The organism is Nocardia sp. NPDC003726 (assembly GCF_053586955.1).
This window is the reverse complement of sequence record NZ_JBSFNF010000029.1, coordinates 1-55,304: the sequence shown is the minus strand read 5'-3', so window position 1 is coordinate 55,304 and position 55,304 is coordinate 1. Positions and strand designations below refer to the sequence as shown.

The following is a 55,304-nucleotide window of genomic DNA, read 5'->3' as shown; positions in this document are numbered from 1 at the left end:
CCACGAACCCGAACCCACCACACCCAAGCCCGACGAACCCGAACCCACCACACCCAAGCCCGACGAACCCGAACCCACCACACCCAAGCCCGACGAACCCGAACCCACCACACCCAAGCCCGACGAAGAGACACCACCCCCGCAGCATCCGGACCGCGACGAGGACGCGGCTGACCCGGATGCGTCGCGGGAAGCCGACGAGACCTCACCCCCGGGAGAACAGCACGGCACGTCCCCGTACGCATGGCATCCGGATGCGGCGGCACTCGATCGTGCCGTAGCGGAGTTCCCCTCGGTATTCGACGAGCCACGCACACTCGCCGAACTGCGGGAGCGCCTGAGCCATGACATGTCGTTCGACGATGTGATGGCGGTGCGCGATTTCTCCTACCAGCAGCACGGGTTGGAAGCGCCGGATCTGTCGCTCGAGAATCTCAACGGATTCCTGGAACGGATCTGGAACAACGGAGACCGGATAACCAGCGAATGGGGCGTGTACAGCGAGTACGGCGCGGCTACCGAGACGAATCTGGTCACGGATCCACGCGGCTATGTCATGCAACTCGCGGATATACTCGCCGCCCGAGGACCGGAATCGCGTATAGCCTTGGTCCAAGGGCGAGGGGCCAGAATTCTCGACGCCTCGAACGCGCCGGAGATCGATACCGGATCGATCAGTTTCGTCCATTACCACCGAGCGAATGCGGTCTCGGACGTCGGCTATCGTGTGTATGTGAACGCACGCGCTGACGCGGTGCCCGACCTGATGCGTGGTGTGGTCCACGAAATCGTGGACAGCCCCGATCGATTCCCCGGTATCTACAGCGCGAAAGTCGTCGGCCCCCATTCGGTTCGGTCGGACGCGATGGTGATCTATACGAAGGATCTTGCCGATGCCCATCGGGTTGTCGACTGGCTTCGCGAGTATCAGGCGCGGCAACCCGATGCGTTCCTATGGGACGCTCCCGCGATGACACACCAAGTTATGGAGGGCGTCGGTATCGGCGCCGAACCACGGGCCGCCAATTCCAGTTTCGGCTCCGAACGGTCCCAGGCCATCTACCAGGCGCTGCAATCCACCCGGAGCGAGAACGGCGATTTCGCGATGTTCCGAGAACGAGCACTCGCGGCACTCGCCGAAAAGGGTGTCGATCCCGAACATCCTCATCTCAACCAACCGGACGAGCACCCTGATCAACCGCGGAGGTCGACATGAACAACCACGACAAGATCGCGGCGGCGCGCGATGCGGTGACCAAATTCCTGACCGGCGAGATCAATCCGGATGACAACCCGCACTGGTTCGACGACGACATACTCCTCTTCGCCGTCGATCGTCTCGACCAGCAGGACTCGGAATGGCTGCTCGCTCAGCTCGCGAATCGTGATTTCCCACGCGATCTGCGCGCGTGGATCATTCCGATGATGCGCAAGCACGGCGCCGAAGCCCAGGCATTGCTCGACGCGAACGGCCAGTGATGGACGAGCGGTACGAGCAGCAACTCACGGAACTGGCCGCTATTCGAGAACAAGTGCACGACGTGCGCGGCGAGGCACGTTCTCCCGACGGATACGTGACGGTGGCGGTGGATTTCACCGGCGCGGTCACCGAGGTGCGATTGGATCCGGCCGCGCTGCGCACTCCGTCCGAACGTCTCGCCGCGATCGTGACCGAAACAGCGCGGGCCGCAGCGCGTCTCGCACATCACCAAGTGACCGAGACGATCACCCCGATCAGCGACATCGTGGGCAGCATGCCCGAACTCGCCGAACTGTTACCGGGCGCTCCGAGCCTGCGCGAGCCGGCCGCCGACGTGGCTTCGGATGTCGAGTACCTCCCCGACGACGAGTACGAAGACGAGTACTACGACACCTGACGCCGGTGCCGACAAGGCGGTTCCGAACCCGGGCCCTCAAACCGCCACCACAGGCGCGTTGTCGGCCGCACGGCGGTATCCGCCTGGCGCAAGCCCGTATTCGCGTTTGAACGCCTTCGCGAAGGCGAACTCCGAGGTGTAGCCGACGCGGCGGGCCACGGCGGCAAGACTGCTGTCGGTGTCGCGCAGCAGGCGGGCGGCGGTCAGCATGCGCCAGCGGGTCACATAGGCCAGCGGCGGCTCGCCGACCGTCGCGAGAAAGCGGCGGGCGAGGGTCGCGCGGGAAACGCCCGCGATGTCACCGAGATCGGCGACGGTCCAGGCGCGCGCGGGTTTCTCGTGCACCGCGCGTAGCACCGCCGCCACGGCGGGATCGGCGAAGGCGCCGGCCCAGCCGGAGGAACGCAGGTCGGCCTGCTCGTCGAACCAGGCGCGCAGGATGAACAGCAGCAGCGTCTCGAGGATCGCGGGCACGGCCGCGTCGCTCCCCTGCCGCGGCTCGGCGATCTCCGCGGCCAGCAGATCGACCGCGCCGCGCAGCGCGGGATGACGCCCCGGACGCGCGGGCAGATGGATGAACTCGGGCAGCTCGTCGAGGATCGGATGGGTGCGACCGCGGCCGAGTTCGTAAGCGCCACAGAGCAAGGCGGTCCGGACGCCGGGCCCCACGATCTCCCTCGGCTCACCGGGCAACGCGGTCTCGGTGACGGGAGTGTCCAAGCTGTCGACCAGGTCGTGGTCGGCGCCTCGCGGCATGAACAACACGTCCCCCACGCCGAGCGCCATGGGTTCGCCGTCCGGCGGCACCACCCAGCAAGAGCCCTGCAACACCACATGGAAACCCGCCCCCGGCACCACGGGATACCGCCGGCCCCACGGGGCGTGCCGGATGAACAGGCCGGAGGCGGGACTGCCGGTGCGGATCGCCGCGATGGCCTCGCTGAGAATGTCCACTCATTCACCATAACACTCTGGATATGAGCGTTTGGGACAAAAAATCGAGCCTTACAGGCATTGGTTTAGTCGTATGAGAGCAATATGTTTCTTCCCATGACATCAACCGAACGCCCTGCGACCATCGCCGTCTACGGCGCGACCGGACACACCGGCGGCTACCTGCTCGCCGAACTGCGCCGTCGCGGCCTCACCCCGATCCTGGTGGGGCGCAATGCCGAGCGCATCCGCGCCGCCGCCGACGCGGCGGCCATGCCCGGCGCCGACATACGAGTAGCAGACCTGCCCGACCGCGCGGCCCTCGTCCGAGCGTTCACCGGCGCCGACGTGGTGATCAGCAGCTTGCCCGCCTACGTCCAGCACGGCTCTGCGGTGCTCGACGCGGCCATCGACGCGGCCATCGACGCGGGCGCGCACTACACAGACATGTCCGGCGAGCAACTATTCCTGAAGCGCGTTCTCGACGAGTACGGAACGCGCGCTGCGGCGGCGGGCGTCACCGTGGTTTCCGGCGTGACCGACAACAATCTCCCCGGAGATCTGCTCGCCCATCTCATCACCCGCCGGGTGCCCGGCCCCGCCGAGGTGGTGCTCAGCCACCTCAGCAAGAGCGGCGGAAACGGTTCCAAAGGCAGCGCCAAGACGGTGTTCGCCAGTCTGGACTGGTTCCGCGGCGGCGGCTGGCACTACGCCGACGGCGAATTGCGCACCGGCGCGGCGGCACGTCACCAGAAGATGACCTTCCCCGGTGACATCGAGCCGACCACTGTCGCGAAATTCCCGCAGCCCCCGGTTCTCACCATCCCCCGGCACTCGGATGTCTCCTACGTCGAAGGCGTCCTCGCCACCTCGATCCTCGACACGCTCAGCGGGTTCACCGCCGAACTCATCGACGCACTGCCCGACGCGCCCGGCGCCGACCTGCGCTACGACCTCGTCGTCGACGCGTTCGGCGCGGACGGACGCCGGGTCCGCGGCGTGCTCAGCGGCGTGGACTCCTACCGCGATTCGGCATTGATGGCGGTGGAGACGGCCGTCCGCTTGGCCGAGGGCGCTACGGCTCCGGGAGCGCTCGCGCCGGCCGAGGCGTTCGATCCCGCCGATTTCCTGGATGCGCTGGCGCCGTTCGGAATCACCTGGCGGATCGAGGAGAGCTGAGCGGCAGGGCAGGATCGGGCATAGTCGAACGATGACCGACAACCGACCGCCGCTCGCCGTCGCACTCGATCTCGCGCCGCATCCCGAAGGCGGCTGGTACCGCCAGACCTGGCGCAGCCCGGCGGAATTCACGCCGGAGGGCTACCCCGGCCCGCGCGCCGCCGCCACGGCGATCTATTTCCTGCTGCTGCCGGGCGAGCGGTCCGCCCCGCACACGGTGCGCTCCGACGAGCTGTGGCTCTGGCACCGCGGCGGGCCGCTGGCGCTGGACATCGGCGGCGAGCAGGTGATCCTCGGCCCCGACCTGGAGCACGGCCAGGTGCTCCAAGCGGTGGTGCCGGGTGGGGTCAGCCAATCGGCGCGACCTGCCGGCGCGGAATACGTGCTGGTCAGCTGCATCGTCGCGCCGGGATTCGACTTCGCGGACTTCCGGTTGGACTGACCTGGATCAGCGCACCGGCACGGCGGCGAATCGCTCGAGTTCGTGCGGATCGTGGGCACAGAACATTCGCACCCGGTCGCCGTGGTCGTTGTGCAGCGTGCGCAGCCGTTCCAGGTTCTCCACCCGCTCGCGGCCGAGCGTGCTCGCGAGCACCTCGAACACGCCCAGGCCGACGGGCGGACGCGCCTTGCCCACCTCCAGCTGCCGGTGGTGGAAATAGGCGTCGCCGCAGTGCAGCAACCATCCGTCGCTCTGCCGGACCGCGACGCCGCTGTGCCCGCGCGTGTGGCCGACCAGCGGGATCAGCATGATGTCCTCGAGCACCGGGACGGCGGTGAATCCGAACCAGGTGTCCGCGCCGGTCTCGTGGGCCAGCCAGCGAGGTCCGTGCTCCCACTGACGCGGCTGGTAGCGCAGTTTCTCCCCGAGGGTCGGGCGCTGGGTCGCCGCGTCGAGTTCGTCGGCGAAGACGTGCACGGTGGCGTCGGGGAAGTCCGACAGCCCGCCGGCGTGATCGAGATCGAGATGGGTGAGCACGATGTGCCGGACATCCTCGCGCCGATAGCCGAGCCCGCGGATCTGGTGCAGCGCGGTGAGTTCCGGGCGCAACCGGGGCCGCAGCAATCGCCCGGTGCCGAAACCCAGCCTGCTTCGATCGAGCACGTCGGCCATGCCGAAGCCCGTGTCGACCAGCACCAGCCCGTCATCGGACTCGACGAGCAGGCAGTGGCCGACCAGCCCGCCGGTCAGCAGCCCACCGCTGCCGAGCAGCGCTCGCCCGCCGACCGGGCACATGGTCGCGCAGTCCAGATGCCGCACCAGCATCGCGGAAACTCCCTCCTACGGCGCCGAATCGGACTCGATCCGTTTCGGCACGAAGGTCTCTTTTGTTCCCGTCAACGTAGTCGGAGCGCGACTCGGCCGCGACAGCGCGGTCACCACCGCGGTGATCGGCGGGCGAATCGATCACCGCCCGCCGTCGCCGAACGGCCGGTTCACTCCGGAATCTCGAGCACGCCCTCGTCCACGGCCCAGGCGATGGTGCGTTCGAGATCCGGACACGAGTCGGGGCGACCCGGCCCGTGGCCGGTCTCGCTCAGTTTCGCGAAGACCGGGCAGTGCTCGGCCGGATTCCCGGTCCACTGCACCGACGTCTGGTGGGTGCTGCTCTTGCGCACCAGCACGTGGCTCTGGCAGGCCCGGCACCGCAGTGGCGTCAGGCCGTCCTCCAGATACCGCTGTTTGTCGGCCACCGTCTGGGCGCGCACTTCGGCTCGCCGAGCGGGCTGATCGGCGAAATCGGGTGCCTTCGCCCAGGTGGCCGCCATCAGACGCTCGCCTCGGCTTCCTCGGACTCGCGCTTGCGCCGCAGGTTCTCGGCGACCTCGGCCTCCCACGCCTCGTTCGCCTTGGTGGTGTCCACCTCGAACTCGAAGCGCTGGGTCATCTTCTCGGTGACGTCGGCCAGGTCGACGTAGAACTGCTCGTACCAGCGACGCAGCTGGTAGACCGGCCCGTCCTCCTCGCACAGCAGCGGGTTCTCGACCTTGGACTTGTGCTTCCAGATCTCGACGTCCTGCAGGAAGCCGACGCTGATGCCCTCGGTCATCTTCTCCGCCAGCTTGGTCGCCATCTCGCCCTCGACGCCCTTCGGCTTCTCCAGCGTGATGCCCCATTGCAGGACGAAGGAGTCCTGGGTGACCGGGTAGTGGCAGTTGATCAGGACGCTTTTGACCTCGTAACCGCTGTAGATGTTGATCAGCGGGTTGATCATGTACGAGGGGCCGAAGTACGAGGCCTCCGACTTCAGCAGCGTGTCACCGCCGTACTTGGAGGCCATGCCGATGTCCGGCCTGCCCTTGGTCTCCAGGAACTGGGTGGCGATGTGGCCCTCGAAGACGTTCTTGAAGTACGTCGGGAAGGCGAAATGGATGTAGAAGAAGTGGGCCATGTCCACCACGTTGTCGATGATCTCGCGGCAGTTGGCGCCCTCGATCAGCATCGAGTTCCAGGTCCATTCGGTCCACCCGCTGTCGAGTTGCTCGCTCGGGTTGCCGTCGGCGTCGGTGTAAGGGCCCTTGATGTGCGGGATCGTGACCTCGGGCGGCGGCTGGCTGCCCTCGTGGTCGTGCCAGACGAACAGCTGGCCGTTGCGCTCCAGCGTGGTCCACTTCCTCGTGCGCGCCAGCGGCGGCACCCGCCGCGCGTACGGAATCGCGGTGCACTTGCCGTTGGTCCCCGACCAGCGCCAGTCGTGGAACGGGCAGGCGATGTCGTCGCCCTTGACCTCGCCCATGCTCAGGTCGCCGCCCATGTGCCTGCAGTAGGCGTCGAGCACCCGCAGTTCACCGTTGCTGTCGGCCCAGACGACGAGCTTGGTGCCGAAGACGTTCACCGCGTGCGGCTTGCCGTCCCGGAACGTCTTGGCCAGACCCAGGCAATGCCATCCCCGCGCATAGCGGGTCGGTGCGGTGCCGACATCCAGCTCCCGGACCTTCGCGCCGCTCCGCGTCGTTTGAGCCGCCTCCCGGGGCCCTCCTTGGTGACGCACGCTGCCGCCTCCGGGCCCGTCGCTCGGCGGCGGTGGGGTAACTGCCATCGCGTTTCCTCCTCCATCTGTACTAGAACACGTTACAAAACTGGCGTCCTCGACGCCAGCGATTCACCTCACTTCCTGCATGAGCGCATGTCCGACGAGGGGTGAACACCGGTTCTCGACAGAAATAGGAACCTGTTCTAGTCTCAGAGACAAATGAGATTCCCGACATCAACCGACCAGGCAGGAGCAGGTCCCGAGATGACGCAAGAAGTGACCGAACGGGTCGAAGCGCTGTTGCCGACGTTGCGCGAACGCGCACAGGAGGCCGAGGACCTGCGGCGCATCCCCGACGAAAGCATGAAGGCGTTGCAGGAGACCGGCTTCTTCCGGTTGCTCCAGCCCAAGCAGTGGGGCGGTCACGCCGCCGATCCGGTGGTCTTCTACGACACCGTGCGCAAGATCGCCAGCGCGTGCGGCTCCACCGGCTGGGTGGCGGGCATTGTCGGCGTGCACAATTGGCACCTCGCGCTGTTCGCGCAGCAGGCGCAGGAGGACGTCTGGGGCGAGGACACCGAAGTGCGGATCTCCTCCTCCTACGCGCCCATGGGCGCGGGCACGGTGGTCGACGGCGGCTACCTCGTCAACGGCGCGTGGGCCTGGTCGTCGGGCTGCGATCACGCCACCTGGGCGGTGCTCGGCGGCCCGGTGATCAAGGACGGCAAGCCGGTGGACTTCGGCAGCTTCCTCATCCCCCGCGACGACTACCGCATCGACGACGTGTGGAACGTGGTCGGCCTGCGCGGCACCGGCTCCAACACCGTCGTGGTGAAGGACGTCTTCGTGCCCTCGCACCGGTTCCTCAGCTTCCGTGCCATGAGCGAACTGAAATCGCCCGGTCTGGAGCAGAATACCGATCCGGTCTACAAGATGCCTTGGGGCACAATCCATCCCACCACGATCTCCACGCCGATCGTCGGCATGGCCTACGGCGCGTACGCGGCGCATGTCGAGCACCAGGGCAAGCGGGTGCGCGCGGCCTACGCCGGCGAGAAGGCCAAGGAGGATCCGTTCGCCAAAGTGCGCATCGCGGAGGCCGCCAGCGACATCGACGCCGCGTGGCGGCAGCTTTCTGGCAACGTGGCCGACGAGTACGCGCTGCTGGCTGCGGGCAAGGAGATCCCGTTCGACCTGCGCGTGCGGGCCCGGCGCGACCAGGTGCGCGCCACCGGTCGCTCGATCGCGGCGATCGACAAGCTGTTCGAGAGCTCCGGCGCCACCGCGCTGGCCAACGGCACGCCGCTGCAACGCTTCTGGCGCGACGCGCACGCGGGCCGGGTGCACGCGGCCAACGATCCCGAGCGCGCGTACCTGATGTACGGCACGCACGAGTTCGGCCTGCCCGTCACCGACGGCATGGTCTAGGAGGGCTGACCGTGACATCGACCGCGGAACTCACCGCCGAATCGACCTCGCGCTACGCGCAGGTGCGGCCCGATCTGCGGCTGCATTACCACGAGGCGGGCGTCGGCAACGGGCCGACGATCGTTCTGCTGCACGGCGGCGGGCCCGGCGCGTCCTCCTGGTCGAACTTCGCGCGCAACATCCCGGTGCTGGCCGAGCACTTCCACGTGCTCGCGGTGGACCAGCCCGGCTACGGCCGCTCGGACAAGCCCACCGAGCATCCGCAGTACTTCGTGCACAGCGCCTCGGCGCTGAAGGATCTGCTCGACCACCTCGAGATCACCACCCGGGTGCACCTGCTGGGCAATTCGCTCGGCGGCGGCGCTGCGGTCCGGTTCGCGCTGGACTATCCCGACCGCGCCGGAAAACTGATCCTGATGGGGCCCGGCGGGCTGAGCACCAATCTGTTCGCGCCCGACCCGACGGAGGGCGTGAAGCTGCTCTCCAAGTTCAACTACGAGCCGACCAGGGAGAACCTGGAGGCGTTCCTGCGCATCATGGTCTTCGACCAGTCGCTGGTCACCGACGAGCTGATCGATGAGCGGTTCGCCTCGGCGAGCACGCCGGAGGCGCTGGCCGCGACCAGGGCGATGGGCAAGTCGTTCGCGAGCGCCGACTTCGAGAAGGGCATGCTCTGGCGCGACGCCTACAAGCTGCGTCAGCCGGTGCTGCTGATCTGGGGCCGCGAGGACCGGGTCAACCCGCTCGACGGCGCGCTGGTGGCGACCAAACTGATCCCGCGCGCGCAACTGCACGTCTTCGGCGGCTGCGGGCACTGGGCGCAACTGGAGAAGTTCCACGAATTCAACCGGCTCGCGATCGATTTCCTCGCGGGCGTCAAGGAGAAGTGATGGGCATTCGTTCACTGGGATATCTGCGTATCGAGGCGACCGACATGGCCGCCTGGCGGGAGTACGGCCTGAAGGTCCTCGGCATGGTCGAGGGCAAGGGCGCCGACCCCGAAGCCCTCTATCTGCGCATGGACGAGTTCCCGGCCCGGCTGGTGATCGTCCCGGGCGAGAAGGACCGGCTACAGGTCTCGGGCTGGGAGACGGCCAACGCCGAGGAGTTGCAGGACATCCGCAACCGGCTGGACGCGGCGGGCGTGCCCTACAAGGAGGGCACCGCGGCGGAACTGGCCGAGCGCCGGGTCTACGAGCTGATCGCGTTCGAAGATCCCTCGGGCAACACGCTCGAGGCGTTCCACGGCGCGGCGCTGGAGCATCGCCGGGTGGTCAGTCCCTACGGGCACAAATTCGTCACCGAGGAGCAGGGGCTCGGGCACGTGGTGCTCAGCACCAAGGACGACAAGGCGGCGCTGGAGTTCTACCGCGACGTGCTCGGCTTCCGGCTGCGCGACTCGATGCGGCTGCCACCGCAGATGGTGGGACGCCCGGCCGACGGCGAGCCCGCGTGGCTGCGCTTCTTCGGCTGCAACCCGCGCCACCACTCGCTGGCGTTCCTGCCCATGCCGACGCCGAGCGGCATCGTGCACTTGATGCTCGAGGTGGAGAACGCCGACGACGTCGGCCTGACCCTGGACCGCGCGCTGCGCAAGAAGGTCAAGATGTCGGCGACGCTGGGACGGCACGTCAACGACAAGATGCTCTCCTTCTACATGAAGACGCCGGGCGGGTTCGACGTCGAATTCGGTTGCGAGGGCCTGGAAGTGGACGACCACGACTGGATCGCGCGGGAATCCACCGCGGTGAGCCTGTGGGGCCACGACTTCACCGTCGGGCAACGGCAGCAGTGACCGAGAGGGCGAGCGAAACGATGACCGCGGACGGATCCGAGATCGATCCACGGCAGTTCCGGAACGTGCTGGGACAGTTCTGCACCGGCATCACCGTGATCACCACCTTCGACGACGACGGGGTTCCGATCGGCTTCGCGTGCCAATCCTTCGCCGCCCTCTCCCTCGAACCGCCGCTGGTGCTGTTCTGCCCCACCAAGGCGTCCCGCTCCTGGGCGGCGATCGAGAAATCCGGGCGTTTCTGCGTGAACGTTCTCGCCGAACAGCAGCGCGAACTGTGCGCCCGCTTCGGCTCCCGCGAACCCGACAAGTTCGCCGGCGCCGCCTGGCACACCTCCGACCTGGAACTCCCGGTGCTGGACGAAGCGCTGGCCACCATCCAGTGCGAGGTCGAGACCGTCGTCGACGGCGGCGACCACTACATCGTGATCGGCCGCGTCCAAGCCCTCTCCGAGACGACCACCACCGGCCGCCCCCTGCTGTTCTATCGGGGCCAGTACACCGCCATCGAACCGGAGAAGACCACCCCGGCACCTTGGCGTGCCGACCTGGAGCACTTCCTCACGACGACGACGTTGGACACCTGGTTGTAGGACGCGACCAGCACTCGTAGCCCCGCGCGCTACAGGGGGCTACAATCAGGCTATGAAAGTGATCACGCAGCGCGAGTTCCGCAACCACTCAGCGGCGGTCATGGATGCGGTCGAGGCCGGGGAGACGTTCCGCGTAACCCGAAATGGGGTCGAAGTCGCCGAAGTACGGCCGGTCAGCCGAAAGCGCCGCCTGACGACGGAAGAGCTCGTGGAACGGCATCGCAGACTACCTCGTGTCGACTTCGCCGGCATGCGGCAAGAGGCCGACGAATTCTTCGGAACGGAAGATCGAGTCGGCGACGACGATGCGTGGGGATCGCGGTCATGACCGAGCGGCATACATCGGGCGTATTGGACACTTGCGCCTACATCGACCTGGGTACGCTGGATCCCACTTCTTTGCCGGAGTTGTGTGAGATAACAGCGATCACGTTGGCCGAATTGCACCAAGGCGTCGCCATGGCGAAAGACACTGTCACTCGGGCCGCACGATCCGAGCAACTCGGTGCCGCCATCGTGGATTTCGATCCGTTGCCCTTCGACGAGGACGCCGCGACACGCTACGGCACCCTGGTAGCACTCACTCTGGCGGCGAAACGCGACCCGCGGCCGCGCCGGATGGATTTGCTCATCGCGGCAATCGCGTCGGCACGTGGGTTACCGCTGTACACCCGCAACAGCGCGGATTTCCGCGGGCTGGAAAGCATGCTCGAGATCGTCGCCGTGTAGCGCATGAAGGACTAGGCCTCGATCAGCCGCCCTCGCTCCACGAGTGGTGCCTGGGCGCGGCGAATCCCGAACTCACCGCGCTCGCCGGTCAGTACTTGTAGAAGCCCTCCCCGGTGGCGATGCCGAGCTTGCCCTTGTCGATGTAGTTCTCCTTCAACCACTTGGCCAGCCGTTGGGAGTCCTCGTCCTCGTTGTTGACCAGGATGTTGTACGGCGTGGTCAGTCCGATGATGTCGAGGATGCGGAACGGTCCGGCCGGTGCGCCGGTGCCGATCTGCCAGGTCTTGTCCACCGCCTCGGGATCGGCGTAGCCGCCGGCCGCCAGGCTCATGCCCGCGTTGAGCAACGGCACCAGCAGCGAGTTCAGGACGTAACCGGCCTTCTCCTTGTGGATTTCGATCGGCACCATGCCGATCTTCGAGGCGAAGTCGACCACGGCCTGGTATACGTTCGGGTCGGTGTCGGCGGTGCCCATGATCTCGGCCGTGTTGAAGTGCCACACCTGATTGGCGAAGTGCAGCGCGAGGAACCGGTCCGGACGGCCGGTGAAGTCTTTCATGGCGCTGGGCAGCAGGGTGGAGGAGTTGGTGGCGAAGATCGTGCGCTCCGGTGCGACCCGGCCGAGCTGCTCGTAGGTCTGCTGCTTGATGCTCAGCACCTCGGGGATGGCCTCGATGACCAGGTCCGCGTCCTGCACCGCGTGTGCCAGGTCGGAAGTCAGCGCGATGCCCGCCGCCGTCTGCTCCGCCTTGCCGTCCCCGCCACCGGGCACCTGCTCGCGGTAGACCGGCACGAGCTTGTCGAGTCGTTCCCTGGCCGCGGCCAGCGCCTTGTCATCGATGTCGTAAGCCGTCACCTCGAAACCGTGGAAGGCGGTCTGAAAGGCGATCTGCGAACCCAGCACCCCGGTGCCCAGCACGGTCACCTTGCGAATATCGATGGTCATTCGTTTCTCCTCTCGACTGTTGCGAAGAAGCCCGCGTCGGAGCGACCTCGCGATCACCGCTGCCATGGATCAACCTACCGGCGGCGGTGCCGTGTCAGCCGGAGGCGACTGTCGCTGCCGTCGGCTTCGCGAGTGGCACATGAGCGCGGCGAAACGCGAGAGCGCCACACGCTCATGTGCCACTCGTGAAGTGCTCAGATGGTGAGCACTTTGGGGTGGAAGATGGGTGCGATGAGGGCACCGGATCTAGGGAGGCACTATGGGTCGGTTCGATGGGACGAGGATCCTGACCTTTGCGGACCTTGCGCAGTGGGAGGGGTGGCTCGCGGCCGATCACGACGAGGCCGCTGATGTCTGGCTGAAGATCGGCAAGAAAGGGGTGGCGGGCAGGACCATCAGCAACGGCGAGGCGCTCGACGGCGCGCTCTGCTTCGGGTGGATCGACAGCCATCGCCGCGGCATGGACGCCGAGCACTATCTGCAGCGGTACTCGCCGCGCCGCCCGAAGAGTCCGTGGTCGCAGATCAATGTCGCGAAAGCCGAAGCGCTCATCGCCGCAGGTCGCATGCGGGCTCCCGGTTTCGCGGCCATTGCCGCCGCGCAGTCCGATGGACGCTGGGCGGCCGCCTACGAATGCCAGCGGACCGCCACCTGCCCGGCCGACCTGCTCGAAGCGCTCAGTGCGAGTCCACCCGCACGGGAGAGATTCGAGCAGCTTGATCGCACCGCGCAGTACGCGTACTTCCTGCGGTTGATGAAGACGCGGAGTTCCGCCGAACGGGCTGGACAGCTGCGGCGCATGTGCGAGGAGTTGATTCAGTCAGCGGCGTAGTTCCAAGTCGACTGCGGCAACGATGATCACCGATAGCGGCGAGGCGGAAATCGGTTGGGAATCGCGTGTTCCGACGCGACGATATGCGTTGTGCTGCTTCTTGTTCCGGCCGATGTACTTCGCCCCCAACGCGTCGACGAGCATTTCGCCCCGGAGGCGGACGCGGCTCGTGCCGCCGGTTTGGACATCGCCGTGGTCGATCACGACGCGTTGACCCGCGCCGACGGCGCGGAGGATGCCGTTCGACGCGTCCGTTCCAGCGGGGTGGCTGTCTACCGCGGCTGGATGTTGCGCAGTGCTGAGTACGCCGCGTTCGAACGGAGCTTGCGGCGGCGGCGCGTCACGCTGCGCACGAGCGCCGAGCAGTACCGTCGCGCACACGAATTGCCCGGGTGGTATTCCGCACTCGCCGACATGACTCCTCGGTCGGTATGGACCAGCGGAACCGATCGCGCCGCGTTCGATCACGCGCGTCGGGAGCTATCCCCTTCCCGCTCCCTTTGCCTTGGGGACGCGGGATCGTTGCTGCCGCCTGGCCGAATGGACTGGACTTCCGGGTACTGGGAGACGCGTGATCGACCACCCTTCGACCAGCGGAGACTTGCTCGATAGTGGTCCCGGCAGACGAACGGGGTCGCGAACGTTCGTTCGCGACCCCCCTGTGGCTTACCGGTCAGGCGGTGACCGTCGCCTTCTCCCGTTGCAATTCCAGCGCGATGTCGATGAGCTGGTCCTCTTGGCCGCCGACCAGTTTGCGCTTGCCCGCTCGTACGAGCATTTCGGCGGCGGAGACCCCGTAGCGTTCGGCTTGCCGTTCGGCGTGCTTGAGGAAGCTGGAGTAGACGCCCGCGTAGCCCATCATCAGGGCCTGGCGGTCGAGCAGGCATTCCTGCGGCATCGCGGGGCGGACGACGTCTTCGGCGGCGTCGGCGATGGCGAAGAAATCGATGCCCGTCTTCACGCCCAGCTTGTCGCACACACCGACCAGCGCCTCGACCGGCGTGTTGCCCGCGCCCGCGCCGAAACGCCGCGCGCTGCCGTCGATCTGCTTGGCGCCGGCGCGGATGGCGTAGATCGAGTTGGCGACGGCCAGGTCGAGGTTCTCGTGGCCGTGGAAGCCGACCTGCGCGTCGTCGCCGAGTTCGGCCACCAGCGCCGCGACCCGGTCGGAGACCTGCTCGAGCACCAGCGCCCCGGCGGAGTCGACGATGTAGACGCACTGGCAGCCGGCGTCGGCCATGATGCGCGCCTGCTTGGCCAGCACCTCCGGCGGCTGGGTGTGCGACATCATCAGGAACCCGACCGTCTCCAGCCCGAGTTCCCGCGCCAGACCGAAGTGCTGGATCGACACGTCGGCCTCGGTGCAGTGCGTGGCGATCCGGCAGATCGTCGCGCCGTTGTCCTGCGAGACCTTGATGTCTTCCTTCACCCCGACGCCGGGCAGCATCAGCACGGCGATCTTCGCCCGCTTCGCCGTCTCGGCGGCGATGGCGACCAGTTCCTGCTCGGGCGTCTTGGAGAAGCCGTAGTTGAACGACGAGCCGCCGAGACCGTCGCCGTGGGTCACCTCGATCACGGGGACACCCGCGCCGTCGAGGGCGGCGACGATGTCGCGGACCTCCGTCGCGGTGAACTGGTGACGCTTGTGGTGGGATCCGTCGCGCAGCGAGGTGTCGGTGACGCGGATGTCGAGTTCTGCTGAGTAGGCCATGTCGAAAGCTCCTTACACCCGGGCCGTGACGATCTGTTCGGCGATGACCTCGCCGACCTGCGTCGCGGCGGCGGTCATGATGTCGAGGTTGCCCGCGTACGGGGGCAGGAAGTCGCCCGCGCCCTCCACCTCCACGAACACCGACACCTTCGCCATGCCGCCGGAGACCACCGACGGCTCGTCGAACTGCGGCTCGTTCAGCAACCGGTAGCCGGGCACGTACTGCTGGATATCGGCGACCATCCGGTGGATCGAGTCGGCGATCGCGTCGGTGTCGGCGTCCTCGGGGATGGCGCAGAAAATGGTGTCGCGCATGATCATCGGCGGCTCGGCGGGGTTCAGGATGATGATCGCCTTGCCGCGCTGTGCCCCGCCGATGGTCTCCACGCCCCTGCTGGTGGTCTTGGTGAACTCATCGATGTTGGCGCGGGTGCCGGGACCGGCGGAGACCGACGACACGGAGGCGACGATCTCCGCGTACGGCACCGGGACGACCCGCGAAACCGCGGCGACGATCGGGATCGTCGCCTGACCGCCGCAGGTGATCATGTTGACGTTCGGCGCGTCGAGGTTCGCGCCCAGGTTCACCGGCGGCACCACGGCGGGCCCGACGGCCGCCGGGGTGAGGTCGACGGCGCGGATGCCCGCCTCGGCGTAGCGCGGGGCGGCGGCGCGGTGCACGTACGCCGAGGTCGCCTCGAAGATCAGATCGGGCAGTTCGGATTGCGCGAGCAGCCAGTCCACGCCCTCGTGCGAGGTCTCCAGGCCCAGACCGCGCGCCCGCTTCAGGCCCTCGCTGTCCGGGTCGATTCCGATCATCCAGCGCGGCTGGATCTTCTGCGAGCGCAGCAGTTTGTAGAGCAGATCGGTACTGATGTTGCCGGACCCGACGATCGCGGCGGTGACGGTCCCGTTCACGGACACGACAGCCTCCCTAGGTGAATTGCAGACGGACAGAGCCGAGTCCGGCGAACTCGGCGTGGAACTCATCGCCCGGACGGGCGTCGATGGCGCGGGTGCAGGAGCCGGGCAGCACGATGTCACCGGCCTTCAACCGCACCCCGAAGCTCGCGACCTTGCGCGCCAGCCAGGCCACCGCGATCACCGGATCGCCCAGCACCGCGTCGCTGCGGCCTTCGGCGACCACATCGCCGTTGCGGGTGAGCACCGCGTCGATGGCCTTGATGTCGATGTCCTTCGGCGCGACCCGCTGCGCGCCGAGCACGAAGCCGGCCGAAGACGCGTTGTCGGAAATGGTGTCGGCCAGGCCGATGTTCCAGTCCTTGATCCGCGAGTCGATCAGCTCGATCGCGGGCGCGAAGGCGACCGTGGCGGCGAGCACGTCATCCTCGGTGCACTCCGCGCCGGGCAGGTCGGCGCCGAGCACGAACCCGACCTCCACCTCCACCCGGGGGAACAGGTAGCGGCCCGCTTCCACCGGAACGTCCTCGTAGACTTCCATTTCCGCGAGCAGGTGACCGTAGTCGGGCTCGTCGACGCCCATCATCTGCTGCATGGCCTTCGAGGACAGGCCCACCTTGTGCCCGACCACGCGCGCGCCCGCGTCGAGCCTGCGCCGGATGTTGATCAGCTGGATCTCGTAGGCGTCGACCACGTCGATATCGGGGTGGCGGGCGATCAGCGGATCGATCGCCACCCGGTCGCGCTCGGCGCGCTCGAGTTCGTCGGCCAGTTCGGTTCGTACCGCGTCGGACAGCACGCTAGTTCCCTTCCACAGTTGCGTTTTCCAGCGCCGAGACCTGCTCGCCCGCGGCGGACCGGCCTGCCCTGCGACCGGAGAAGATGCAGTCGGCCAGCGACAGCCCGCTGACATAGGACTCGGAGCAGACGCCGACCGCGGTGCGGCCGGCGGCGAAGAGGCCGGGGATGTCACGGCCATCGACCGTCTCGACCGCGCCGGTGCGCTCGTCCACGACGACGCCGCCGAGGGTGAGCATGGGGCACGGGTTGGTCAGGCTCGGTTTGATGCCCACATCCAACAACCAGAACGGACCGGTGCGGACCGGTTCGGTGAACTCGGCAGGCTTTCCGACCGGATCGGGCGCGCCGGTCTCGATCGCGGTGTTGTGCGCGTCCACCGTCGCGCGCAGCCCGGCCGGGTCGATGCCCGCCTTCGCCGCGGCTTGCTCCAGCGTCGCGCCGCGAATCGCGGTGCGCCGCATGGTCTCGAACTGCCCGCGCTGGAACCACGCGCCCTGCTTGCCGATCTGGCCGATCGCGGTGCGCATCAGCGGGTCGTCGGCCAGCAGCCATCCCTTGCCGCCGTGCTCGGTGATCAGCTTGTTGCCGACGGCGGCGCCGTAGCGGGTCTCGTCGATCACCCTGCGGCCATCGGCGTCGACCAGAAGCGCCGCGGTGAAGGCGCTGGGCGGCAGCAGGAACCGCCACGCGGAGACGTTGTCCATGTGGTCGACGGCCGCGCCGACCTGCTGGGCCATCAGGATGCCGCTGCCGTCGTCGGCGGTGGTGCCGAGGGCGAGACCGCCGTGGAACGCGGGCGCGTGCTGCCGCACCAGATCGCGATTGGCGATGAACCCGCCCGCGCTGAGCACCACCGCGCGCCGGGCGAGGACCCTGATCGTGCTGCCGTACCGGCGTTCCAGCGCGTCCAGCCGCTGTTCCAGCGCTCGCCGCAGCGGCGGGTAGTAGATGCCAGGCTTGGCCGCGACCTTCGCCATGCGGGTGTAGCGGTCGCGGACCCGGCCGGGCGCGTCGCGCAGGGTGTGGCATTCCACGCCGATCACCGCACCCGCGGCGTCGGTGATCAATCGGGTCACCCGGGTGAGCGTTTCCACGCGCACGCCCGCCCTCGACGCTGCGGCGGCGAGCGGGCCGGTGAGTTTCTTGCCCGAAGTGCCCCGGCCCTTCACCCGGTGTCCGCGCTGGGCGGCGGGGATGTCGCGGAACGCGCCGGAGATCTCGCTGCCCGAGTAGTACAGGTAGTAGCGGTCGTTGGGGTAGGAGGTCTTGTACGGGCACAGCGAGGCCTCGAACGGGACGCCGTGCGCCTTCAGCCACTCGATCAGCTCCGGGCTCTCGTCGACGAACCGGCGCAGCGTCTCGGGGGCGACCGCGTCGCCGACCTCGCGCTCGAGGTAGGCGTACATGGCCTCGGGGGTGTCCTCGACACCCGCCTCGCGCTGCACGGAGGTGCCGCCGCCCGCGTAGATGATGCCGCCGGACAGCGCCGACGTGCCGCCGCCGGTGAAGCGTTCGAGGACGAGCACCTGCGCGCCCGCCGCGGTCGCTTCCAGCGCGGCCGCGGCCCCCGCGGCGCCGTATCCGACCACGACAACGTCGGTGGTCAGGTCCCATTCGAGGCCCATGTTCTTAACTCCGGTCCGAAACTGAAACAAGTTTCCTCGACAAACGGAACGTCGAGCAAGTCTTCTGCCACACAACATAGACCAATGGCGCGTCCATTCTATAACGTGTTCTACATGACTGATCGGGAATACGACGTGGTGGTGGTCGGCAGCGGCGCCGCCGGCATGACCGCCGCCCTCACCGCGGCCCACAACGGCCTGAGCGTGGTGGTCATCGAGAAGGCCGCGCACTACGGCGGGTCGACCGCGCGCTCCGGCGGCGGCGTGTGGATCCCGGGCAACAAGGCGCTGCGCGCGTCCGGTCGGCCCGACGACCGCGAGGACGCACGGACCTACCTGCACAGCATCATCGGCGACGTCGTACCCGCCGAACGGATCGACACCTTCATCGACCGCGGGGCCGAAGCGCTGGATTTCGTGCTCGATCATTCGCCGCTGAAGATGACCTGGGTGCCGGGCTACTCCGATTACCATCCGGAGGCGCCGGGCGGGCGGCCCGAGGGACGCTCGTGCGAGCCCAAGCCGTTCGACACGAAGATCCTGGGCGATGAACGGTTCAACCTGGAGCCGCCGTACGCGAAGGCTCCGCTGAACGTCGTGGTCATGCAGGCGGACTTCGTCCGGCTCAATCTGATCCGGCGTCATCCGAAGGGCATGCTGCGGGCGATGCGCGTCGGCGCGCGCACCTACTGGGCCAAGTTCACTCGCAAACACATCGTCGGCATGGGGCAGGCCGTCATCGCGGGCATGCGCAAGGGGCTCATGGACGCGAACGTGCCGCTTCTGCTGAACACCCCGATGACCGATCTCGTCGTGACCGATGGCGTGGTCACCGGCGTCCAAGCGCTGCACGAGGGCGAGCCGGTCACCTTCACCGCCCGCTACGGCGTCGTGCTCGGCAGCGGCGGTTTCGAGCACAACGCGGAAATGCGCACCAAATACCAGCGCCAGCCCATCACCACCGAGTGGACCACCGGCGCGGCCGCCAATACCGGCGACGGCATCCAAGCGGGCATGGCGGCGGGCGCGGCCATCGGTTTCATGGAGGACGCGTGGTGGGGGCCGACCATCTTCAAGGGCGGCAAGCCGTGGTTCGCGCTGGCCGAACGGAACCTGCCCGGCAGCATCATGGTGAACGCCGACGGCAAGCGATTCGGAAATGAGTCCGCTCCTTACGTCGAGGCGGTGCACACCATGTACGGCGGCGAGTACGGGCAGGGTGAGGGACCGGGCGAGAACATCCCCGCGTGGCTGGTGTTCGACCAGCGCTACCGGAACCGCTACATCTTCGCGGGGCTACAGCCCGGTCAGCGCTTTCCGTCCCGGTGGATGGAAAACGACTTCATCGTCAAGGCCGACAGCATCGAGGAATTGGCGGGCCGGATCGGCGTGCCCGCCGACGCGCTGGCCGCGACCGTCACCCGGTTCAACGGCTTCGCCGAGACCGGCAAGGACGAAGACTTCGGCCGCGGCGACAGCCACTACGACCGGTACTACGGCGATCCGACCGTGCGACCCAACCCGTGCCTGGCCGCGCTGGTGCAGGGCCCGTACTACGCCGCCAAGATCGTGCCCGGTGATCTGGGCACCAAGGGCGGGCTGGTGGCGGACACCGCAGGCCGCGTGTTGCGCGAGGACGGGAGCGTCATCGAGGGGTTGTACGCCTCCGGCAACTGCTCCACACCGGTGATGGGCCACACCTACGCGGGGCCCGGCGCGACCATCGGCCCCGCGATCGCCTTCGGATACCTCGCGGTGCTGGACATCGTCGAGCGCAAGAAGCAGCAGCCCGCGGCCGCCGCGGCGGAGGCCTGATGGTCGGATCGCGGTGTGGGTCGCGCTGGACGCGACCCGCTCCGCCGTCCGTCTCGCCGAATGAAAGCCTGCCGCTGCGGCCAAGGGAAGGCCTTCCGCTACGACTGGGGTCTCGGTCACGAGAACGAAGTGCGGGGCGCGCCCGAACACGAGCCACACCGCGATCCACGCGCCCATCCCACCGATCGGACGGCGCGCTGGCGAGCCGCGGTCGCGCCGAGCAGGATCGGACCGAAGGCGCATCGATTTCGGGCGCGGCCTCCCTCGCGGCGCGGTAGATCCGAATCGATCCACATTCATGCACAAGGAGAACTGATGCCCATCGACCCGAAGATCGCGCTCGGCGCGCAACTGCCGAGCCGGGAGTTCGCCTGGACCGCGTCGGACGTGCAGCTGTATCAGCTTGGCCTCGGCGCGGGCGCGCGCTGGACCGACCCGGCCGAGCTGCGCTATCTCGACGATCGGGAACCGCAGGTGCTGCCGACCTTCGCCACCGTGGCGGCGACCGTGCACGAGACCGAGCCGCCCAGGGTGAGCTTCCCCGGCGTCGAGATCGACCTGGCGAAGGTGGTGCACGGACATCAGGAGGTCGAGGTGCACCGGCCGATCCCGGCGGCGGGCAAGGCGACCAAAACCAGCCGGATCGCCGAGATCTGGGACAAGGGCTCGGCCGCGGTCATCGTGCAGGAGCACACCGTCACCGGCTCCGACGGCGCGCCGCTGTGGACCGAGCGCTCCTCGATCTTCGCCAAGGGCGAGGGCGGTTTCGGCGGCGAGCGCGGGCCGAGCACCAAGACCGAATTGCCGGATCGCGCACCGGATTTCGACGTCACCACGCCGACGCTGCCGCAGCAGGCGTTGCTCTACCGGATGTCCGGCGACCGCAACCCCCTGCACTCCGATCCCGAATTCGCCCGCGCCGCCGGGTTCCCCGCCCCCATCCTGCACGGGTTGTGCACCTACGGCATGGTGTGCAAGACCGCGACCGACATCGTGCTCGACTCCGACGCCAGCCGCGTCACCGGCTTCCGCGCCCGGTTCGCCGGTGTGCTGTACCCGGGCGAGACGATCCGCGTCCGGATCTGGCGCGAGGACGATCGGCTCGTCATCGCCGCGACCGTGGTCGAACGCGACGACGCACCGGTCCTGAACGATGTCGAACTGCGGTTCCGGCCCGCCTGAGGATCACTACACAGCTGCACCCGAGCGGCTCCCAGCCGGGCCGCGTCCGACCCGAACGGCAAACGCGGCGCCAAGGTGCCGGTGCGGGCGACTCCGGGCCGGTCCCGGCGCATCGACGGTCAACGGAAGGCGAGCGTCTCTCGTTTCGCCTGCAGGCCGCGGCGCGGCGATCGGGAGCGGCGCCCAGGCCCCTGCCCCCGTATCACGGGACCCGTCGGCGGACGAGAGATGCCGATGGCACCGCAAGCACCACTGTGTAGTGGGAATGGCGCGCAGCAGCCGGATCGGGATCTCGGCGTGACAGCGTCGGCAGCGGCCGTAACGTCCGGCGGTGATGAGCAGGAGAGCGGCCTCGATATCGGCCAGCGCTTGCCGCGCCGCCGCGGCCAGTTTGCCGTCGACCTCGTGTCTGGCCGCGTCAGCCGCGTCGGCGGGTTCACCTGCGCGGTCGAGCTCGGCTTCGAGTTCGGCCAGCTGTTGCAGGCGGAAGCGGCGTTGCTGCTCGAGTGCGGCGCGCAGCACGGGTAGGTGTTCGCTGAGGCTCGCGCGTTGAACGGGGTATGCGTGGGTCATCGTCGACTCCAGAGCTGGTTGGTGGGGGTCAATGCTCAGCCGCAGCGGGTGTGAGCGCGATGCTCGCGGTACGGATGCCGGGCACGGTGCGGGTCAGGGCGACGGCGATGCGTCGTTCGGATTCGTCGGCGAACCGGCCGGAGACGGTGGCGTCGCCGTCGTCGACGGTGACCTGCCAGCGCCGCGCGCCGCGGTATTGATCGAGCAGGCGCTGCGCATCGGCCGCGAGCGCGTCGTCCGGAGTGAGCATGAGCCGAAGCGCGTCGCCGCGGCTGAACATGCCGACCACGCGGTCCTCGGCGTCGACGACCGGCAGACTGCGTAGTCCGTGGGTCACCAGCCTGCTCATCACCTCGGCCAGTGCCGCGTTCTGGGGCAGGGACACCGCCGGCGTAGTCATCACCGCGCCGACCGCGTCGTCGAGTTCCCCGGACCGCAAGAGGTCGCCGCTGGTGAGCATTCCGATGAGGCGGTCGTCTCCGTCGAGCACGGGCAGCGCCGCGTACCGCAGTTCGGCGAGCATCAGCGCCGCCTCGCGCGCCGTGTCCTCGCGCCGGACGGTGGTGACCGGTCTCCGCATCACCTCACGTACCTGCATGTTCCTCACTCCGATACCTCCTTCCTGGCTCAACCCCATGGTGGCGTGGCGGCGAGGCGATCGGTTGCGCTGATCGGACAATCGGAGGGCGGAGATTTGTAGCGCAGGCACAGCGGGCCGGGTCAGTCGGTGTCGGCGACGGCGAGTTCGATCATCATGGCGAGACGTTTGCGGGGATCGTCCAAGCCGAGGTCGGTCACCTCCGCCATCTTCCGCAACCGGTTGCGGACGGTGTTCTCGTGCACGCCGAGCTGCGCGCTCGCCTGGGCGGAGTCGCCCTGCGCCTGCAACCAGGCGCGCAGCGTAGCCACGTACTGGGTGGAGTGCACGCGATCGTGGCGCCGTAATTCCGACACCGGCCCCCGCGCCGGGGTGCGTCCGGAAAGTCCCGCGGTGCGCAATCGCTGTAGCAGGATTTCATCCCACGACTCGTCGTAGGCGGGAGGCGCGGCCGCCGCGGGCCGGGCCTCGTGCAGCGCCATGCACTCGTCGGCTTCTCGGCGCGCCGACGCCAATTCCGTGGCCCGCGCGAGACCGCTGACGCCGGCCGCCAATGTCATCCCCACGGGCAGCGCGTCCTGTAACTCACCGACCCAGCGGCGTGCCGCCGCAGCGGAATCAGCGGGGAGCACGGTGTAGACGGTGTCGCCGACCAAGGCGCTGCGGGTCGAACGGGACCAGCCGAATCCGGTCGTCGCTCGCTCGAAGATCAACAGCAGCGCGGCGTGCCGCTCGTCCGCGCTTCGATCCCGCAGCGCGATCACCCGCAGGTTCTCCGGCGCCAGCCCGAGTCTGCTGGCCACCGTCGCCGCGTCCGCCGCGCCCTCCAGTAGACGGATGACCAGATCGGCTTCCACCTGACGCTCGAGGTCCGCGCTGGCCCGCGACCGCAACAGGTGCAAGGCCACCGTGCGCGCACCGTCGGCCAAGGCCGCGCGCCGGGCCCCGCGCAACGGCGCCGGGCACGACACCCATACCGACCCCAGCAGTTGCCTGCCCACGCGTACGGCCACCACCATCCGCCCCGTCACACCGCGTTCGACGTCCGGGGCGACGAACAACGGCTCGTCCGAGGCGGCCAAATGCGCGAAGACGCCGCGCGCGTCGAACAGTGCCCGCAACCACGGCGGCATCTCCCTACCGAGGATCGTCTCGACGCGGGCGGGATCGAGGTGCTGCTTCGGCTTCGAATACGCCAGCACCCGAGACCGCCGGTCCTCGATCGTCACCGCACCCCCGACAGCGTCGGCCACGCTGTCGGCCAAGGCGAACAAATCGGTCGGGCCGCGACCGGCCTCGGTCTCGCGTCCTTCCAGCACCAACCCGTAGACCACCGCGGCCAGCTCGCTCCATGCCACCGCGGGATCGACCACGAGCACCGCCACGCCATCGATATCCGGCTCGTGCTCGGTCTCCGCACCCCCACGAAAGAGCGCGACGACAGCACCCGCCGACACCGCCCATTCCAGCACCTCCGGCACCGAGCGCGCCCCGATTCCCAGCAGTACGTCGCCCGCTTCCATGGGGTCCTCATCGGCCCCGTGGATCACCACGCTGCGCAGTCGGGTGGACCGGGGCACCGAACCCAACCGCAAGCGGATTCCGTAGCCACTCAGCACATTCGCCAACCGGTCCAATGTCACCACGAGCCGCTCCCGAGCCAAGCCCGCGGCGCTGCGCCATCAGGCGACCGACGCGACCCGCGGAAGGTCGTTGACGTGGTGGTCGTTCGATCGAACTCGGCGAACGTCATAAGACCTCCCGCGGTTGTCCATCTCCTCGATCACGCCTGCGGAGCCTCAGCGGGGGGCGACCTCGGCCGTCGGGGCCGCCCTCGCACTACCGAACGGTACGCGCACGTCCGTGCGGCCTTCGCGGTTCATACCGGCACGGTTTCGGCCATGGTCTCGTCTCCGAGGGCTGTCGCCTCGGCGTCAGACTTCGCCCGACGCCGGAAGTTCGCGGTCGCCGCGCCCGCGCCGGGCGGCCGCGCCCTGGATCACCAGGGCGTACAGCAGCAGCACGAGCACCGGTGCGGCCAGCGGAGCCCAGGCCAGGCGCAGTGGGACGAGAGCGGCGACGACGGCGACCGCCGTGAAGCCGACCGCGCCGGTCACCGACGGGATCGTGGTCGGCACCACGCCGTGCGGCGCGGTCACCGTCGCGGCGTTGAGCAAGTAGGTGGTGGCCACCAAACCCGTTGCGGCGGAGGCGAGCACACCGGCGTCGGCGATCGCGAGCACGGCCAGCGCGAGCAGCACCGCGCAGACCGCCAGCGGCCGCAGCCACCAGCCGAGCGCCACGAAGACCATGGCGGGGATGGCGATCCACGGCTCCAGCAGCGCCACCGACGCCACCAGCAGCACGCCGGAGAGAACGGCGAGGAATCTGGTCATCGGCGCACCCGTACGGTCCTGCGGTGCTCGGGCAGCACCCGCATGATCTGGTCCAGGCGCGTGTCTTCCGGCCACGCCACGATGTCGACGCCGACGGTGCCCATGTCCCGGTACATCGCCGCGCGCTCGAGCTGCCACATCTTGGCCAGGATCGGATCGAGATCCTCCCGGAACGGCGTGCCGCGCAGCACGTCCACCACGACCACCACGTGCCCGCGCTTGCGCAGATCGATCAGCGCGAGGGCGAACTGGGTGTCCAGCAGCGTCGAGAAGGCCACGACGATCGCCCCGAGCGGCACGGCCGCGTGCGGCGCGAGGGTGCCGGTGGTCGGGATGTGCTCGTCGCCGACGTCGAGCACGGTGTCCACGATGCGGTAGAACTGGCGGCGGCCGATGTCCGGCCGCAGCCAGCGCGGCGCCTGGCCCAGGCACACCACCGCGGTCCGGTCGCCCGCCTGCAACGTCGACTGCACCACCTGCGCCGCGCCGCGCACCGACAGCTCCAGCGAATCGGTCGCCGGTCCCGGCGCCTGCTGCGAGGTGTCCACCAGCACCACGACGTCGGCGGATCGGTTGGTCAGCCGTTCGGTGACATACAGCCGCCCGCGCCGCGCGCTCACCGGCCAGTTGACGATGCGCAACTGGTCGCCGGGGGCGTAGGCGCGGATGTCGGCGTACTCGACGCCGGGACCGTGCCTGCGGGTCAGGTGGGTGCCGAGCCGCTCGGGCAGCTCGGTCCGGGGCAGGCGCATCCGCTGCGGATCGGTGATCGGATACACGAACAGCTGCCCCGCGGGCAGCACCGCGGTGGCGACGGCCAGCCCGGCGGGGCTGAGCGCCGATACCCGAACCGAGATCGGATAGCGCCCCCACCTGCCCGCCGAGAGCGCGAGCCGCAACCCGGCCGGCGCGATGCCGGAATCGCTGGCCTCCTCGACCTGCATTTCCAGCCCGCTCGAGTGCTCCGGTTTCAGGCGCAGCAGCGCGTGCCCCTTCTCCACGAAGGCGGCGACGGTGAGCGTCACCTCCTCGGTCTCGAAACAGCGCAGCGTGCCGCCGCCGTCGACCTGGATCCTGGTCGAGGACTGCTGCCACGGCGCGGTGGCGAGCACGCCGAGCAGCGGCGCGGCGAACACGAGCAGTTGCCACCGGCCGAGCACCACCGCGAGCACCAACGCCGCCGCGGCGCATCCGGCGAGCATGAAGACCAGCGGCGCGGGTCGCCACCGCAATTCGGCGTCGACGGCGGAGCTGGCGTCGCGGTGCCTCATGTCACGGTGGCGCGCGGGACCGGCAGACGGCGCAGCAGTTCGGTGATGACGTCCTCGCCGCGGATGCGGCGCACCCACATCTCAGGCCGCAGCGTGATCCGGTGCGCCATGGCCGGCACCGCGAGCGCCTTGACGTCTTCGGGGATCACGTAGTCGCGGCCGAGCAGCAGCGCCCGTGCCCGCGACATCTGCACCAGATCCAGTTCCGCGCGGGGGCTCGCGCCGACCTCGACCTGGGGGTGCCCTCTGGTCGCCGACGCCAGCGCGACGACGTAGCTCACCACGTCCGGGTGCACGGTCACGTATTCGACGGATTGCCGCATCTCCAGCAGGCCGTTGGCATCGACGACCTGGTTGACCTGCGGCTGCTGCGCCCCGCGCTCGAGCCTGCGGCGGATCATCTGCGTCTCGTCGTGCTCGGAAAGGTAGCCCAGCCGCAGCTGGATGGCGAAGCGGTCGAGCTGGGCTTCCGGTAGCGGATAGGTGCCCTCGTACTCGATCGGGTTGTCGGTGGCCAGCACGATGAACGGTTGCGGCAGCACGAACGTCTCGCCGTCTATGCTGACCTGTCCTTCCGCCATCGCCTCCAGCAGCGCGGCCTGCGTCTTCGGCGGGGTGCGGTTGACCTCGTCGGCCAGCAGCACGTTGGTGAACACCGGCCCTCGACGGAAGGTGAACCGGCCCGAGGACATGTCGTAGATCGTCGAACCGAGCAGATCCGCCGGCAGCAGGTCCGGGGTGAACTGCACCCGGGTGAACTGCAACCCGAGCGCGGAGGCGAACGATCTCGCGATGAGCGTCTTGCCGAGGCCGGGTAAGTCCTCGATCAGCACATGCCCACCGGACAGCACCGCGATCATGATCAACTGCAACTCGTCCTGCTTGCCGACCACGACCCGGGACAATTCCCGGAGCACGGCCTCGCTGCGCTGGATGGTCACGTCCATCGGCATGGTCATGTGTGTACCCGCACTTGCCTCAACCCATTTCACATTCTCTGCAGGCGGCTCAGGATCTCGTCCAGCGCCGCACGTCCCGGTGCCCTGCCGGCTTGATCACGAAGGGCCGAATTGGCCGGGTCCACCCAGCGCCACAGCTCAGGCCCGAACTGGTGGATGCCCGCCGCCTCGACCGCTCTGCGGTTCTTCGCCACCCGCTGGCCGCTGGACAGCTCGAACTCCTTGGCCAGCAGCGGGCGCAGGTGCCGGTCCCAATCGGCACGGCTGCCGTCCGCGCGGTCGGCGAGCATCTGCGCCCTGGCGTGCCAGCGCCGCAACATCTCCGCCGGGCCGTTGTCCATGTCGTCGATCGCGTCGGCCTCCCCGGCCTCGGCGCGCTCGAGCAACGACCAGATCAGCCAGCCCAGCGCCACCGCGACCGGGATACCGGCGACGATCAGCAGCAGCCCGCGGGCGCGCTCGACAGCGACCAGCTCGATCACCGCGATGACGATCACGCAGGTGATCACCACCCCCATCCGGTTCACGCGACGTCCTTTCTCACCCGGCCGGTCACGCGGGCACCTCCCCTTGCAGATCGGCGAGCACGATGCGCAGCAGTTGCTCGGCGCGCATGCGCTGCCATTCGAGCATGGCGTGCGGGCTGAACCTGGCCTCCTCGAACAGGGCGACCAGCTCACGGGCGGACGCGTCGTGCAGCGCGCCGCGTTCGAACGCGCGGGCCAGCACTTCCATCGGGGTGTCCGAGGCGAGCGGGGCGGCGGCGCGGTCGGAGGCGAGGCCGCGTTCCATGGCGACGTAGCAGGCGATGATCGCGGTGCGTGGGTCCTGGCCGGGTGCGTTCATCGCGGCCAAGCCCATCTCCGCCGCGCGGGCCAGCGAGTCCGCCACGGTGGGGGTCGGCGCGGCGGCCTGCGCCGGCGCCGGGGCGGGCCTGCGCCGGGACGACACCGCGACCACGACCAGACCGGTCATCGCCACCGTCACCAGGCCCGCGGCCGCGATTCCGGCCAGCACCAGCGCCGTGCCGGTCAACTCCGCCGACCTCGGCTCGGTTTCAGGGGGCGGCGGGGTCCCCTGCACCGGGGCGGCGCCCGTGGTGGTGGCGGGCGCGGCCGGGCGCGCCGGCTCGCTCGGCGTGCCCGCGCCGATGAAGTAGATGGCCGACGCCGCCGCGACCAGAACGCCGAGCAGCGCGAGCGCGCCAAGCAGCGCCAAACCCGTGCGCCCCAGCCGCCACTGCCTGCGCTCGTCCGCGCGTTCGGGCTCCGGCATGGCCAGCGGCAACCGGTGCTGGCTCGCGATGACGCCCGCCAGCAGGATCACGATCGACACGGTCAGCAACACCGGCATGAGCGCGACCGACAAAGCCGACGGAACCTGCCTGCGGGACTCGGTCTCGCTGATTCCTGGGATGTATCCGTGCAGGGCGATGGCGGCAAAAGCCAGCAGCGTGATCAGCACGATCACGCGCGATATCGGCGCTCGCGCCCGGACCACTGCGTTACCACCAAATCTGAGTACTCCACAAAACAGCCACATAGTTACATGCCGGGCGGTCCGCTCGGGATGGAATGGAATACTTCGCAGTCCTTCCTCTTGAACCGCAACTGGATGGGGAGGCGACGGGCCGGCCGACGCCACGGTGACTACCGGGCGATATCGGGCGGGGATTGGGACAAAGCACAAAGCCGGCTCGTCAAACGTGACATATCCGGCACTTCCCGTACGTCCCGCACCAGCTCGCCGAGCGTCGAAGACGCGATGACGGTGAGTGCCCGATCAGCGTCGGAGAGCACGTCGACGGCGTTGACGAAACGCATCACCCAGTCGGGGGGAACTGAACGCAGCGGCGGCACATCTCGGATTTCCCAGCACGGAAATCGTTGGGCCAGGGCAACATAATCCGCGGCGGAAGTTGGAGTCCCGCACAATACGGCGAAGTCGATGACGAGCGTTCCACCATCGGCCGCAATGACGCGCAAACTTCGAGCACCCTCTGATATCTCGATAATCGGCTCGGTTTCCCGTTGTGTCGCAGCTTTATTCTGGGCTGCGGAAGCCCATGGAACGCTCGCTGCCGTGTGACACGGGGGCGCCACGACGTATCGCCCTGAGGCGAATCCAGTTGCAGCTCTATGATTATTGATGGCGCGATAGTCGGTCGCGCCGTCCACGACCACGACGTCCAAGTCAGCGAGGATTCGCTCGATGGCCGGCACGAACCTGTCGTGGAACAACGGGTTCGGCAACAACTCGGCGGGCGGGTAGTTCGATGTCACCACCAGCGTGACGCGGCGGGCGAACAGCGCGTCGAGCAACCGGGCGATCAGCATCGCGTCGCCGATGTCGTGCACGTGGAACTCGTCGAAGCAGACCAGTATCGCGTCACCGAGCAGCGCGTCCACCGCGGCATCGATCGAGCCGGACGCGTGCGCCGCGGCGTGCAGGTTCGCGAAGAACTGGTGAAAGTGATAGCGGCGCTTGCGTCGCGATGCCACCTCGGCGAAGAACCGGTTCATGAGCATGGTCTTGCCGCGCCCGGGTCTGCCGTGGAGATAGACGCCCCGGTGACGCCGGACCGGCCTGCCGCGCCGATCGACCAATTCGCGCAGCCGCGCCGCCGCCCGTGCTTGGTCGGCATCCCACCGGATTTCCATGGCACCTCCTGGTCCTCTACATTTGTAGAGGACCAGGAGGCCGACAGCCAGGAAGGGTGATCATGTCCACAGGCGACCGGCGCGCGCTCCTCGCCGACACGGCCATCGAACTGATCGCGACGCGCGGTCTGCGCGCACTCACCCACCGCGCGCTGGACACGGAACTGGGCTTGCCCGCCGGATCGGCGTCGTACTACTTCCGCACCAAACGCGCGCTGATCGAGGCCGTCGTGGACCGGATCACCACCCGCTCCCGCGACGATTTCGCCGCCGCCGCACTGACCCCGACCGCCGCGGCGCAACCGGCCGCGGACGCCATCGCCGCCTGGCTGGACCGGCTACTGGCGCAACGGCGCGCTCACCTGATCGCTCGGCATGCTCTGCTGATCGACCTGCTCGACGATCCCGACCTGCATCCGCGGCTGGTGCACAGCTTGTTCTCCATCGCCCGCGCCCGCGAGCTGTTCCACGCCATGGGCGCGCCCGATCCGGACACCAGGGCCGAGGATTTCGTCGCCGTCATCGAGGGAGCCGTCTTCGACCGCTTCGCGGGCAACCGCTCCCGCTTGCGGCCGGGCACACCCGAGAGCGTCCGGCAACTCGCCCGCGTCCTCGCGACGCAGTTGCGGGTGTGATCAGCTCGGCCAGCCCCGCTGGCTGTAGGTCACGCCGGTGAGATAGCCGTCGATGCCCGCCGCCGGATACGGGATGAGCGTTTCGGGGAGGTTCCCGAGCGGGAACCACCGCAGCTCGTAGGACTTGTCGGGCTCGCGGTTGACCGGCTCGCCCGACCAGCGGCGCGTCCGGAAGAACAACCCGACCCTTGCCTCTCGCCCGGGCTCGACGACATGCGCGGAATGGACGTGCCGCAGATCCGCCGGATCGATCACCACGCCGACCTCCTCGCGCGCTTCGCGGACCACCGCGGCGAGCACCGACTCGCCCGCCTCCAGCTTCCCGGCGGGCAGATGCCACAACCCGTCGAACTCGTCCGCGCTGCGCCGCCTGCTCAGCAACAGATCCGCGCCGCGCAGCAGCAACACGTGCACATCCACCACATGTCGGGCCACCACCTGCCCCAAGCTACGCGCCACCTCGCACACCGGAAGCACACCCGTCCGCCCTTCGCACTCGCCGTGACGGGCGCGAAGGGCGGACGCGAGGGTGCATGGCCGGCCTCAGGCGGTGAGGACGAGCCCCGAGGTCGGCACGCCGGTGCCCGCGGTCACCAGGATGTTGGTCAGGCCGGAGACCGGGTTGACCGAGGCGCCGCGGATCTGGCGCACGGCTTCGGCGATGCCGTTCATCCCGTGGATGTACGCCTCGCCCAGCTGGCCGCCGTGCGTGTTGAGCGGCAGGCGCCCGCCGACCTCGATGGCGCCGTCGGCGATGAAGTCCTTCGCCTCACCCCGACCGCAGAACCCGAGTTCCTCCAGCTGCATGAGGACGAACGGAGTGAAGTGGTCGTACAGGATCGCGGCCTGCATGTCCTGCGGACGCAACCCGCTCTGCGCCCACAGTTGCTCGCCGACCAGGCCCATCTCCGGCAGACCGGTCATGGCGTCGCGGTAGTAGCTGGTCATCACGTACTGGTCGGCGCCGGAACCCTGCGCGGCCGCGGCGATCACGGCGGGCCGCTGCGGCAGGTCGCGAGCCCGCTCGACGCTGGTCACCACGATCGCGACGCCGCCGTCGGACTCCTGGCAGCAATCCAGCAGATGCAGCGGCTCGGCGATCCACCGGGAGTTCTGATGGTCCTCCAGCGTGATCGGCTTGCCGTAGAAGAACGCGGCCGGGTTCACCGCGGCATGCTTGCGGTCGGCGACGGCCACGCGGCCGAAATCCTCGCTGGTGGCCCCGTAGACGTGCATGTAACGCCGGGCGACCATGGCGACCTGCGCGGCCGGTGTGCCCAGCCCTTGCGGATAGGACCAACCCGCATCGATGCCCGATGAGGTGGGCGCGGTGGCCAGTGCCGTGGAGAACTGCCCGAACCGCGACACCGACCGCTCGTTGAACGCGCGATAGGCCACCACCACGTCCGCGACCCCGGTCGCCACCGCCATGGCGGCCTGCTGGATCGTTGCGCACGCCGCACCGCCGCCGTAGCCGATGTGGCTGAAGAACGTCAGCTGCGGAATGCCGACCGCCCTGGCCACGGCGGCCTGGGTGTTGGTGTCCATGGTGAACGTGGTCAGGCCGTCCACGTCGGCGGGCGTCAGGCCCGCGTCGGCCAGTGCCGCGGTGACCGCCTCGGCGGCCAGGCGCAGTTCGCTGCGCCCGGAGTCCTTGGAGAAATCGGTGGCGCCGATGCCGACGATGGCCGCGCGACCGGAAATCGGGTGCTCAGACATCGGCCCTCCGCAACGCGATGACGGCCGTGGCCGTGATGTGGTCGCCGAGGCTGTCCTTGCCGACGACGTCGATGTGGATGTCCTCGCCGTCCAGCGCGGTCACCGTGCCGGTCAGCGTCAGCGTGTCCCCCGCGTACAGCGGCACGCCCAGGCGCAGCGCGATCGACTTGACGACGGCGCGCGGGCCCGCCCAGTCGGTGACGAAACGCTGTACCAGGCCCGTGTCGGTGAGGATGTTGACGAAGATGTCCTTCGAGCCGCGGGCCACGGCCTTGTCCCTGTCGTGGTGCACGTCCTGGAAATCCCTGGTGGCCAGGGCGGTGCTGATCACGAACGTGGGATCGGCGTGGATCGCCAGCTCGGGCAGCACCGTGCCGACGCGAACGGCATCCGGTTCCACGGTGGCGCTCACGAGACCACCTGCCACACCGGCAGCGTGGCCTCGTCGTCGAGCTTCTCGAAGCCCACTTCGACCGGCAGGCCGATCCGCACTTCGGCGGGGTCGATGCCGCGCAGTTCACCGAGCATGCGCACGCCTTCCTCCAATTCGACCAGCGCCACCACGAACGGCAGCCGCCGCCCCGGCACCTTCGGCGCGTGGTGCACGACGTAACTGAACACGGTGCCGCGCCCGGAGGCGACGACGTAGTCGGTCGGTTTCGATTTGTCCTGCCAGATGGCCGGAATGGGCGGGTGCCGCAGCGAGCCGTCCGGCAGCCGCTGGATGCGCAGTTCGCCCGCTTTCGTTCCCTCCCAGAAGAATTCGGTATCCCAGGAGACCAGCGGCTTGACCCGCGCACCTTCGGCGGCTTTCGGCGCGGCGGTGCCCGGAGCGAATTTCAACAGCCGGAACAGCATTTCGGCGACCACCTCGTCACCCACACGCCAGGTGGTCTGGAAGGTGACGAACCACCCCTCGCCCAGGGCTGTGCGCTTCGGGCCGCGGATGTCCGCCAGTGTGCTGGTGACCGATACCTGCTCACCGACCCGGAGGTAACGGTGGTAGGTCTGCCGGCAATCCGTCGCGACCACGGAGGTGTATCCGGCGGCGTCGAGCAGCTCCGTGGCCGCGCCCATCGGATCGTCGGCGGGACGGGACCCGTTGAGCCCGAACATGGTCCACACCTGGGCCATGGCGGGCGGCGCGACGATGCCGGGATGTCCCGCGGCGCGCGCCGCCTCCTCGTCGACATAGATCGGGTTGGCATCGCCGAGCGCCTCGACCCAGTTGTTGATCATCGGCTGGTTCACCGGATCACGCCCGAAACGGGGGGCGCTCGCACCCGCCGCCTTGATGGCTTCTGCTGCGGCGACGATCGCTTCCGGAGTAGTGGTTTCCGGCACGCGCGGCTCCTTCACTCGTTATCGGGGTACTCGCGGCAACCGCAGACCGGAGGAGGCGACCAGCTCGCGCATCACCTCGTTGACGCCACCGCCGAAGGTGACCACGAGGTTCTGCTTGGTCCTGCGGTCCAGCCAGGTCAGCAGCTCGCCGGTGGCCGGATCGGCCGGGTCGCCGTAGCGGCCGACGATCTCCTCGGCGAGCCTGCCCGCCTCCTGGAGCGATTCGGTGGAGTAGACCTTCGTCGCGGACGCGTCGGCGATCACCTGGGCCTGATCGCCGTCCACACCGGCGGCGGGAGCGCCGGGCCCGGAGGCGGTAGCGGAGCGTGACCACGCAGGGCCCTGCGACCGCCGCCCATCAGACGCGGCGGCGACCTGCCAGTTCAGCAGTTCGTTCAGTCGCACCATGGCGCGGATGCGGCCGAGCGCGCGGCGCACGTCCGGTTCGGCGAGCACGCCGCGCGGCTGCGCCCAGTCGCGCACCCGGTCGTAGAGCTGCTCGATCTTGCCGGAGGGGCCCAGGCTCACCCGCTCGTGGTTGAGCTGCGTGGTGATCAGCTTCCAGCCCCGGTTCTCCTCGCCGACCAGCATGTTCGCCGGGACGCGCACGTTGTCGAAATAGGTCGCGTTGGTGTGGTGGGCGCCGTCGCAGGTGATGATCGGCGTCCACGAGTAGCCCGGGTCGGTCGTGTCCACGATCAGGATCGTGATGCCGCGGTGGCGCGACTCGGTGGAGCCGGTGCGGCAGGCCAGCCAGACGAAGTCGGCCTCGTGCGCGCCCGTGGTGAAGATCTTCTGCCCGTTGACGATCCAGTCCCCGGACTCGTCGCGCACCGCCGATGTGCGCAGCGCGGCCAGATCGGTGCCCGCCTCCGGCTCGGAGTAGCCGATCGCGAAATGAATGTCGCCGGAGAGGATTCCGGGCAGGAACCGCTGCTTCTGCTCGTCGGTGCCGAACTGCTGCAAGGTGGGTCCGACGGTCAGCAGCGTCACCAGCGGGAGCGGGACGTCGGCCCGCACCGCCTCGTTGAAGAAGATCTGCTGCTCGACCGGCCCGAAACCCTGGCCGCCGTACTCCTTGGGCCAGCCGACGCCGAGCCAGCCGTCACGACCCATCCGGCGCACCACGGCGCGGTAGGCGTCGCCGTGCCGGTTCACCGCCATCTCGGCCTCCTCCTCGGGAGTCACGAGATCGGCGAAGTAGCCGCGCAATTCGTCGCGCAGCCTGCGCTGCTCGGTGGTCAGGTCGATGAACATCTGGCCCCCAATCGGTCGAGCCGGAACGACGCGCCGCCGAGCCAGCGAGCGATGTCCTTGGCTTGTGAGTAGTAGCGATGCATCGGGTGGGTCACGTCGACGCCGAGGCCGCCGTGCAGGTGGTGGCACTTCTGCATGGCCGCCGGCAGTTCCGCGGTGACGGTGTAGGCGAGGATCTCCAGGTCGTCGTCGGTGCGCTCGCGGTGCTCCCGGCTCGGGTCGTCCTGCGCCAGCGCCCAGTTCGCCGACACCGCGGCCACGTGCAGGGTCCGCGAGACGACGTACAGGTCCGCGATCTGCTGGGCCACCGCCTGGAACTCCGCCAGCGGCCTGCCGAACTGATGCCGGGTGCGCAGATGCTCGGCGGTGAGCGTGATCGCCCCCTTCAGCAGTCCGTCGGCCACCGATCCGATCGAAGCGAGCGCCAGCCGGTGCAGATCCGGAAGACCGACCGGCCACAGCTGATCGGCCGGGATCTCCACCTGGTCCAGCCGGACCGTGTACTCCGGGATGCCGCCGGAAACGGGCGTCGGCGTGCGGGTCAGGCCCGCGGCGTGCGCGTCGACGACGGCGATACCGGCGTCGGTCGGCACGAGCAGCCAGTTCGCCTGCTCCGCGTACGGCACCGCCACCTTGTGCCCGGTGAGGCGCACCGTGTCGCCGCTGAGCACGGCGGTGGTCTTCGGCTCGGGCGTGAACGGCGCCGCCGGTTCGCTCAGCGCCGCGGTGAGCACCGCACCCTCGGCGACGCCCGGCAGCACGAGCGACTGCACGTGCTCCGGCGCGCAGGCCACCAGCGGCAGCACACCGAAACCGAGCGTCGGCAGCGCGGGCACCGCGACCGCGTCGGTGGCCAGCTCGGTGAGCAGCGCCGACACCTCGAGCAGCCCCATGCCGTCGCCGCCGAACTGTTCCGGCAACGCGACCACGAGCAGGCCGGAGTCGGCCAGCTTCGGCCACAATCCCATGTCGCGCGCCGGTTCGCGCTCCAGCAAGCTCACGACGACCTCGGCCACCGCGTCCTGGCCCTCGTCCCTGGTGAAGTCCACGCTCGTCTCCCGATCGACTGTAGGGCTAGCTGTTCGCGTCACGCGGCAGCCCCAGAATGCGCTCAGCGGCCACGGTGAGCAGGATCTGCTCGGTTCCGCCCGCGATCGACAGGCAGCGGGTGAGCAGGAACTCCGTGGTCACCTCGCAGTCCTGCGCGCCGAGCGGGCCCGCCGCCTCCGCGGCGAATTCCGCGACCGCCTGTCGGTGGCGCACGCCGACCAGCTTGCGCACGCTGCTCTGCGCGCCGGGATCCCCGCCCGCGAGCATCTTCACCGCGGCGCGCTGCTCGAGCAGCAGGCCCGCGATCGCCTCGGCCACGAAGCCACCGAGCCGGTCGTTCACCAGCTCCGTGCCGGGGCCGGTGGCGGGCGATTTCGCGATCAGCTCTTCGAGCACGGGACCGATGCCGTTGCCGCCCATGGCGACCCGCTCCGTCGACAAGGTGGAGCGGGCGATCTTCCATCCGTTGTTCAGCGCGCCGACCACGCAGTCGTCCGGCACGAACACATCGTCGAGGAAGACCTCGCTGAACCGCGCCTCACCGGTGATCTGCACCAGCGGGCGCACCTCGAGCCCGGCGCTGCGCATGTCGACCAAGAAGTACGTGATGCCGCGATGTTTGGGCGCTTCCGGATCGGTGCGCGCCAGGCAGATCGCCCAGTTCGCCTTGTCGCCAAGGGAAGTCCACACCTTCTGCCCGCGCAGCACCCAGCCGCCGTCGGCTCTTTTCGCGGTGGTGCGCAGCGCAGCCAGGTCGGAGCCCGCCTCCGGTTCGCTGAACAGCTGGCACCAGACCACCTCGCCGCGCAAGGTCGGCCAGGCGAAGCGCTCGATCTGCTCCTGCGTCCCGTGCTGCAACAGCGTGGGGATCGCCCAGCCGCCGATGGCCAGGTCCGGCGCGGTGAGCCCGGCGCGGCGCAACTCCTCGGAGATCACCAGGCCGGTCATCGGGTCGGCGGCGCGTCCGTACGGCCGGGGCCAATGCGGCATGACCAGGCCCGCGTCGACCAGCGCGGCGCGCTGCCGATCGGCGGGCAGCGCCGCGATCCGCGCGACCTCGGCGGCCAGTTCGTGCGCGCTGTCGCCGTGCACGGCGGCCACGCCCTCCTCGGCGAAGACCCGGTCGGCGCCGGTGGTCCGCCGCAGGCCCCTGCGGGTCAGCTCGGTGACCCTGGCCCGCCAGCGCGCCGAACCGCCGAGCAGTTGGCGCAAGGCCGTGGCGCGGCGCAGATACAGGTGCGCGTCGTGCTCCCAGGTGAAGCCGATGCCGCCGAGCACCTGGATGCAGTCCTTGGCGGTCTCCACCGCCGCGTCCAGGGCGATGGCGGCCGCGATGGCGGCGGCGATCGGCAGTTCGGCGCCGCCGTCGTCCACGGCAGCGGCGGTGTCGGCCGCCACCGCGCGGATGAGTTCGGTGCGGCACAGCATCCACGCGCAGATGTGCTTGACCGCCTGGAACGAACCGATTTTGCGGCCGAACTGCTCGCGCACCTTTGCGTACTCGACGGCGGTCTCCAGGCACCAGCCCGCGAGGCCGGACAGTTCGGCGGCGACCAGCGCGACGAGCAGGTCCGCCGCCGCGTGCGGCGCGACGAAGACCCGTTCGGCGGGCACGCGCAGGTCGGCGCAGTGCACCCGCGCCAACGGCGTGCTCGGGTCCAGCGGCGTGAGCGCTTCCACCCGCAGGCCATCGGCGCCGGGTGGGACCAGGCACCACCGCTGCCCCTGCGGTTGGTCGATCGGCAGCAGCACGGCGGTGCCGGGGGCTGCGCCGAGGACGGAATCCCAGGTACCCGTGAGCAACACGCCGTCGCTTGCGGCGGGTACGCTCACCGTCGAACCGACGACGAAGTCGAGCGCGACACCGCACGGCAGGTCCTCGTCGAGCTGTCCCGCGGTGATCAGATTGGCCAGAGCCGTCGCGAGCACAGGGCCGCCGACCAGATCGTGCGCCGCCTGCTCCACCAGCACGGCCAGATCGGAGACCGACCCGCCCGCGCCGCCGGCGTCCTCGTCCACCGCTACCCGGAAGATCCCGATCTCCGCGAGCGCGGGCCAGTAGGCGCGCCAGAAGTCGGCCGCGCCGGCCCGCATTGTTGCAATCGGACGGACCGAGGCGGCCCACCCGCGCATCGACTCCTGAACGGCTTTATGCTCGTCAGTGGTGGCGATGGTCACACTCCATACCGCCTTTCCGGCGTGACTCCCACACCTAGAACATGTTCTAATATCCTAGCCGGGCGGAAGTCAAGACACCATCGCCGCCGCGGCCACACCGCGCACGTAGCCGACGAAACGACGTTTCCGGAAAGGACTTTCATCAATGGCCAGTCCGTCCCGATCGCAGCCAGCCGACCCGAGCGCGGCCAGGCCGGTCACCACGCTCAGCGAGGACGAGCTGAGTTCGGCGGCGCAGCGCGAACGGCGTAAGCGGATCTTGGACGCCACCCTGGCGCTCGCGTCCAAGGGCGGTTACGACGCGGTGCAGATGCGGGCGGTGGCCGAACGCGCCGACGTCGCGGTCGGCACGCTGTACCGCTACTTCCCGTCGAAGGTCCACCTCCTGGTCTCCGCGCTCTCGCGCGAGTTCGAGCAGATCGAGGGCAAACGCAAGCCGCTTGCCGGGCAGTCCCCGCAGGAGCGCATGCACCTGCTGCTCACCCAGATCACCCGGATGATGCAGCGCGACCCGCTGCTCACCGAGGCCATGACCAGGGCGTTCATGTTCGCCGACGCCTCGGCCGCCGCCGAGGTCGACCGCGTCGGCAAGGTGATGGACCGGGTCTTCGCCCGCGCCATGAACGACGGCGAGCCCACCGAACGCCAGCTGGCCATCGCCCGGGTGATCAGCGACGTCTGGCTGTCGAACCTGGTCGCCTGGCTGACCCGGCGCGCGTCGGCCACCGACGTCACCGAACGCCTGGAACTGACCGTCGACCTCCTGCTGGGCGAACGCAACCAGTAGACTCTTCGGCGCCCGGCCACCAACCGGGCGCGAAAGGCCCGCTGGGCTGCGACGAAGCTCACCCGCTCGGATACCGTTGCCGTTAGCTGGGCAGATCTACCGGACACCGGTTCAGGTCGTGCGTTATCGTTCGCACGCGAACCGGCGCGCTTCTGTGCGGCAAATTCAACACAGTATTGTTTTGCCCGCCCCCTGAAAAAACTCCTCCGATCACTAGGTTGGATGCGTGAGCGCACAGGATCTGCCACTGGAACTTCGCCGTGCACTGTCGACGGTCGCGCGCGTGCCACGGCTGCTGGTCGCATCGGACTACGACGGGACACTCGCGCCCATCGTGTCCGACCCGACCAAAGCCTTCCCCCATCGGGAATCGGTGAGCGCGTTACGAGCCCTCGCCGGCCTGACCGGGACCACTGCCGCCGTGATCTCCGGCCGCGCGCTGCGAGATCTCGCGGCGCTGTCCCGTCTGCCCGTCGAGGTGCAACTGATCGGCAGCCACGGCTCGGAATTCGACGTGGGCTTCGTGCACGCGATCGACAACGACGCCAAGCATCTGCTCCAAGAGGTGCAGACGTCGCTGAATCAGATCGCCGCGGACAACCCCGGCGTCACCGTCGAGATCAAACCGGCCAGCGTCGCGTTGCACGTGCGCAACGCCAGCCCCGAGATCGGTCATCGCGCGCTGTCGCAGGTCCGGCTCGGTCCGGCGTGCTGGTTCGGCGTGCAGGTCACCGAGGGCAAGGCCGTCATCGAACTGGCCGTGGTGCAGACCGACAAGGGCACCGCGCTCGACACCGTCCGGCATCAGGCGGGGGCCTCGGCGGCGGTGTTCTTCGGTGACGACGTCACCGACGAGAAGGCGTTCCGCGTGCTGTCGGGCCCTGACGTCGGCATCAAGGTCGGCGACGGCGAGAGCCTGGCCAAGTTCCGGGTGGACAGCACCGAGGCCGTCGCCTGCGCGCTGGCCTACCTGCTGGAGGAGCGCCGCACCTGGCTGGCCGGCGCGAGCGCGCCGCGCATCGAGCGGCTGACCATGCTGGCCAGCCCGCGCTCGGTCGCGCTGCTCACCCCGGACGCCACGGTGACCTGGTTCTGCCACCCCGAGCCCGATTCGGCCGCGGTGTTCGCGCACCTGCTCGGCGGTCCGCAGGGCGGGCACTTCACCATCGAGCCGGAGCGACCGGGCCTGCCGCTGTCGCAGCGCTACGTCGACGGCACGATGACCGTCGAAACCCGTTGGGCGAAGCTGCAAGTCACCGACTACCTGCCGCACGACGTGGCCCCCACCCGCACCGACCTCACCCGGGTGATCACCGGCGACGCGAAGGCCGTGGTCACCTTCGCCCCCCGTCCCGAGTTCGGCCAAGTGCCGGTGAACCTCGAAGCCCAAGAGGGCGGGCTGCGGGTGTACGGCACCAACGACCCGATCGTGCTGCGCTCCCCCGGCGTGCGGTGGGAGATCGTCTCGGATGGCACCCACGAGTCGGCACGGGCCGTCGTCGATCCGTCCAAGGGTCCGGTCGTGCTCGAGTTGCGCTGCGGCACCGCTGATCTCGACCCCTCCCCGACCAGTGAGGCGGACCGGCGCCGGGAGGCGGAGCGGTACTGGTCGGACTGGGCGAGCACGCTCACGCTGCCGCCGCTCAAGCCCGACCTGATGAAGCGCTCCGCGCTGACCCTGCGCGGACTGGTGCACGCGCCGTCCGGCTCGATCCTCGCGGCCGCCACCACCTCGCTGCCCGAGGACATCGGCGGCGTGCGCAACTGGGACTACCGCTACTGCTGGCTGCGCGACGCGGCGCTGACCGCGCAGTCGCTGGTCTCGCTGGGCTCGCTCGACGAGGCCGAGAACTACCTCGGCTGGGTGCACCGGGTGCTGGAGACGTTGCCCGGCCCCGAGCGGCTGCACCCGCTGTACACGCTGTACGGCGAGACGCTGCCGCCGGAGGCCTCGATCGACCAGCTACCCGGCTACGCGGGCTCCCGCCCGGTGCGCGTCGGCAACGCGGCCAACATGCAGGTCCAACTGGACGTCTTCGGTCCGATCGTCGACCTCATCGCCACCCTGGCGCACGCGAGGGAACTGCGCGGCGTCACCGATCCGGCCGACGTGCTGCCCGACGCCGACTGGGAGCTGGTGTGCGCCATGGTCTCGGCGGTGCAGCGGCGCTGGCAGGAGCCCGACCACGGCATCTGGGAGATCCGCGGCAACCCGCGCCACCACGTGTACTCCAAGGTGATGGGCTGGCTGACCGTCGACCGGGCGCTCACCCTGGCGCAGAAGTTCGATCGCGAGGCCGACCCGTCCTGGCCGCTGCTGCGCGACACCATCGCCGACGAGGTGAAGGCCAAGGGCTGGAACGACGAGGTGCAGTCCTACACCGCGGCCTACGACGGCACCGACCTGGACGCGGCGACGCTGCACATCGGGCTGAGCGGGCTGATCGACCCGTCCGACCCGCGCTTCGCGGCGACGGTCGTGGCGACCGAGGCCGAGCTGCGCAGCGGCTCGACGGTGTACCGCTACCACCACGACGACGGCCTGCCCGGCGGCGAAGGCGGGTTCCACCTCTGCGCGGCCTGGCTGGTGGAGGCGTACCTGCTGATCGGGAAGCGCTCCGACGCCGAGGCGCTGTTCGCCCAGCTGGTCGACGTGGCCGGCCCCACCGGGCTGCTCAGCGAGGAGTACGACCCGGTGGCCGAACGGTCGCTGGGCAACCACCCGCAGGCCTACAGCCATCTCGGTCTGTTGCGCTGCGCGCAGCTGCTCGGACAGCCGGTGGAAGCCGCGCTGGTCTGACCGCACGCAAGGCGAGGGCCCGCGAACGAGGAATCGTTCACGGGCCCTTCGCGTTCGGCTCCCGCGCGAGCGTCGCATCCGGTCGTTTGACGGGCCCTGCTAGAGTTAAACGGGAACGATTTCCATTATGATCTAGAGCACGGCCAGGAGTACCCCCACGTGAGAACCCGATTCGCCATCAGTTGCGCAGGCATCGCCGTGGGGGTCGTCTCCGCCCTGACGCTGAGCGCCTGCTCCGGCTCGAACGACGACGGGCGGCCTTCGGTCGTCGCGTCCACCGACGTCTGGGGCGATATCGCCGCCGCCGTCGCGGGACCCGACGCCGCCGTTCGCGCGCTGATCACCGACCCCTCCGCCGACCCGCACTCACACGAGACCTCCGCCGTCGAATCGGCCGCGCTCAGCGATGCCGACCTAGTGGTCTACAACGGCGGCGGTTACGACGAGTTCGCCGAGAAGGCGGTGGCGGGCACCGGCAAGCGCACCGTGGACGCGTTCGCCCTGCGAGCGGACCAAGGCGACGACAACGAACACGTCTGGTACGACGTGCGCACCGTCGACGTGGTCGCCGACCGGATCGCCGCCCAGCTCGGCGAACTGGACCCGGACAAGGCCGCGGCCTACGCCGAACGCGCGACGACGTTCAAGAACCGGCTCGCCGCGGTCACCGCCATCACCGGCAAGCTCGCCGCCGAGCACCCGAGAACGCCGGTGCTGCAGACCGAACCCCTGGCGCACTACCTCGTGGCCGCCGCCGGAGCCGACGACCTGACGCCGCACGAGTTCCAGGAAGCCATCGAGCAGGAAACCGACCCGGCCCCCGCGGCCGTCGCGGCGACTCAGGACCTGCTCACCGGCAAGCGGGTCCGCGCCCTGATCTACAACGTGCAGACCGAGGACAAGATCACCAAGGACCTGCGCGGCACCGCGCAGCACGCGGGCGTCGCCGTCGTCGAGGTGACCGAGACCCTGCCCGACGGCGTGGATTACATTCAGTGGCAGACGAAGAACGCGCAGGCGCTGGCCGCCGCGCTGGGCTGAGCAGATGAACAAGGGAGCCGCGCTGACCGAGCACGCCGACGGGGTGGAACGGCGATCGACCATCGGCGCCGACGCGGCCGCGGTGCGCCTGGCGGACGCCCGCTTGTCGTTCGGCGACCGAACGCTCTGGGAGGGACTGGATCTCACCGTCGCGCCCGGTGAATTCGTCGCGGTCCTCGGGCCGAACGGATCGGGCAAGACCTCGCTGCTGAAGGTGCTGCTGGGCCAGGTCGGCCTGACGGCGGGCACGGCGCGGATCGCGGGCTCTCCCGCCCGCGCGGGCAATCACGACATCGGCTACATACCGCAGCAGAAGACGATCGACGCCGGGGTGCAGTTGCGCGGCGTCGACCTGGTCGGGCTCGGCGTCGACGGGCATCGCTGGGGGCTCGGTCTGCGCTCCCGCGCCGAACGCAAGCGCAAGGTGGCCGCCGCCATCGCCGACGTGGGCGCGGAGCGTTTCGCCCACGCGCCGCTGGAGTCCATGTCCGGCGGCGAGCAGCAGCGCCTGCGGGTGGCGCAGGCGCTGGTCGGTGATCCGAAGGTCTTGCTGTGCGACGAACCGTTGCTGAGCCTGGACCTGGCGAATCAACGGCTGGTCGCCGAGCTCATCGATCGCCGCAGGCGCACCCACGACACCGCGGTGCTCTTCGTGACGCACGAGATCAACCCGATCCTGCCCTTGGTGGACCGCGTGCTGTACCTGGTCGACGGCCGGTTCCGGATCGGGACACCGGAAGAGGTGATGACCTCGGCGGTGCTGTCGGAGCTGTACCGCACCCAGGTGGACGTGCTGCGGGTCCGCGGGCGCCTGGTGGTCGTCGGCACCGGCGACACCATGGACGCGCTGGGCACAGCGGGCGGCCACTGCCACGGCCCGGCCGGCGACGAGTTCCCCCACGGCGACCCGGCAACGGTGGACGACGCAGCCACCTCGTCCGCCACATCCGCGGCGGAGCCGCTCCCCGCCGCACCGACCTCGGCGCATACCGACCTCACCACTCCCCCCGCGACCTCCTCCGCCTCGGGAACCAGCACTCAGAGCGACCGGTCGAAAGCTCACCCGGCACGCGACGGCGACGCACCGGCCGAACCGACACCGGCAGCGTCGCCAACCGCGATCGGCCAGTCCTCCGACCCCGACGTGCCGAGCCACGACTCGCCCCTCGAACCGACGACGCATGAAGCGCCCTCGCCCGAGCCGCCACCGGCCATCCCGGCGAACGGCAAGTCGGAAGCCAGCACGCGCCGCCCCCCGATAGGCAACGACGACGCGCCAGCCGAACCGACCCCGACGGCCTCGACGACCGCCATGCGCCGCTCCTCTCACGCCAATGTGACCGGCCACGACTCGCCGCTGCTCGAACCGGCGACGCATGAGGCTGCTTCGCCTGAGCCGACACCCAGCAGCCTGGCAGCCGCCGTGGAGACATCGGCCATCTCGGCGAACGGCGACACTGCCACCGGCGATGTGGTGTCCGACCGCTCGATCCACGGCAAGGGCACGGCCTCGGCATCCCATGCTTCGGGGGACCATGCGCAGGGCGACGGCGACCGGCCGTCCACGGAGCCCGAGCAGAGCGGAGTGCCTTCGTGACCGACAAGCTCACCGGCGTCCTCGGCAAGATGCTGGACTTCGGCACCACGGCGAACCTGCTGTCCTACGGTTTCGTCCAGCAGGCGTTGCTCGCCGCGGCTCTGCTGGGGCTGCTGTCCGGTGTGATCGGCCCACTGATCATCAGCAGGCAGATGTCGTTCGCCGTGCACGGCACCAGCGAGCTTTCGCTGACCGGCGCCGCCGCCGCGCTGCTGGCCGGTGTCGGCGTCGGCCTCGGCGCCATCGCGGGGTCGGTGGTGGCGGCGGTGTTGTTCGGCCTGCTCGGGGCCCGGGCGCGCGAACGCGATTCGGTGATCGCCGTGGTGCTCTCGTTCGGTTTGGGACTCTCGGTGCTTTTCCTGTGGCTGGGCCCGGATCGCGCCGGATCGAAATTCTCGCTGCTGACCGGTCAGGTGGTCAGCGTCGGCAACAACGGGCTCGGCCTGCTCGCCGTCTGCACCGCCGGGGTGATCGCGGTGCTCGCCTTCGTCTACCGGCCGCTGCTGTTCGCCAGTTCCGATCCGGAAGTGGCCGTGGCCCGCGGTGTTCCGGTGCGGGCGCTGTCCATCGTGTTCGCCGTCCTGCTCGGCATCACGGCGGCGTTCGGCGTGCAGATCGTCGGCGCCCTGCTGGTCCTCGCCCTGCTGATCACCCCGGCCGCCGCGGCCGCACAGCTCACCGCGGACCCGATCCGGGCGACCGTGCTCGCGGTGGTGTTCGCCGAACTCGCCGCCGTGGGCGGCATCCTGTTGTCGCTCGCGCCGGGCGTCCCCGTCTCGACGTTCGTCACCACGATCTCGTTCCTGATCTACCTCGCCTGCCGCCTGCTCGGCACCCGCAATCGCGAACTCGCCCGCGTCCGCTGAGCGCCACATACCCATCGTCCGGGTTGTGACACCAGGTCACCTGGCAACATCCACCTTCCCGCCCCTCGTGCCGGTCCGCTCGGCACGAGGAGCGGCGAGGCCGCGTCACGCGACGGCGGTGCCCTCGAGTTCGACCATCTGGCCGCGGATCGCCAGCCGCGTCACCCCGAGCATCGTGGTGGGCGGTGCCACTCCGGCGGCGCCCAGCCGCGACGCCAGCACACCGTAGTGCGGGAACAGCAGATCGACGTCGGTGGTGTAGACGTTGAGCCGAACGAGATTCGCCAGCGACATGCCCGCCTCGGCGAGCACGGCCTCCAAGTTGTCGAGGCTCAGGGCCAACTGCGCCGCCATGTCACCGTCGTGCTGGGGCTTGCCGTCGCGGCTCATCGCGGTCTGCCCGGAGCAGTACAGCGTCCGGGTGTGCCCGGAGACGACCTCACCCTGGTGGAAACCCATCTCCGCCGCCCACGTCACCGGGTTGACCGCCGTTCGTTCCACTGCCACATCAGCTCCCATCGATCCATCGCGAATTCGTACGCCCCTGAGCCTCCCAACAAATCACGACATCCTCGGTCAGGTATTCCGGTAGGTTTTTCGCATGCGCGCCGACCGCTTGGTCTCGCTGGTGCTGCTGCTGCGTCAACGCGGTCGGTTGACCGCGGACGCGCTCGCCCACGAGCTGGAGGTATCCACCCGCACGGTGCTGCGCGACATCGAAGCCCTGTCCGCTGCCGGCGTCCCGGTCTACGCCGAACGCGGGCGGCACGGCGGCTTCGCGTTGTTGCCCGGGTTCCAGACCGAACTCACCGGCCTGAACCACGACGAGGCCCTCGCCCTGCTGGTCGCCGGAACACGGCGCGGCGCGCGGACATTCGGCCTCGGCTCGGCGCTCGCCTCGGCCATGCTGAAGGTGGTCGACGCACTGCCCGAAAGCCATCGGGCTATCGCGAGCGACGCGGCGCAGCGGTTGCTCATCGACCCCGAGACCGACCTCCTGTCGCGCCGGCTGGTTGCCGAGGAGGTGCCCGACGCCATCGTGACCGAGATCCGGCGCGCGGTGTTCGCCGGCCACAAGCTGCGCATCCACTACGCGGCTGTGGACCAGACCCCGATGTGGCGCACGGTGGATCCGATCGGCCTGGTCACCGCGCGCGGCCAGGGCTACTTGCTGGCCACGAGATCCGGCGCCGACCGCACCTACCGGCTGTCGCGGGTGCTGGCCGCCGAGGAACTCCCCGAACCCGCGCAGCGACCGGACCGGGTCGACTTGGACCGGGCCTGGCAGGAACACAGCACGCGGTTCCGGATGGGCGGCGACCAAGTCACGGTGCTGGTACGGGTCGACCCGGCTCGGCGCGATGCGCTGGTGAGCACCGCGCTCACCGTCCGTGCCGAAGAATCCGACGCCGACGGCCGACTGCGGCTGGAGGTGACCTTCCAGGATGCGCGACATGCCGAATGGGCGCTCTGGGAGCTCGCCACGGATGCGGAAGCCCTGGCCCCACAGTGGTTGCGCACCTCCCTCCGAGATCGCGCCGCCGCGATCGCCGCCCGCTATGGAGAGTCGTCCTGAGAGTCGGCGCGCACCCCTCGGCTGGGGGCTGGCCACGTCCCGCACTCCTGGGTATCCGGCGGACAGTGCCCCAGGGGGAATCCTTCAGTGTGAGGGGAAATTCTCGCGGCGGCCCTTACACCCTCTCCGGCGACGCCGAGACCAGCGGATGTCGGCCCAGCTCAGGACTCACCCCGGTTTCACCGAGCCAGTGATGGCAGCCGCCTTCAGTCATACCAGGATGCTTTCGTATGCTCGACCCATCGCGCCCCCGAACGAATGGTGACCAACGATGATCGACTTCGCGATTCCCGCCGACCTCGCCGCCGAACGCGACCGAGTGCGCCGCTTCGTCATCGACAAGATCGTCCCCTACGAGCGCGACCCGCGCCTGACCGCGCACGGCCCCACCGACGAGCTGCGGCAGGAACTCGTCGAACTCGCCCGCGCCGAGAAGCTGCTCACCGTGCAGGCCCCCGAGTCGCTCGGCGGACGCGGGCTGACCCACATCGAGCAAGCGGTGATCTACGAGGCCGCGGGCTGGTCCACGCTCGGCCCGGTCGCGATGAACTGCGCGGCGCCCGACGAGGGCAACATGTTCCTGCTGTCCAAGGTGGCCGATCCCGACCAGGTCCAGCGTTACCTGGCCCCCGTGGTCGCTGGCCATCAGCGCTCGGTCTTCGCCATGACCGAGCCCGACGGCGCGGGCTCCGACCCCGCCCAGCTGTCCACCGGCGCCACCTTCGACGGCGAGAACTTCACCATCAACGGGCGCAAGTGGCTGATCACCGGGGCGAACGGCGCGAAGACCTGGATCATCATGGCGCGCCTTGCCGCCAACCCGCACCTGCCCGAAGGCCCCACGCTGTTCCTGGCCGACGGCGACCAGCCCGGCATCGTCATCGAACGCACGATGAACACGATGGACCGCAATTACGTCGCCGGACACGGTGTGGTCCGCTTCGACAACCTGGTCCTGCCCAGGGAGGCGCTGCTCGGTGAGGCGGGCCAGGCGTTGCGCTACGCCCAGCTCCGGCTCGCTCCGGCCCGCCTCACCCACTGCATGCGCTGGCTCGGGGCGGCCGAGCGGGCCCAGAGCATCGCTGTCGAGCACGCGCGCACCCGCACCGCGTTCGGCAAGCCGATCGGCGAGCACGAAGGCGTGTCGTTCATGCTGGCCGACAACGAGATCGCCCTGCACCAGTGCAGGCTGACCATCTGGCACGCGTGCTGGCTGATGGACAACGGCGAGAAGGCGCGGCACGAGAGTTCGATCGCCAAATCGTTCGTCTCGGAGGAACTGTTCAAGGTCGCCGACCGGTGCGTGCAGGTGCTCGGCGGCATCGGCATCAGCGACGAGACGGTGGTCGAGATGATCTTCCGCGACATGCGCGCCTTCCGTCTCTACGACGGGCCGACCGAAGTGCACAAGTACGCCATCGGACGCAAGGTGCTGCGCGGATAGCGGAGGACTTTCGGCCCCGGGTCAGGTCAGCGCGCGTCGGCTAACATCCTGTGGCATGAGTTCGGAACTGCACGTCGACGTCTCCCGGGGCGTCGCCGTGCTCACGCTCAACCGGCCCGCCCAGCAGAACGCCTTCACCCCGACGATGGCGGCAGAATTGGGCGCCGCGTTGCAGCGCTGCGATTCGGAAGACGCCATCCGTGCCGTGATCATCACCGGCACCCCGCCCGCCTTCTGCGCGGGCGCGGACCTGTCCAATCGGGTGGGTGAGGTGAGCGCCACCATCGATCCGCCGCCGTGGCGCGTGCGCAAGCCGGTGATCGCGGCCGTCAACGGCCACGCGGTCGGCATCGGCCTGGCCCTGGCCTTGCAGTGCGACCTGCGGTACATGGCGCGCGACGCGGTGTACGGACTGAACCAGGTGCGCCGCGGCGTCCTGGCCGACGGCTACGCGCACTGGACGCTACCCCGGCTGGTCGGCATGGCCAACGCCGCCGACATCATGCTCACCGGGCGCACCTTCGACGGTGACGAGGCGAAGGCGATGGGCGTGGCCAACAGCTCATTACCCGCCGGCGAGGTGCTACCCACCGCGCTGGCCGTCGCGCACGACATCGCGAACGGCTCGGCGCCGCTACCCGTGGCACTGTCCAAGCGGCTGCTCTGGGAAGGGCTCGGCATGAGCCCGGCCGTGGTCGGCAAGCTCGAAACCGATCTCAACCAGCACGCGACCAAGAGCATCGACGGTGGCGAGGCCATGGCCGCGTTCCGCGATCGCAGGCAGCCCAGCTGGTCGGGCAGCGTCAGCACGGAGTGGCCCGCCTGGGACACCGCCGAGCGCGAACGGCCCAGTCTGGACTAGGCGGTTTCCGCCCGGCTCCGGCGGTGTCAGCGCACGGGAACGTTCGACCACGCCCACCCCCCTTGTTGGCGGAACGGACTCAGGCGTGGCCTGTCGCGGTTCAGTGCGGGGACTGATCGTTCCCGATGTCGTCCGGCGCCCGCACGCGGACGCTCAAGCGTTCCCGCCGAGCAGGATGAGCAGGAACAGCACCGCGAAGATGATCATGAGGACGGTGCCGATGACGCCGAGTATGTACCCGACCATAACCTGGGCCCGGCCACCGTACGCGCCGCCGGATTCCTCGATCTGGTCGAGCGCGCGCCGTCCCAGCGCCCATGCCACCGGCCCCAGCACCCCGCAGCACAAGACGCTCGCCGCGCCGAGAAACAACACCGCCGTCGCGTTCGGATGCTCGACCGGCGAACCTATGGGCTGATTGGGTATCACCACCACCCGAATTCTACTGGGGTGAGCGGCCTCTCCGTGTTTTTAGGCGTGCGAGGCGCAAACCTTCACACGCGGCGCTGGCGGGCGACTTCCGAAAGCACCACCCCGGCGGCCACCGACGCGTTCAGCGATTCCACCGGCCCGGCCATCGGGATCGACAGGATCGTGTCACAGGACTCCCGCACCAGGCGCGACAGCCCCTTGCCCTCCGAGCCGACCACGATCACGGTCGGCTCGCGGCCGTCGAAATCGTCGAGCGTGGTGTCGCCGCCGGCGTCCAAGCCGACCACCTGGATACCCTGAGCCGCCCAATCCTTCAGCGTGCGAGTGAGATTGGTGGCGCGGGCGACCGGAAGCCGGGCGGCGGCGCCCGCGCTGGTGCGCCAGGCCACCGCGGTGACACTCGCGCTGCGCCGCTGCGGGATCAGCACACCGTGACCGCCGAAGGCGGCCACGGAACGCACCACCGCACCCAGGTTGCGCGGATCGGAGATATTGTCCAGCGCGACCAGCAGCGCGGGCTCGGCGGCGCCCCGCACCCGGTCGAGCAGATCGTCCGGATGGGCGTAGCGGTACGGCGGCACCTGAAGGGCTACGCCTTGGTGCAAACCATTGGCACTCAGCCGATCCAGATCCGTACGCGGCACCTCCAGGATGGAGATCCCGGTGTCGGCGGCCAGCCGCACGCTCTCGGTCAAGCGGTCGTCGTTCTCGGTGCCGACCGCGACGTACAGCGCGGTCGCCGGCACACCGGCTCGCAGACACTCCACCACCGGATTGCGCCCGAGCACCAACTCGGGGCCGTCCTCGGTCTTGCGTCCGGCGGGACGGGTGGTGGCACCGCGCGCGGACGAACGTCCCTGCGCGGCCTTGGTTTTCGCGGCGGCCCGCTTGGCGGCGGGGTGCTTGGTGCGCATCTCCGCGGGCGGCGTGGCGCCACGTCCCTCCAGTCCGCGCCTGCGCTTGCCGCCGGAGCCGACCACGGCGCCCTTCTTGCTGCCGCTCTTGCGAACCGCACCGCGACGCTGCGAATTGCCTGCCATCACTCGGCCTTTCCGGATTGTGATGCCGCCAGCGCCCATTCGGGGCCGTCGGCCGTGTCGGTGACCTCGATGCCCGCGGCCTGCAAGCGATCGCGCACGGCGTCGGCGGTCGCCCAGTCCTTGGCGGCGCGCGCCTGCTGGCGGCGGTCGAGTTCGGCGCGCACCAGCACGTCCAGAGCGCCGAGCGCGGCCGAGGAATCGCTCGGGGTGTACCAGTGCGGGTCGAGCGGATCGACACCGAGGACGGCGAGCATGGCGCGCACCTGACCGGCGAGGTCGCGCGCGGAATCGATCGCGCCGACCTCCAGCGCCTTGTTGCCCTCGTGCACCACGCGGTGGATCTCCGCCAACGCCTTCGGCACCGCCAGATCGTCGTCGAGGGCGGCGGCGAACGCGTCGGTCCACTTGCCCACCGGAACCTCACCGGCCCGGTCCACCACCCGGTTCACGAACGCCTCGATGCGCTGGTAGGACTGTGCCGCGTCGTGCAGCGCTTTCTCCGAGTACTCCAGCATCGAGCGGTAGTGCGCGCTGCCCAGGTAGAACCGCAGTTCGACGGCCCGCACCTGCTCGAGCACATTCGGCACGGACAGCACGTTGCCCAGCGACTTGGACATCTTCTCCCCGCCCATGGTCACCCAGCCGTTGTGCAGCCAGTACCGGGCGAAACCGTCGCCGGCCGCCTTCGACTGGGCGATCTCGTTCTCGTGGTGCGGGAACACCAGATCCATACCGCCGCAATGAATGTCGAATTCCGCGCCGAGATAGAACTCGGCCATCGCGGAGCACTCCAGGTGCCAGCCGGGGCGGCCGGGCCCCCAGGGCGACGGCCAGGTCGGCTCGCCGGGCTTGGCCGCCTTCCACAGGGTGAAGTCGCGCGGGTCGCGTTTGCCCTCGCCCGCGCTCTCGCCTTGGTGCACGTCGTCGAGCTTGTGGCCGGACAGCTTGCCGTAATCGGGGTAGCTGACCACGTCGAAATAGACGTTCCCGGCCGAGGCGTAGGCGTGACCGCGGTCGATCAGCCGCTGCATCATCTCCACCATCTGGGTGATGTGGCCGGTGGCGCGCGGCTCCGCGGACGGCGGCAGCACACCGAGCTGTTCGTAGGCGCGGTCGAAGGCGCGCTCGTGCGTGGCGGCCCACTCCCACCACGGCCTGCCCGCCTCGGCGGCCTTGGTCAGGATCTTGTCCTCGATATCGGTGACGTTGCGGATGAAGAAGACGTCGATGTCGTGCGCGATCAACCAGCGTCGCAGCACGTCGAACGCGACTCCGCTGCGCACATGGCCGATGTGCGGCTCGCCCTGCACGGTGGCGCCACAGAGGTACACCGAAGCACGGCCGGGGACCAAGGGCGCGAAATCGCGCATGGTCCGCGTGTCGGTGTCAAAGAGGCGCAGCGTCACGGCAGTCGATCCTAGCTGGTGTATAAGGTCGTTCACGGACCGGCTCGGGTCCGTCGGAGCTGGATCAACGACAAGCTTGCAGCAGGGCGGTCGCCACGGCGGCGACACCCTCGCCGCGACCGGTCAGGCCGAGCCCGTCGGTGGTGGTGCCGGACACCGCGACCGGGGCGTCGAGCAGTCCGCCGAGCACCTGTTGCGCCTCGGCGCGCCGCGGCCCGATCTTGGGGCGGTTGCCGATCACCTGCACCGCGGCGTTGACCACCTCGAAGCCCGCTTCGTCCAGCAGCCTGCGCACTTCCTTCAGCATGGCCGCGCCGGAGACGCCGGCCCATTCCGGGCGTCCGGTGCCGAACACCGCGCCGACATCGCCGAGGCCCGCCGCGGACAGCAGCGCGTCGCACAGGGCGTGGGCGGCGACGTCGCCGTCCGAGTGGCCCGCGCAGCCGTCGTCGCCGTCGAACAGCAGACCCGCCATCCAGCACGGCCTGCCCGCTTCGATCGGATGGACGTCACTGCCGATGCCGACGCGCATGGTCACGGCGCCACCGCCCGTCCGACGCCCGCGCCGTCGAGCACCGCGTCGGCGAGCCGGAGGTCGAGGGGAGTGGTGATCTTGAAGGCGAGCGGATCGCCGGGGATGGTGTGGACCGCGACGCCGAGCCGCTCCACCAGACCCGCGTCGTCGGTCGCCTGGATGCCCTCCGGCGCGTACGCGCAGCGCAGCAGGTCGGCCGCGAAACCTTGCGGCGTCTGGATGGCGCGCAACCGGGCGCGATCGGGAGTGCCGGTCACCGCGCCGGCCGCGTCGACGGATTTGATGGTGTCGGCTACCGGAAGCCCGGGGACCACGGCGGGGCGCCCCGCGCGCAGTTCGGCCGCGACCCTGGCGATGAGGTCGGGCGGCGTGAGCGCTCGGGCGGCGTCGTGCACCAGGAAGTAGGCGGCGTCGGGCGCCGCGGCGATACCCGCCCGCACCGAGTCGATGCGTTCGGCGCCGCCGACGACCACCTGAACCGAACTCGTTGGCGGCAGCAGGGCAACGGCGCTGTCGACGAGTTCGGTGGGAACCATCACGATGATCCGGTCGACCGCGCCGGAGGCGATCAAGCCTTCGACGGCGAGCCGGACCATGGGCCTGCCGCCGACCGGGACGAACGCCTTGGGTGCCGATTCACCCAGACGCACGCCACGGCCGGCGGCAGGCACAAGAGCAACGACGGGTCCGTCACTGGAACGGACACCGTTGTCAGTTGTGTTCACGGTCAGGAAGCCGCTGCGAGGACCTCATCGAGCAGGGTCTCAGCCTTGCCGTCATCGGTGCCTTCGGCCAGCGCGAGCTCACCGACAAGAATCTGCCGAGCCTTGGCGAGCATGCGCTTCTCACCCGCGGACAGGCCGCGGTCCTGTTCCCGGCGCCACAGATCGCGGACGACCTCGGCCACCTTGTTCACATCGCCGGAAGCGAGCTTCTCGAGGTTGGCCTTGTAGCGGCGGGACCAGTTGGTCGGCTCCTCCGTATGCGGCGCCCGAAGCACCTGGAAGACCCGATCGAGACCCTCCTGACCCACGACGTCACGCACGCCGACGTATTCGGCGTTCTCCGCGGGAACCCGAACAGTGAGATCGCCTTGGGCGACCTTCAGGACCAGATACTCTTTTTGCTCACCCTTGATGGTGCGAGTCTCGATTGCTTCGATCAGCGCCGCTCCGTGGTGGGGGTAAACGACGGTGTCTCCGACCTTAAAAATCATGTGTCCCGTGCCCCTTTCGATGTTCACAGTTTAACATGCGACTCGGTAACGGCGCGATCAACTGTGCAGGTCAGGGCCACAACGAGGAAGGCCAGGGGCTTGACAGATGCCAGGCGGTGTGCATTACGTTGTGCCAGAACGGGTTATCTCCCGGCTCCGTCGCCGCCGCACGACGCCCGCGCGCCGGCACCTTCGCGGCAACCTTCCGAAGTTCGATCGAACCGTTATCAACGCGCCGAGTGTCGGCGCGCACGTCCCGTGGTCGGCCGCACACTCCACCGCGTGCGCGCGGGCTTGCCCGAGTTCGACCCGGCCCCCGCGCCCGTGCCGCCGAGGGAACTACTACGCTGCCTAGTTACTACGCTCCCGCGCGGAGCCAGAGCCCGGTCGACATGGAGGGACAACCCGTGACTGCCCTGAAAGCTGTGACCGCCCCCAAGGGGGCGCGACGTCGCATGGTGACGGTTGCCGCACTCGCCGCCGGAGCGGCGATCGCGCTGTCCGGCTGCGGCGCGGGCCAGATCTCGCAGACCGCCGAACAGGTCGCCGCCGTGAACGGCAACCACGCCGACGTGGGCCGCATCGCCCTGCGCAACGTGCACATCGTGTATCCGTCCGAGGGCACCGGGTACACCAACACCAAGGGCGGCAAGGCGCTCATCGCGTTGTCCATCATCAACAACGGCGAGTCCGTGACCGACGAGCTGACCAGCATCACCACCGACCTGGGCACCGTCAAGATCACCCCGGCCTCCGGCAAGTCGGTCGTCGAGCTCGCCCCGCAGCAGACCGTCGTCGCGGCGACCCAGCCGGTCAAGCGCGAGGCCGCGCCGACCACCACCAGCGCCGCGCCGACCACGAGCGCGGGCGCGCCCACCTCCGCTCCGCGCTCCGCCGCGCCGACCACCACCGCCGAGTCGCACGGCGCGGGCGAGCACGGCTCCCCCGCCGCGGGCCAGGACCCGGAGGCCAACCCCATCCTGATCGAGATCACCGGCCTGACCAGGGACATCTCCCCCGGCCTCACCTACAACGTCTCGTTCAACTTCAAGCAGAACGGCACCGTCCAGGTCCAGGTCCCGGTCGACGCGGGCCAGCACACCGAGCGCCACGAGTCCGACAAGTCCGGCCCGGCCGAAGCCGAACACAGCGGCGGCCACTGAGTTCGATTTGCAGCGCCTGCGGCGCTGCGTGTTCGCGGCCCCTTCTTGGTTCGTGGCCGGGCGGGCGAGACTCGCGACTGCGTCGCATGCGCTTCGCCCACCCGGCCACGAACCGGGCCGCGAACGGCGCTCGTAAGACTCGCGCCCTGCGGGGCTCGGAAAGTGTGGATGGAGCGGCCCCGGCCACGCCATAAACCTTCTTACCGGGCAGCGCCTCCCGACTCGACATACCACCCCTGGCGCGGAGAGCCACTGCGCGGCGGGAGCTCAGCGCGCCCGCGGTCCGCGCACCACCCCCGTGCGCGGAGAGCCACTGCTCCTATGCGACAACAAACAGTCGACCCGAGTAGCAGGCAAGCTGCGCGCCGAGGCGGAGCGCTCGCTACCCGCGTACACCGGTAGCGAGCTTCGATACCCACGTGCCCAGTACACCCCCACCACGTCTTTCGAGCGAAGCGAGACCGAGCATCCGCGTTCGCGGCCCGGCTCGCGTGTGCGCGGCCGCCGCCGATCGGACGCACGCGTCCACCGCCGGGGGGGCCACCCCCGCGCCTATT

General features: G+C 69.2%; 57 protein-coding genes and 1 pseudogene. 25 read left to right on the top strand and 33 right to left on the bottom strand.

What is annotated here, in order from left to right; genetic code table 11:
• Positions 1-349: 349 nt before the first annotated feature.
• From ACWDMM_RS28945 to ACWDMM_RS28935, 3 genes are read left to right on the top strand one after another with little or no spacing between them, the layout of a single operon-like run.
• Positions 350-1,216, top strand: coding sequence for a T3SS effector HopA1 family protein (locus ACWDMM_RS28945; RefSeq protein WP_449940455.1), 867 nt, complete (start codon positions 350-352; stop codon positions 1,214-1,216).
• The gene (locus ACWDMM_RS28940; protein ID WP_195078079.1) at positions 1,213-1,479 is read left to right on the top strand and encodes a hypothetical protein; all 267 of its coding nucleotides are present in this window, start codon (positions 1,213-1,215) and stop codon (positions 1,477-1,479) included. The genes ACWDMM_RS28945 and ACWDMM_RS28940 overlap by 4 nt, the downstream gene beginning before the upstream one ends.
• Positions 1,479-1,877 (top strand): YbaB/EbfC family nucleoid-associated protein, encoded by a 399-nt coding sequence (locus ACWDMM_RS28935; RefSeq protein ID WP_195078078.1) that lies wholly within the window; start codon positions 1,479-1,481, stop codon positions 1,875-1,877. Before ACWDMM_RS28940 ends, ACWDMM_RS28935 begins: the two co-directional genes overlap by 1 nt.
• A gap of 36 nt (positions 1,878-1,913) precedes the next feature.
• Here ACWDMM_RS28935 and ACWDMM_RS28930 read toward each other — a convergent pair whose 3' ends face one another.
• The gene (locus ACWDMM_RS28930; RefSeq protein WP_357209287.1) at positions 1,914-2,831 is read right to left on the bottom strand and encodes an AraC family transcriptional regulator; all 918 of its coding nucleotides are present in this window, start codon (positions 2,829-2,831) and stop codon (positions 1,914-1,916) included.
• Between the two features lie 96 nt (positions 2,832-2,927).
• On the opposite strand from ACWDMM_RS28930, the gene ACWDMM_RS28925 reads away from it, so the two are divergent.
• Together ACWDMM_RS28925 and ACWDMM_RS28920 are read left to right on the top strand one after the other, a co-directional pair.
• Entirely contained in the window at positions 2,928-3,989 is a 1,062-nt protein-coding gene (locus tag ACWDMM_RS28925; RefSeq protein WP_449940452.1) for an NAD(P)H-binding protein, read from the top strand.
• Between the two features lie 31 nt (positions 3,990-4,020).
• Positions 4,021-4,431 carry a cupin domain-containing protein gene (locus ACWDMM_RS28920; RefSeq protein ID WP_449940449.1) on the top strand — a complete coding sequence of 137 codons (411 nt, stop codon included), beginning with the start codon at positions 4,021-4,023 and terminating at the stop codon, positions 4,429-4,431.
• Between the two features lie 6 nt (positions 4,432-4,437).
• On the opposite strand, the gene ACWDMM_RS28915 is transcribed toward ACWDMM_RS28920, so the two are convergent.
• The 3 genes from ACWDMM_RS28915 to ACWDMM_RS28905 all read right to left on the bottom strand — a co-directional run bounded on the left by ACWDMM_RS28915 (position 4,438) and on the right by ACWDMM_RS28905 (position 7,030).
• Positions 4,438-5,256, bottom strand: a complete 819-nt coding sequence (locus tag ACWDMM_RS28915; protein WP_195078074.1) for an MBL fold metallo-hydrolase — start codon at positions 5,254-5,256, stop codon at positions 4,438-4,440.
• A gap of 170 nt (positions 5,257-5,426) precedes the next feature.
• Entirely contained in the window at positions 5,427-5,759 is a 333-nt protein-coding gene (locus ACWDMM_RS28910; protein WP_195078073.1) for a hypothetical protein, read from the bottom strand.
• Positions 5,759-7,030 carry a Rieske 2Fe-2S domain-containing protein gene (locus ACWDMM_RS28905; protein WP_323124583.1) on the bottom strand — a complete coding sequence of 424 codons (1,272 nt, stop codon included), beginning with the start codon at positions 7,028-7,030 and terminating at the stop codon, positions 5,759-5,761. The genes ACWDMM_RS28910 and ACWDMM_RS28905 overlap by 1 nt, the downstream gene beginning before the upstream one ends.
• Before the next feature lie 198 nt (positions 7,031-7,228).
• Between ACWDMM_RS28905 and hsaA the strand changes: the two genes are divergently transcribed.
• From hsaA to ACWDMM_RS28875, 6 genes are read left to right on the top strand one after another with little or no spacing between them, the layout of a single operon-like run.
• Complete coding sequence (hsaA, locus tag ACWDMM_RS28900) at positions 7,229-8,392, top strand: 3-hydroxy-9,10-secoandrosta-1,3,5(10)-triene-9,17-dione monooxygenase oxygenase subunit (RefSeq protein WP_039794786.1); 1,164 nt, start codon at positions 7,229-7,231, stop codon at positions 8,390-8,392.
• An 11-nt stretch (positions 8,393-8,403) separates the two neighbouring features.
• Positions 8,404-9,282 carry a 4,5:9,10-diseco-3-hydroxy-5,9,17-trioxoandrosta-1(10),2-diene-4-oate hydrolase gene (hsaD, locus tag ACWDMM_RS28895; RefSeq protein ID WP_195044478.1) on the top strand — a complete coding sequence of 293 codons (879 nt, stop codon included), beginning with the start codon at positions 8,404-8,406 and terminating at the stop codon, positions 9,280-9,282.
• Positions 9,282-10,187: an iron-dependent extradiol dioxygenase HsaC gene (gene hsaC / locus ACWDMM_RS28890; RefSeq protein WP_449940443.1), complete on the top strand. Its 906-nt coding sequence runs from the start codon at positions 9,282-9,284 to the stop codon at positions 10,185-10,187. Before hsaD ends, hsaC begins: the two co-directional genes overlap by 1 nt.
• Before the next feature lie 20 nt (positions 10,188-10,207).
• Entirely contained in the window at positions 10,208-10,780 is a 573-nt protein-coding gene (hsaB, locus tag ACWDMM_RS28885) for a 3-hydroxy-9,10-secoandrosta-1,3,5(10)-triene-9,17-dione monooxygenase reductase subunit (protein ID WP_357209284.1), read from the top strand.
• Between the two features lie 52 nt (positions 10,781-10,832).
• A complete protein-coding gene (locus ACWDMM_RS28880) occupies positions 10,833-11,108 on the top strand; it encodes a type II toxin-antitoxin system Phd/YefM family antitoxin (protein ID WP_195078069.1) in 276 nt (91 codons plus the stop codon).
• Positions 11,105-11,509 (top strand): type II toxin-antitoxin system VapC family toxin, encoded by a 405-nt coding sequence (locus ACWDMM_RS28875; protein ID WP_195078068.1) that lies wholly within the window; start codon positions 11,105-11,107, stop codon positions 11,507-11,509. The genes ACWDMM_RS28880 and ACWDMM_RS28875 overlap by 4 nt, the downstream gene beginning before the upstream one ends.
• 88 nt (positions 11,510-11,597) lie before the next feature.
• Here ACWDMM_RS28875 and ACWDMM_RS28870 read toward each other — a convergent pair whose 3' ends face one another.
• Positions 11,598-12,455: a 3-hydroxyacyl-CoA dehydrogenase gene (locus ACWDMM_RS28870; protein WP_195078067.1), complete on the bottom strand. Its 858-nt coding sequence runs from the start codon at positions 12,453-12,455 to the stop codon at positions 11,598-11,600.
• 259 nt (positions 12,456-12,714) lie between these two features.
• Here ACWDMM_RS28870 and ACWDMM_RS28865 point away from each other — a divergent pair, with 259 nt between their 5' ends.
• Positions 12,715-13,287, top strand: a complete 573-nt coding sequence (locus ACWDMM_RS28865) for a YdeI/OmpD-associated family protein (RefSeq protein WP_449940438.1) — start codon at positions 12,715-12,717, stop codon at positions 13,285-13,287.
• On the opposite strand, the gene ACWDMM_RS28860 is transcribed toward ACWDMM_RS28865, so the two are convergent.
• From ACWDMM_RS28860 to ACWDMM_RS28840, 5 genes are all read right to left on the bottom strand, one after another.
• Positions 13,276-13,668 carry a hypothetical protein gene (locus ACWDMM_RS28860; protein ID WP_449940435.1) on the bottom strand — a complete coding sequence of 131 codons (393 nt, stop codon included), beginning with the start codon at positions 13,666-13,668 and terminating at the stop codon, positions 13,276-13,278. The two genes, ACWDMM_RS28865 and ACWDMM_RS28860, sit on opposite strands and share 12 nt — an antisense overlap.
• A 292-nt stretch (positions 13,669-13,960) precedes the next feature.
• Positions 13,961-14,998 carry a 4-hydroxy-2-oxovalerate aldolase gene (gene dmpG, locus ACWDMM_RS28855; RefSeq protein ID WP_195078064.1) on the bottom strand — a complete coding sequence of 346 codons (1,038 nt, stop codon included), beginning with the start codon at positions 14,996-14,998 and terminating at the stop codon, positions 13,961-13,963.
• A 12-nt stretch (positions 14,999-15,010) separates the two neighbouring features.
• Positions 15,011-15,916 (bottom strand): acetaldehyde dehydrogenase (acetylating), encoded by a 906-nt coding sequence (locus ACWDMM_RS28850; RefSeq protein ID WP_195078407.1) that lies wholly within the window; start codon positions 15,914-15,916, stop codon positions 15,011-15,013.
• Between the two features lie 16 nt (positions 15,917-15,932).
• A complete protein-coding gene (locus tag ACWDMM_RS28845; RefSeq protein ID WP_357209277.1) occupies positions 15,933-16,718 on the bottom strand; it encodes a 2-keto-4-pentenoate hydratase in 786 nt (261 codons plus the stop codon).
• Position 16,719: 1 nt separating this feature from the next.
• The gene (locus tag ACWDMM_RS28840; protein WP_357111156.1) at positions 16,720-18,345 is read right to left on the bottom strand and encodes an FAD-binding protein; all 1,626 of its coding nucleotides are present in this window, start codon (positions 18,343-18,345) and stop codon (positions 16,720-16,722) included.
• A 105-nt stretch (positions 18,346-18,450) separates the two neighbouring features.
• Between ACWDMM_RS28840 and kstD the strand changes: the two genes are divergently transcribed.
• Complete coding sequence (gene kstD, locus ACWDMM_RS28835) at positions 18,451-20,160, top strand: 3-oxosteroid 1-dehydrogenase (RefSeq protein WP_195078062.1); 1,710 nt, start codon at positions 18,451-18,453, stop codon at positions 20,158-20,160.
• Between the two features lie 315 nt (positions 20,161-20,475).
• On the top strand, positions 20,476-21,342 hold the full coding sequence (locus ACWDMM_RS28830) for a MaoC/PaaZ C-terminal domain-containing protein (RefSeq protein WP_195078061.1): 867 nt from the start codon (positions 20,476-20,478) through the stop codon (positions 21,340-21,342).
• Between the two features lie 6 nt (positions 21,343-21,348).
• Here ACWDMM_RS28830 and ACWDMM_RS28825 read toward each other — a convergent pair whose 3' ends face one another.
• Positions 21,349-21,627, bottom strand: a complete 279-nt coding sequence (locus ACWDMM_RS28825) for a hypothetical protein (protein WP_449940480.1) — start codon at positions 21,625-21,627, stop codon at positions 21,349-21,351.
• On the opposite strand from ACWDMM_RS28825, the gene ACWDMM_RS28820 reads away from it, so the two are divergent.
• Positions 21,577-21,870 (top strand): hypothetical protein, encoded by a 294-nt coding sequence (locus tag ACWDMM_RS28820; protein ID WP_357111237.1) that lies wholly within the window; start codon positions 21,577-21,579, stop codon positions 21,868-21,870. The two genes, ACWDMM_RS28825 and ACWDMM_RS28820, sit on opposite strands and share 51 nt — an antisense overlap.
• A gap of 73 nt (positions 21,871-21,943) precedes the next feature.
• On the opposite strand, the gene ACWDMM_RS28815 is transcribed toward ACWDMM_RS28820, so the two are convergent.
• The 8 genes from ACWDMM_RS28815 to zapE all read right to left on the bottom strand — a co-directional run bounded on the left by ACWDMM_RS28815 (position 21,944) and on the right by zapE (position 29,799).
• Complete coding sequence (locus ACWDMM_RS28815; protein ID WP_195078406.1) at positions 21,944-22,513, bottom strand: CBS domain-containing protein; 570 nt, start codon at positions 22,511-22,513, stop codon at positions 21,944-21,946.
• Between the two features lie 122 nt (positions 22,514-22,635).
• Positions 22,636-24,159 (bottom strand): PucR family transcriptional regulator, encoded by a 1,524-nt coding sequence (locus ACWDMM_RS28810; protein ID WP_195078059.1) that lies wholly within the window; start codon positions 24,157-24,159, stop codon positions 22,636-22,638.
• Positions 24,160-24,447: 288 nt separating this feature from the next.
• The gene (locus ACWDMM_RS28805) at positions 24,448-24,909 is read right to left on the bottom strand and encodes a hypothetical protein (RefSeq protein ID WP_195078058.1); all 462 of its coding nucleotides are present in this window, start codon (positions 24,907-24,909) and stop codon (positions 24,448-24,450) included.
• Complete coding sequence (locus ACWDMM_RS28800; protein ID WP_195078057.1) at positions 24,906-26,180, bottom strand: DUF58 domain-containing protein; 1,275 nt, start codon at positions 26,178-26,180, stop codon at positions 24,906-24,908. Before ACWDMM_RS28800 ends, ACWDMM_RS28805 begins: the two co-directional genes overlap by 4 nt.
• Positions 26,177-27,139, bottom strand: coding sequence for an AAA family ATPase (locus ACWDMM_RS28795; protein ID WP_195078056.1), 963 nt, complete (start codon positions 27,137-27,139; stop codon positions 26,177-26,179). The genes ACWDMM_RS28800 and ACWDMM_RS28795 overlap by 4 nt, the downstream gene beginning before the upstream one ends.
• A 29-nt stretch (positions 27,140-27,168) precedes the next feature.
• Positions 27,169-27,657: a hypothetical protein gene (locus ACWDMM_RS28790; protein WP_357111225.1), complete on the bottom strand. Its 489-nt coding sequence runs from the start codon at positions 27,655-27,657 to the stop codon at positions 27,169-27,171.
• 34 nt (positions 27,658-27,691) lie between these two features.
• On the bottom strand, positions 27,692-28,609 hold the full coding sequence (locus ACWDMM_RS28785) for a DUF4129 domain-containing protein (RefSeq protein WP_323124582.1): 918 nt from the start codon (positions 28,607-28,609) through the stop codon (positions 27,692-27,694).
• A gap of 179 nt (positions 28,610-28,788) precedes the next feature.
• Positions 28,789-29,799 (bottom strand): cell division protein ZapE, encoded by a 1,011-nt coding sequence (gene zapE / locus ACWDMM_RS28780; RefSeq protein WP_449940427.1) that lies wholly within the window; start codon positions 29,797-29,799, stop codon positions 28,789-28,791.
• 62 nt (positions 29,800-29,861) lie between these two features.
• Between zapE and ACWDMM_RS28775 the strand changes: the two genes are divergently transcribed.
• Positions 29,862-30,434: a TetR/AcrR family transcriptional regulator gene (locus ACWDMM_RS28775; protein ID WP_195078053.1), complete on the top strand. Its 573-nt coding sequence runs from the start codon at positions 29,862-29,864 to the stop codon at positions 30,432-30,434.
• On the opposite strand, the gene ACWDMM_RS28770 is transcribed toward ACWDMM_RS28775, so the two are convergent.
• From ACWDMM_RS28770 to ACWDMM_RS28740, 7 genes are all read right to left on the bottom strand, one after another.
• Positions 30,435-30,872, bottom strand: a complete 438-nt coding sequence (locus ACWDMM_RS28770) for an NUDIX hydrolase (RefSeq protein ID WP_195078404.1) — start codon at positions 30,870-30,872, stop codon at positions 30,435-30,437. It abuts the gene before it with no gap.
• A 105-nt stretch (positions 30,873-30,977) separates the two neighbouring features.
• Positions 30,978-32,153, bottom strand: a complete 1,176-nt coding sequence (locus ACWDMM_RS28765; protein ID WP_195078052.1) for a lipid-transfer protein — start codon at positions 32,151-32,153, stop codon at positions 30,978-30,980.
• A complete protein-coding gene (locus ACWDMM_RS28760) occupies positions 32,146-32,565 on the bottom strand; it encodes a MaoC family dehydratase (protein WP_195078051.1) in 420 nt (139 codons plus the stop codon). Before ACWDMM_RS28760 ends, ACWDMM_RS28765 begins: the two co-directional genes overlap by 8 nt.
• Positions 32,562-33,497, bottom strand: coding sequence for a bifunctional MaoC family dehydratase N-terminal/OB-fold nucleic acid binding domain-containing protein (locus ACWDMM_RS28755; RefSeq protein WP_195078050.1), 936 nt, complete (start codon positions 33,495-33,497; stop codon positions 32,562-32,564). The genes ACWDMM_RS28760 and ACWDMM_RS28755 overlap by 4 nt, the downstream gene beginning before the upstream one ends.
• 18 nt (positions 33,498-33,515) lie before the next feature.
• Positions 33,516-34,754 carry an acyl-CoA dehydrogenase family protein gene (locus ACWDMM_RS28750; RefSeq protein WP_449940422.1) on the bottom strand — a complete coding sequence of 413 codons (1,239 nt, stop codon included), beginning with the start codon at positions 34,752-34,754 and terminating at the stop codon, positions 33,516-33,518.
• Positions 34,739-35,803 (bottom strand): acyl-CoA dehydrogenase family protein, encoded by a 1,065-nt coding sequence (locus ACWDMM_RS28745; protein ID WP_449940419.1) that lies wholly within the window; start codon positions 35,801-35,803, stop codon positions 34,739-34,741. Before ACWDMM_RS28745 ends, ACWDMM_RS28750 begins: the two co-directional genes overlap by 16 nt.
• A 25-nt stretch (positions 35,804-35,828) precedes the next feature.
• Positions 35,829-37,982 (bottom strand): acyl-CoA dehydrogenase, encoded by a 2,154-nt coding sequence (locus ACWDMM_RS28740; protein ID WP_357111135.1) that lies wholly within the window; start codon positions 37,980-37,982, stop codon positions 35,829-35,831.
• 145 nt (positions 37,983-38,127) lie between these two features.
• On the opposite strand from ACWDMM_RS28740, the gene kstR reads away from it, so the two are divergent.
• The 5 genes and pseudogenes from kstR to ACWDMM_RS28715 all read left to right on the top strand — a co-directional run bounded on the left by kstR (position 38,128) and on the right by ACWDMM_RS28715 (position 45,073).
• The gene (gene kstR / locus ACWDMM_RS28735) at positions 38,128-38,769 is read left to right on the top strand and encodes a cholesterol catabolism transcriptional regulator KstR (RefSeq protein WP_195078046.1); all 642 of its coding nucleotides are present in this window, start codon (positions 38,128-38,130) and stop codon (positions 38,767-38,769) included.
• Between the two features lie 226 nt (positions 38,770-38,995).
• Positions 38,996-41,569 (top strand): trehalose-phosphatase, encoded by a 2,574-nt coding sequence (gene otsB, locus ACWDMM_RS28730; protein ID WP_195078045.1) that lies wholly within the window; start codon positions 38,996-38,998, stop codon positions 41,567-41,569.
• Positions 41,570-41,728: 159 nt separating this feature from the next.
• Positions 41,729-42,610 (top strand): metal ABC transporter solute-binding protein, Zn/Mn family, encoded by an 882-nt coding sequence (locus ACWDMM_RS28725; RefSeq protein WP_195078044.1) that lies wholly within the window; start codon positions 41,729-41,731, stop codon positions 42,608-42,610.
• 4 nt (positions 42,611-42,614) lie between these two features.
• Positions 42,615-43,475 (top strand): annotated as a pseudogene (locus ACWDMM_RS28720) (metal ABC transporter ATP-binding protein); the annotation flags it as partial.
• A 761-nt stretch (positions 43,476-44,236) separates the two neighbouring features.
• Entirely contained in the window at positions 44,237-45,073 is an 837-nt protein-coding gene (locus tag ACWDMM_RS28715; protein WP_397071654.1) for a metal ABC transporter permease, read from the top strand.
• Positions 45,074-45,178: 105 nt separating this feature from the next.
• Here ACWDMM_RS28715 and ACWDMM_RS28710 read toward each other — a convergent pair whose 3' ends face one another.
• The gene (locus tag ACWDMM_RS28710; protein ID WP_357111222.1) at positions 45,179-45,574 is read right to left on the bottom strand and encodes a RidA family protein; all 396 of its coding nucleotides are present in this window, start codon (positions 45,572-45,574) and stop codon (positions 45,179-45,181) included.
• Between the two features lie 100 nt (positions 45,575-45,674).
• Here ACWDMM_RS28710 and ACWDMM_RS28705 point away from each other — a divergent pair, with 100 nt between their 5' ends.
• From ACWDMM_RS28705 to ACWDMM_RS28695, 3 genes are all read left to right on the top strand, one after another.
• On the top strand, positions 45,675-46,649 hold the full coding sequence (locus ACWDMM_RS28705) for a helix-turn-helix transcriptional regulator (RefSeq protein WP_195078042.1): 975 nt from the start codon (positions 45,675-45,677) through the stop codon (positions 46,647-46,649).
• Positions 46,650-46,920: 271 nt separating this feature from the next.
• The gene (locus ACWDMM_RS28700; RefSeq protein WP_195078041.1) at positions 46,921-48,093 is read left to right on the top strand and encodes an acyl-CoA dehydrogenase family protein; all 1,173 of its coding nucleotides are present in this window, start codon (positions 46,921-46,923) and stop codon (positions 48,091-48,093) included.
• A 55-nt stretch (positions 48,094-48,148) separates the two neighbouring features.
• The gene (locus ACWDMM_RS28695; RefSeq protein WP_195078040.1) at positions 48,149-48,955 is read left to right on the top strand and encodes an enoyl-CoA hydratase/isomerase family protein; all 807 of its coding nucleotides are present in this window, start codon (positions 48,149-48,151) and stop codon (positions 48,953-48,955) included.
• 153 nt (positions 48,956-49,108) lie between these two features.
• On the opposite strand, the gene ACWDMM_RS28690 is transcribed toward ACWDMM_RS28695, so the two are convergent.
• The 6 genes from ACWDMM_RS28690 to carD form a co-directional block, all read right to left on the bottom strand.
• Complete coding sequence (locus ACWDMM_RS28690; protein WP_195078039.1) at positions 49,109-49,387, bottom strand: DUF4190 domain-containing protein; 279 nt, start codon at positions 49,385-49,387, stop codon at positions 49,109-49,111.
• Between the two features lie 62 nt (positions 49,388-49,449).
• Complete coding sequence (gene rlmB / locus ACWDMM_RS28685) at positions 49,450-50,427, bottom strand: 23S rRNA (guanosine(2251)-2'-O)-methyltransferase RlmB (RefSeq protein ID WP_195078038.1); 978 nt, start codon at positions 50,425-50,427, stop codon at positions 49,450-49,452.
• On the bottom strand, positions 50,427-51,833 hold the full coding sequence (cysS, locus tag ACWDMM_RS28680; protein WP_357111125.1) for a cysteine--tRNA ligase: 1,407 nt from the start codon (positions 51,831-51,833) through the stop codon (positions 50,427-50,429). Before cysS ends, rlmB begins: the two co-directional genes overlap by 1 nt.
• Before the next feature lie 64 nt (positions 51,834-51,897).
• On the bottom strand, positions 51,898-52,365 hold the full coding sequence (ispF, locus tag ACWDMM_RS28675; protein ID WP_195078402.1) for a 2-C-methyl-D-erythritol 2,4-cyclodiphosphate synthase: 468 nt from the start codon (positions 52,363-52,365) through the stop codon (positions 51,898-51,900).
• A 2-nt stretch (positions 52,366-52,367) separates the two neighbouring features.
• Positions 52,368-53,093, bottom strand: a complete 726-nt coding sequence (ispD, locus tag ACWDMM_RS28670; protein ID WP_195078036.1) for a 2-C-methyl-D-erythritol 4-phosphate cytidylyltransferase — start codon at positions 53,091-53,093, stop codon at positions 52,368-52,370.
• 2 nt (positions 53,094-53,095) lie between these two features.
• Positions 53,096-53,584 carry an RNA polymerase-binding transcription factor CarD gene (gene carD / locus ACWDMM_RS28665; protein ID WP_011206964.1) on the bottom strand — a complete coding sequence of 163 codons (489 nt, stop codon included), beginning with the start codon at positions 53,582-53,584 and terminating at the stop codon, positions 53,096-53,098.
• A 407-nt stretch (positions 53,585-53,991) separates the two neighbouring features.
• Between carD and ACWDMM_RS28660 the strand changes: the two genes are divergently transcribed.
• Positions 53,992-54,747 carry a hypothetical protein gene (locus tag ACWDMM_RS28660; RefSeq protein WP_357111122.1) on the top strand — a complete coding sequence of 252 codons (756 nt, stop codon included), beginning with the start codon at positions 53,992-53,994 and terminating at the stop codon, positions 54,745-54,747.
• Positions 54,748-55,304 lie beyond the last annotated feature (557 nt).

Coding starts and splice junctions, on each gene's coding strand:
- dmpG (WP_195078064.1), bottom strand. CDS start 14,998: ATGGCCTACTCAGCAGAACTCGACATCCGCGTCACCGACACCTCGCTG.
- ACWDMM_RS28790 (WP_357111225.1), bottom strand. CDS start 27,657: ATGGGGGTGGTGATCACCTGCGTGATCGTCATCGCGGTGATCGAGCTG.
- ACWDMM_RS28820 (WP_357111237.1), top strand. CDS start 21,577: ATGGCACCGCAAGCACCACTGTGTAGTGGGAATGGCGCGCAGCAGCCG.
- ispF (WP_195078402.1), bottom strand. CDS start 52,365: ATGCGCGTCGGCATCGGCAGTGACGTCCATCCGATCGAAGCGGGCAGG.
- ACWDMM_RS28925 (WP_449940452.1), top strand. CDS start 2,928: ATGACATCAACCGAACGCCCTGCGACCATCGCCGTCTACGGCGCGACC.
- rlmB (WP_195078038.1), bottom strand. CDS start 50,427: ATGGCAGGCAATTCGCAGCGTCGCGGTGCGGTTCGCAAGAGCGGCAGC.
- ACWDMM_RS28695 (WP_195078040.1), top strand. CDS start 48,149: ATGAGTTCGGAACTGCACGTCGACGTCTCCCGGGGCGTCGCCGTGCTC.
- kstR (WP_195078046.1), top strand. CDS start 38,128: ATGGCCAGTCCGTCCCGATCGCAGCCAGCCGACCCGAGCGCGGCCAGG.
- ACWDMM_RS28830 (WP_195078061.1), top strand. CDS start 20,476: ATGCCCATCGACCCGAAGATCGCGCTCGGCGCGCAACTGCCGAGCCGG.
- ACWDMM_RS28765 (WP_195078052.1), bottom strand. CDS start 32,153: ATGTCTGAGCACCCGATTTCCGGTCGCGCGGCCATCGTCGGCATCGGC.
- ACWDMM_RS28910 (WP_195078073.1), bottom strand. CDS start 5,759: ATGGCGGCCACCTGGGCGAAGGCACCCGATTTCGCCGATCAGCCCGCT.
- ACWDMM_RS28880 (WP_195078069.1), top strand. CDS start 10,833: ATGAAAGTGATCACGCAGCGCGAGTTCCGCAACCACTCAGCGGCGGTC.
- ACWDMM_RS28940 (WP_195078079.1), top strand. CDS start 1,213: ATGAACAACCACGACAAGATCGCGGCGGCGCGCGATGCGGTGACCAAA.
- ACWDMM_RS28875 (WP_195078068.1), top strand. CDS start 11,105: ATGACCGAGCGGCATACATCGGGCGTATTGGACACTTGCGCCTACATC.
- ACWDMM_RS28805 (WP_195078058.1), bottom strand. CDS start 24,909: ATGACCAGATTCCTCGCCGTTCTCTCCGGCGTGCTGCTGGTGGCGTCG.
- ACWDMM_RS28840 (WP_357111156.1), bottom strand. CDS start 18,345: ATGGGCCTCGAATGGGACCTGACCACCGACGTTGTCGTGGTCGGATAC.
- ACWDMM_RS28945 (WP_449940455.1), top strand. CDS start 350: ATGTCGTTCGACGATGTGATGGCGGTGCGCGATTTCTCCTACCAGCAG.
- ACWDMM_RS28815 (WP_195078406.1), bottom strand. CDS start 22,513: ATGCAGGTACGTGAGGTGATGCGGAGACCGGTCACCACCGTCCGGCGC.
- zapE (WP_449940427.1), bottom strand. CDS start 29,799: ATGGAAATCCGGTGGGATGCCGACCAAGCACGGGCGGCGGCGCGGCTG.
- hsaC (WP_449940443.1), top strand. CDS start 9,282: ATGGGCATTCGTTCACTGGGATATCTGCGTATCGAGGCGACCGACATG.
- ACWDMM_RS28705 (WP_195078042.1), top strand. CDS start 45,675: ATGCGCGCCGACCGCTTGGTCTCGCTGGTGCTGCTGCTGCGTCAACGC.
- carD (WP_011206964.1), bottom strand. CDS start 53,584: ATGATTTTTAAGGTCGGAGACACCGTCGTTTACCCCCACCACGGAGCG.
- ACWDMM_RS28715 (WP_397071654.1), top strand. CDS start 44,237: ATGCTGGACTTCGGCACCACGGCGAACCTGCTGTCCTACGGTTTCGTC.
- ACWDMM_RS28870 (WP_195078067.1), bottom strand. CDS start 12,455: ATGACCATCGATATTCGCAAGGTGACCGTGCTGGGCACCGGGGTGCTG.
- ACWDMM_RS28700 (WP_195078041.1), top strand. CDS start 46,921: ATGATCGACTTCGCGATTCCCGCCGACCTCGCCGCCGAACGCGACCGA.
- ACWDMM_RS28800 (WP_195078057.1), bottom strand. CDS start 26,180: ATGAGGCACCGCGACGCCAGCTCCGCCGTCGACGCCGAATTGCGGTGG.
- hsaA (WP_039794786.1), top strand. CDS start 7,229: ATGACGCAAGAAGTGACCGAACGGGTCGAAGCGCTGTTGCCGACGTTG.
- ACWDMM_RS28795 (WP_195078056.1), bottom strand. CDS start 27,139: ATGACCATGCCGATGGACGTGACCATCCAGCGCAGCGAGGCCGTGCTC.
- ACWDMM_RS28935 (WP_195078078.1), top strand. CDS start 1,479: ATGGACGAGCGGTACGAGCAGCAACTCACGGAACTGGCCGCTATTCGA.
- hsaB (WP_357209284.1), top strand. CDS start 10,208: ATGACCGCGGACGGATCCGAGATCGATCCACGGCAGTTCCGGAACGTG.
- ACWDMM_RS28775 (WP_195078053.1), top strand. CDS start 29,862: ATGTCCACAGGCGACCGGCGCGCGCTCCTCGCCGACACGGCCATCGAA.
- ACWDMM_RS28750 (WP_449940422.1), bottom strand. CDS start 34,754: ATGTTCATCGACCTGACCACCGAGCAGCGCAGGCTGCGCGACGAATTG.
- ACWDMM_RS28865 (WP_449940438.1), top strand. CDS start 12,715: ATGGGTCGGTTCGATGGGACGAGGATCCTGACCTTTGCGGACCTTGCG.
- ACWDMM_RS28905 (WP_323124583.1), bottom strand. CDS start 7,030: ATGGCAGTTACCCCACCGCCGCCGAGCGACGGGCCCGGAGGCGGCAGC.
- ACWDMM_RS28915 (WP_195078074.1), bottom strand. CDS start 5,256: ATGCTGGTGCGGCATCTGGACTGCGCGACCATGTGCCCGGTCGGCGGG.
- ACWDMM_RS28920 (WP_449940449.1), top strand. CDS start 4,021: ATGACCGACAACCGACCGCCGCTCGCCGTCGCACTCGATCTCGCGCCG.